The sequence below is a fragment of the Roseivirga sp. UBA838 genome, assembly GCF_002296035.1.
Taxonomy (GTDB): Bacteria; Bacteroidota; Bacteroidia; order Cytophagales; family Cyclobacteriaceae; genus Roseivirga; species Roseivirga thermotolerans.
The window spans coordinates 1-57,671 of the sequence record NZ_DBHC01000034.1 but is presented as its reverse complement, the minus strand read 5'-3'; the positions used below and the strand labels follow the sequence as shown (position 1 = coordinate 57,671).

Genomic DNA, 57,671 nt, shown 5'->3' with positions numbered 1-57,671 from the left:
CCTACAATCATTAAAATTTTCTGGTTTATGTTTATTGAAACTGACCCCACCTACTGGGAATATGACAGTTTTTACCCCCTTTCACTCATGAATTTTTATGAATACAGTGAGGTACCCCAAAAATACTGGTATGTAAACCAACAACTCAATGTGTTTGAGTTGGCTTATTGGGTTGTGCTCACTTATGGGGTCGACTTTGCGGCCAGAAAAAAGAAATCAGTAGCCAATGCCATTGTGGCCACCTCATATGTACCGCTCTTTTTGCTTTGGCTATGGTTTTATTTGGGCGTTGCGGAGTAATTTTCAGCCACAGACAAGAGGCCATGGCTATTAATAAAAATTAACCGTTGCCCTAGTATATTTTTACTATTTTCACGCCTCAAATTGGTGTTAAATGACAGATTTTAAGAAGATAAACAACCTTACCGGGTGGGCTGTATTTCTGGTTTCTCTGATCACATATGTGCTCACTGTAGAAGAAACTGCAAGCTTTTGGGATTGTGGTGAATTCATAGCCATTGCCTTTAAATTAGAAGTATCGCACCCTCCGGGGGCACCACTCTTTATGCTGATTGGCCGCTTATTCTCTTTCCTGTCGTTTGGAGATGTTACCAAAGTGGCCTATTGGGTAAATATGTCGAGCGTATTGGCCTCGGCCCTTACTATTCTTTTCTTATACTGGTCTATTGTAATGCTGGGCCGCAAAGTGCTGCAGGCCAAAGTTGGCGAAGAAACCGATCTGCAAAAGATACTATTGGCCGGTGCGGGTGCTGTAGGTGCTCTTGCCTTTACTTTTACAGATTCTTTTTGGTTCAGCGCTGTAGAGGGTGAGGTATATGCCATGTCTTCTTTCTTCACGGCTGTGGTTTTCTGGGCCATTCTAAAATGGGAACTGGTAGAAGATGAAAGCAGAGCCAATAAATGGCTTTTATTCATTGCCTATATGATGGGTCTTTCTACCGGGGTTCACCTTCTCGGCTTGGTTACTCTACCCGCTATGGGCCTTATTTATTACTTCAAAAAATATAAAAATCCAACTTGGCAAGGTGTATTAGTAGCCTTGGGCTTCAGCTTATTCCTTGTACTGTTTATCAACTCATTTATTATTCCCGGACTACCAACAATTGCGGGTAAATTCGAAATTACCTTTGTCAATACGTTTGGGCTTCCATTTGGCTCAGGAGCTCTTTTCCTTACCATTTTGGTAATAGCCGCTATTGTTTTTGGGTTACGCTTTACCGCCAAAAAAGACATGGTAAAGCTCAATACACTTATTCTTTCTATGGCCTTTGTGCTCATTGGTTATTCTTGTTATGCCGTCATTCTTATTCGTTCACGAGCCGACCCACCTATTGACCAAAACAATCCGGAAGATGTAATGACTTTTGTTTCCTACCTGAAAAGGGAGCAGTATGGTAGCCGTCCACTCTTGCACGGACAGTACTTTAATGCTCCAATAATCGACTACATTGAAGGAGACCCTATTTATTATAAGGCCGAAGACAAGTACAAAATAGCTGACTATAAAATTGGCTATGAGTATGACCCGGAATATACAACCCTGCTACCAAGAATGTATAGTAGCTCCCCGAGCCATGAGAGAAAGTACATGGAAGTAACTGGCCTAAGACCTGGAGAAAAACCCACTTTCTCTGATAACCTGCGCTTTATGTTCCTACACCAAATTGGGCACATGTACCTGCGGTACTTCATGTTCAACTTTGCCGGTAGAGAAAGTGACATTCAGAATGCCAGTTGGCTTAAGCCTTTTGAAACCGATAAGAATGTGCCGGAGACTATAGCAAATAACAAAGGACGTAACCAGTATTACATGATTCCTTTGGTGCTGGGGCTAATAGGCTTATTCTTCCAGTTTAACCGAGATCCTAAAGGGTTTTCGGCTACATTTATGCTCTTTATCCTCACCGGGGTGGCGCTGGTTATTTACCTGAACTCTCCCCCTATAGAACCTCGCGAAAGAGACTACATCTATGCCGGTTCTTACTACGCTTTTGCCATGTGGATTGGCCTATCGGTGCTGGCACTGGGTAGCGCAGTAGCGAAAAAAGGAAAAAGCCTTGTAGCAGGAACCATTGCTTTGTGCATGATTGCTCCTGTAATTTTAGCTAAAGAAAACTGGGACGACCACGATCGTTCGGGCCGTTACTTCTCTGTAGATTCGGCAAGAAACTTTTTGGCCTCTTGTGCCCCCAATGCCATACTCTTTACAGGTGGTGACAATGACACCTTCCCACTATGGTATGTGCAGGAGGTTGAAGGCTTCCGTACAGACGTGCGTGTGGTCGTGTTGAGCTACTATGCCACCGACTGGTATATTGACCAAACGGCCACAAAAATGAACGACTCTGAGGCCTTTCCTTACTCACTCACAATAGACAACTATCGTCAGGGCACCAACGATGTGCTCTATGTACAGGAATTACCGCAGTTTCAGGGACAAGCCATTGACCTGAGGGAATATTTGGATGTGGTGCGCAGAGATGTGCCACAATTCAAACGCACCTTTGCTTCTGGTAGCGAAGTAATGCTTATTCCGGCCGAAACCTTAACCATGCCGGTAGACACGGCTGCTGTATTGGAAAAGGGTATAATACCGGACGAACTTAAGCCCTACCTGGTAGACCGAATGTTCTTTGACTTTAAACGCAACGATAACGGTGAATTACTGTCGAGAACAGTAGACAAAGGGCAAATGATGCTTCTCGATTTAATTGTACAGAACAACTGGGAACGCCCCATTTACTTTAACTACACTTCTGTAAATGCGCTGAGCTGGAATGCCGACCCTTACCTGGTGCAGGAAGGAATGGCCTACAGACTTTTGCCGGTTCGTAAACCATCGGGTATGAGGGAGCTGGTAAACACTGAGGTGATGTATGACAATGTAATGAACAAAATGCAGTTCAGAGGACTGGACAACCCAGATGCCAATCTGAACGAAGATTACAGAGGCTTTGTACAAAATCATCGCTCTATGATTACCAGCCTGGCCGATGCGCTGGTACTAAAAGGAGACACCGCCAGAGCAAAAGAGGTGCTTGATTTTGGAATGGAAAGAATGCCGGTAGAAGCCGTGCCGTACGATGTTTCTTCAATAGGTTTTGTTCAAGGCTATTTCGATGTGGGCGAAAAGGAACTGGCCGCAAAAATGGCTATGGAACTGGCCGAGCAATTCAACTCAGAGCTCAGCTACCTTCAGAACAAGCAACGATGGGGCGACTACAACTTTAGCAACAAGCTTAGAGGACTGCGCTACCTACAATTGGTATTGCAAGAAGAAGGCAAAAATGATGAAGCCAAAAGAGTAGAAGAAATGCTGAACGAGCAAAACATAAGGCTCAACATAGACCGAAGTAATTTCTAACAACATGTAAAGGCCGCCTGTTTTCAGGCGGCCTTTTTTCACACACACTTGCTCGGTTATTTGCCTCTGCGAGTCTCTTCATCTCAAGACAGTACAACCGTGCCGCAATCAGTCTTCTTTGCGTGCTTTGTAGTAAATTGCAGCGTAGCACTTCGTATGCACCCAGCCATTGTAATTGCTTTTTCTGAATAACTCACGAGCCGCCTCTATGGGCTTTTTAGTTCCCATTTGCCTCATTTCTGCCTCAATGAGTTTCCAGGTTTCTTCCATTTGCTCTTGCGCCTGCTCTTCGCCCAGAGTGCGAATGAGCTGCTCGTAGCAGTCTTGTTGCAAAAACTCTGTAATGGTAGACTCAAATGGTTTGTCATTGGAGCGGAGCCTCCTTTGAGGCCATGCTTTAAACGTGTTCATGTGTGTAGTATTAACAGTCTGATCATTAGCTTTTTTGAACGGCCTTTAACCCCGCCTCGAAAATTTGCCTTACATATTCCGATGAATTTTTGGGAGGCAAACCCTCATTGACCAATCGCTTATTTTCATCCCTTACAAACTCATCCAGCCTCTGTCTTTGGTCTTCAAATAGCCTAATAACCAAAGGTTTACTCAGGTTACCATTGTGTTCTCTAACGTGCTTATTCATAGGCTTTGCTTTCCTGGGTTAAATGACACAACACATATCAAAGACCCTTTGGAGCGAACATCACTTTTGTGCCGCCAGTTTTGTATCATTGTATGCGTGTATTCACATAACAAAAATATAGATAATTATCTATGTTTTCAAAACTATTGTAGATTTTTTTCTAAATAAATTTCAATGTCTCAAATCGTCAGTCGGCTGAGTGACTACATAAAACATAAAAAACTGTCGGTCAGACAGTTCGAAAAGAGTGCCGGAATGTCCAACGGATCACTCGGAAAGGCGATTAAGAACGGAACAGACATTCAGACGAAATATTTGGATAATATCATTAAAGAGTTTCCTGACCTTAACCCAACCTGGTTGCTCACGGGCGAAGGAGACATGTTGCTCCCACCAACAGCCAATGAGCCTGAGCCCCAGTATACCAAGGGAAGCTCTTCTACTGAAAACTTGGTACAAATTCTGGCCAGCCCAAGCCAAACTGGGCGCGAACAGATTTTAAAAGAAGAGGTATTAAGACTTAAGCAAACCCTGGAAGAAATTCGGGAATTGCATGACAAAGGCATTATGGATACCCTAAAGGATTTGCTTCGAAAATCAAATCATTGATTACGCACTACTTCTCCACCACAAGAAATAAATCGAGTGCCTCATCGGCCTCATCTATCAGTACATAATCTGTATGCTTTATTTCAGCAACAAGTCCTGTATTGGCCGTATTGAGCTTGTTTCGGTTCAGGCGATTGAGTATATCGTACGGTATTCTTAACAAAGGAGCGGGCAGCCTGTACTGCAGATTGAAAATATCGAACCGGGTTATTTTTTCCACGGCCCTCTTATTCTGCTCGTAGTAGGCCATAACCTTATGGTTGCCGCCAACCCCCTTCATGGTGACTTTCGGAAAAATGGTCTGTGCCAATTGGGTTAACTCCTGAGCCGTATATTCTCTCACATGCCAGGGGTTACGAGTGAGGGTTTTCTTAATATTTGGGGTTGTCAACACGGCTTTGCCCCCCGGCTTCAGCACCCTGTATATCTCTTTTAAAAAGGCTTTATCTTCTTTTACATGTTCAATTACCTGAAAACTCACTATGGTATCGAAACTATTGTCGGCCAGGCCTTTGAATGGCGGAAAAACGGCTTGCCTAAAATCTACTCCGGGATATTTCTGCTGCAGGCGTTCGATCACCTCACCAATCTTATCCAATGCCACATATCCATCAGCCAGTGGACTTAGCAATTCTACTCCACGTCCTTCGCCACACCCCAGTTCCAGCAACTGTCCTTTTATAGACGGCATGGCCAAATAATAGGCCTGAAGCAATCGTTGGTGAATGGGATTGTCTGAAGGAATTTTGTCAGAGGCAATTTCTGTAGTGTAAGTAGCCATGTGTAAAATTTGGCCAAAATTAGGGGAATATCCCGAATTCGTTCAAATTTGTTCCGGCTAAGCACATATCTGCTATTTTTGATGGAAAGCAACGGCATGAAAACGCTATGTTCGGCACTACTACTCCTATGGAGCAGCCTGGTCTGGGCTCAGGGAAGGATGAGCTCATCAGACCTCAGCTTTCTCTATGATGAGGAGCATGAGTTTCTCGTTCGACACAAAACAGTGTCTCAGGGCAACCAGTTTAAGGTATACTTCAACTTCATGCTCAACAGTGGCAACGTGCGCATCTCGGATTTTCAGCTTAGCTATGATGTTCGCGGCAGCTACATCGATGAAAAGTCGGTAACAGAAAACAGCCGAATTGATACCAGCCAGGTGGTTGACATTGCCTTTAGACAGTATACTTACGAGCTAAACTTCGAACGAGAAGAAAACGACAAGCTTCTGGTGGTAGATGTGTACAACATCATTAAAGACACCCATTACTACATTGATATTCCCTTGATTGAGGAAGATACTCCCCCACCATCTTTTTTATTGATGGAGGTAGACAAAGACATTCCTTACTTTGCCCGTTACCTGAACCGGAACAGAGCAGTGCGGCTGGTAAACCCTTTTGGAACTCCTCTCAATTACGAAATCAGTGGCATTGAAAACAACAAAGCGGTGGCTATGCCTCCGTTTGACGAAACGGAACAACCCCAACCTTCAGAAGTACTGCTAGACACACTGTATGGTGTAAATGAAGGTGAGGTTTTTGAGTTTTACAACGAAGGTTTTTACACCATCAGAGCAGCACAAGCTCCCAACCAATCGCTCAAAATTCTTGTGGCCGATGAATTTTATCCCTATTTCAATGATTACTCAGAGCTTGTTCAACCCCTTATTTATGTGACAACCAACGATGAATACAAAGCCTTGAGAGGACCGGAAGAAACCCGGTTGGTATTCGAAGAGTTTGTAAACAATACCATTTCGGCTAACGAAAGAATAGCCAAAGACTTCATAAAGTTCTACTACCGAAGAGTTAGAAAGGCAGCCAGGCTCTTTACCGAGAATAAGGCCGGTTGGAAAACCGACCGCGGAATGGTCTACATAATTATGGGAGATCCCATACAGGTATTTCGTAATGAGCGGACAGAACTTTGGGTTTTTCCGGATAGTGAAGGAGGCCGAATACGTTTTATATTCGATATAGTGCAGGAAGACGGAATTACAAAGCACAAGCTCATTAGGGGCAAAAGATATAAGGAAAACTGGCTATTGGCCGTATCTCAGTGGCGCAACGGAAGAATAATTGAATGAATCAGCAACATAAAACAGACTACATCTATGGCACAAGGGCTGTCATAGAGTCCATACAGGCAGGCAAAGAAATCGATAAGTTGCTCGTGCAAAAAGATTTGCGAAACGAATTGATTTTGGAGCTGTTGCAGCTGGCAAAAGGCCACTCTATTCCCGTTCAGAAAGTGCCGGTAGAAAAACTGAACCGCATTACCAAAAAGAATCATCAGGGGGCAATAGCCTACTTATCATCGGTAGTCTATGCCTCGCTTGATCATGTGATTTCCGAAGCTTACGCCAAAGCAGAAACCCCATTGCTGATTATTCTCGACAGGGTTACGGATGTGCGCAATATTGGAGCCATAGCCCGAACGGCCGAATGTGCCGGTGTTCACGCCATTGTGGTACCCAGCCGTGGTACCGCCCAACTGGGTGCTGATGCCATGAAAACTTCGGCAGGAGCACTCAATCATATACCTATTTGTCGGGTAGAGAATCTAAAAACTACCATTCGGGAAATTCAGGATAATGGCATACAGGTGGTTGCCTGCTCAGAAAAAGCAGATGCACTGGTGTATTCGGCAGACTTAAGTGTACCTCTGGCTATTCTCATGGGTTCGGAAGAGGATGGTATTTCGCAAGAATATTTGAAACTGGCCGATAGCCATGTGAAACTGCCTGTAGTAGGCCAAATTGAGTCTCTTAATGTTTCGGTGGCCACGGGAGTGATTGTTTATGAAGTACTGCGCCAGCGCTTAAGCTAGGCAGCAGGTGGGCCCCTGTTGGTATACCCAAGACAAAACAAAGCCCTGGTTTGGCTGTAATCATTGCCAGGGCTTTATTATTCAGAGCCTCAATTCAATGATCGACCTCAGGCAAAACCTGCTCCCCGCTCTTTGGCGTCACTTAAAAACTCTCTGAATTTCTTTTCAGCATCTTTTTTACAAATGAGCACCACGTTGTCTGAGTGGGTAACCAAATAGCCATCGAGCTCCTGAGCTACAATTAGCGTATCCTTTGGTCCTTTTATATAACAGTTGGTAGAGTCATACAACAAGGCGTTGGCATCTACCACATTACCATTTTTGTCTTTTTCTTTAATCTCGTGAAGTGAATCCCAGCTACCAAGGTCAGACCAATCGAACTTTCCCTTAACCATGTATACCTCATCGGCCTTCTCCATTATTCCATAATCAATGGAAATACTTTTGCACAGGGTGTAAGCCTTATCGATAAACTCCTGCTCTCCGGCAGTATAATACTTATCGGCTCCTTCTTCAAAAATGACAGCAATATCTTCCAGATACCGATGAAAGGCGTTTGTAATAGCTTCTATAGACCAAACGAAAATGCCCGCATTCCACACAAAATCGCCACTTTCAATAAACTTTTGAGCCAACTCCAGCTCTGGTTTTTCTGTAAAGGTTTTTACCTTCTTAACCTTCTTTAGCGGGCTAGAGTGGTATTGTATATAGCCATACCCCGTTTCCGGTCGGCTAGGTACTATACCCAGTGTTATCAGTTTTTCAGAGCCTTTGGCCGCTTTGGTAGCAATAGTAATATTCTCTTCAAAAATCTTTTCCTTAAACACCACGTGGTCGGAAGGAGCCACAATCATAATCCCTTCAGGGTCTCTCTGCTTAATCTTAAAAGCCGGATAAGCCACCGCTGCAGCCGTGTTTCTCCCAATGGGCTCCAACAAAATCTGATCGTCAGACAAGTCTGGCAACTGCTCCTTCACCAGGTTGTAGTAGCTCTTGTTGGTAATTACATAAATGTTTTCACTGGGGCATATATTCAGAAACCTGTCGTATGTCATCTGAATTAACGACCGGCCTGTGCCCAGTACATCCAGAAATTGTTTGGGTTTATTTGCACGGCTATATGGCCAGAATCTACTGCCGATTCCGCCCGCCATGATAACTACATAGTTTTGTGCCATGATTATACTATTCCTTCATTCAGCAGGTCACTGATGTGCAAAAAGCCTACTACCCGCTTCTGATCTACTACTATTAATTGGTTAATATCATGCTCACGCATTTGATTGAGTGCCCGTAGGGCATACTCCCCTTTCGCAATGGTTTTAGGGTTGCGTGTCATTACTTCTGCAATAGTCAGTGCCGAAAAATCATCGTACTTCTCGAGCATCCGTCTCAGGTCGCCATCGGTAAAAATACCCACCAATTCGTTCTGTGCATTGACCACTGCAGCGGCTCCCAGCCTCTTTTTTGAAATTACTAAAATACTGGCTTTCACCAAGTCAGTTTCTTGAACAACGGGCAATTCGTTCTTTGGATATATATCATCTACCTTTAAGTAGAGTTGTTTACCCAGCGAGCCACCGGGATGATACCGCGCAAAATCTTCTGAAGTAAATCCTCTGGCCCACAACAAGGCCACAGCCAGAGCATCGCCCACAGCCATATGTACCGTTGTGCTGGTGGTTGGCGCAAGGTTGTTAGGATCGGCTTCTTCGGCCACTATGGCTTTCAATACATAGTCGGCATGTTTCGCCACATAACAATCTTCATTACTCACCAGCCCTATTATTTTGGCTCCAGTGCGTTTCAGGAGAGGAAGCAACACTTTTATTTCTTCCGTATTTCCGCTTTTGGAAATACACATCACCATATCTTCCTCCCTTATCATTCCCATGTCGCCATGAATGGCATCGGCCGCATGCATAAAAATGGCCGGAGTACCCGTAGAGTTGAGTGTGGCCACAATCTTGTTGGCAATTATGGCGCTTTTTCCCACCCCGGTAATCACCAACCTACCTTTCATGGAAAGTATTTCGTGAACTACTTGCTCAAAATCTTGGTCTATATACTCAATAACCTTAATTATGGCGTCAGCTTCTTTGCGAAGCGTCTCTTTGGCTATTGTTTGAATATTTTTATTTAAATTCAATGGAAGCGCACATTAATTTTGTGCGACAAATATAAGTAATGGTCTCATTCCAAATGGGTTTAGCCTAATTAATATGGTAAGTGTTGATGTACTACGATCTAAGCTGAAGGAGGTATTCGGCTATGATCAATTCAGGGGGAATCAGGAAAAAATAATACTGAACTTATTAGCAGGTAAAAACACCTTTGTGATTATGCCTACAGGCGCAGGAAAGTCCATGTGCTACCAGATGCCTGCTATTGTGCAAGAGGGCACCGCTATAGTTATTTCCCCGCTTATCGCCTTAATGAAGAATCAGGTAGACCAGCTCAATGCGGTTGGCATCAAAGCCCGGTTCCTCAACTCAACACTCTCAAAATCTGAGATAAACAAAATAAAAAAGGCTACCCTTGCCGGTGAACTCAAGTTACTATACATAGCCCCCGAGTCGCTTACTAAAGAAGAAAATGTAGACTTCCTCCGCCAGGCCAAAATATCGTTTGCGGCTATCGATGAGGCCCACTGTATTTCTGAATGGGGCCACGACTTCCGGCCTGAATACAGGCGAATAAAGTCTATAATCGACCATCTGGGCCAAATCCCTATCATAGCCCTTACGGCCACAGCCACCCCTAAAGTACAGCTCGACATTCAACGCAACCTGCAAATGGAGGGAGCCGATTTGTTCAAGTCTTCTTTTAACCGGGAAAACCTTTACTATGAAGTTCGCCCCAAAAAAGGCATTAAAAAACAGCTTATTAAGTTCATCAGGGAGAATCAGGGCAAGTCGGGGATTATATATTGCCTGAGCCGCAAGAAGGTAGAAGAAATTGCCGAGTTCTTGCGGGTGAACGGATTTAAGGCGGCTCCATATCATGCCGGCTTCGATCCGGCCGTTCGAATGAAGAATCAGGACGATTTTCTCAACGAGGAAGTGGATGTGATTGTGGCCACCATTGCTTTCGGCATGGGAATAGACAAACCAGACGTACGGTTTGTAATTCACTACGATGTGCCCAAGTCATTAGAAGGGTACTATCAGGAAACCGGTAGGGCAGGTAGAGACGGACTGGAAGGTCAGTGCATCATGTTCTACAGGTACAACGATATTCTCAAACTCGAAAAATTCAACAAAGACAAGCCTGTTACTGAAAAGGAAAACGCCAAAATATTGCTTGAGGAGATGGCTTCCTATGCGGAGTCGGCCGTATGTCGTAGAAAGCAACTCCTCCACTACTTTGGTGAGGAGTATGACGATACACACTGCAAAGAATCGGGAATGTGCGACAACTGTCGCTACCAGAGAGAAAAATATGATGGGCAACAATACGCCCAAACGGTTGTTGAAGCCGTACTGCAAACAGAAGAACGTTTTGGCATGAGTCATCTGGTCAACGTGATCAGAGGCTCCAGCAACCAGTATGTAAAAAGCTACAAGCACGACAAATTGCCCGTTTATGGCAAAGGAAAAGGTGAAGACGAAAGCTTTTGGAAGTCGGTAGTAAGACAAACGCTACTCAATGAGCTTATTGAAAAAGACATAGAAAACATAGGTCTGCTCAAATGCACGCAAAAAGGCCGAAAGTTTGTTGAAAAGCCCGAATACATTGAGTTCACCAAAGACCTGGATTTTAGCGATGTAGACGAAACGGAGGATGAAAGCAATGAAACTCCTGCTTCGCCAAACCCGGGTAGTTCTTACGACAAGGTGCTTTTTGACCTTTTGAAAGCTGAAAGAAAGAAAATAGCCAAAGAGAAAAATCTTCCACCCTATGTGATTATTCAGGATCCCTCGCTGCAGGAGATGGCTACCACCTACCCCACCACTCCGGAAGCTCTGGCCAACGTAAATGGCATTGGCATGGGCAAAGTACAAAAGTTCGGAGCCTCATTCATGCGACTCATTAAACAGTATGTAGAAGATAATGAGATTGACATTGAAGATGTAGTAGTTATTAAATCTTCGGGCAATAAGTCCAAAAACAAAATTTACATTATTCAGCAGGTAGACCGAAAAATAGACTTGGAAGAAGTAGCCGAACAAAAAGGGTGGTCTATGGAAGAGTTGATAGACGAAATGGAAATTATCTGTTTTGCGGGCACCAAACTCAACCTGGACTATTACCTGGATCAAATTATGGACGAAGACCTGCAGGACGACATAATGAACTACTTTATGAATGCCGAGTCTGACGACATTAAAGAAGCCATGGACGAATTTGATGGGGAAGACATTACTGAAGAAGACCTACGATTGATGCGTATTAAATTCCTTTCAGAATACGCAAATTAATTACCTTTGAGGCTTTCAAAAAACCCTTATAATCTATGAAAGTCCTTGTTCTTGGTAGCGGTGGCAGAGAACACGCCCTCAGTTGGAAAATTGCTCAAAGCAAACAATGCGAAGCCCTGTTCATTGCTCCCGGCAATGCGGGCACAGCACAAGTAGGGACTAACGTGGCCCTGACCGTAACGGATTTTGAAGGCATTGGCCACTTTGTAAAACAAGAACAAATTGATTTGGTAGTTGTAGGGCCAGAAGACCCTTTGGTAAAAGGTATTGCCGACTACTTTGCCAAAGATGATGAACTAAAGAAGGTCGGACTGGTAGGCCCTTCAGCTAACGGGGCTCAACTAGAGGGGAGCAAGGATTTTTCTAAGCGCTTTATGGAACGACACGGCATACCCACCGCCCGTTCCAAAACATTTACCCGCGAAAATCTTGAAGAGGGACTCAATTACGTTTCGAGCCACCCACTGCCGGTAGTGCTCAAAGCTGACGGACTAGCAGCCGGTAAGGGAGTAATTATTGCAGAAACCACCGAGCAGGCCCGCGAAACCCTACAAGAGATGCTGGTGGAAGCCAAGTTTGGCGATGCTTCCAGCAGGGTGGTTATTGAGCAATACCTTCAGGGTATTGAATTGTCGGTTTTTGTACTTACCGATGGGCATAGCTACAAAATTCTGCCCGAAGCCAAAGACTACAAACGCATAGGAGAAAACGATACGGGGCTGAACACTGGCGGTATGGGAGCTGTAACTCCAGTACCCTTTGCGGCAGGAGACTTTATGCAAAAAGTAGAAGAGCGCATTGTAAAACCAACCGTAAAAGGCCTGAAGGAAGAAAACATCGACTACAAAGGCTTTATTTTCATTGGCCTTATGAATGTTGGCGGAGACCCTTATGTAATTGAGTATAACGTTCGAATGGGAGACCCTGAAACCCAGGTTGTCATACCTAAGATTAAATCGGACTTATTGGAACTACTGCAAGCTACTGCACAAGAACGGCTGGCCGAGGTGGATTATACGACACACAATGAAGCTTTTACTACAGTGGTAATGGTTTCTGGTGGCTACCCAGGCAGCTACCCCAAAGGGCACCCCATCAGCGGATTGAACGAGGTAAATGAGGCTTTGGTGTTTCATGCAGGAACCAAGCTGAACGACTCGCAAGACATCGTTACCAATGGTGGTCGGGTGCTGGCCATTACCGGAAAAGGCGAATCGGTAGAAAAAGCCCTCGAAAATGCTTATAATGGTGTCAGCAAAATTTCCTGGACAGATGAGTATCATCGTAGAGACATTGGCCAGGATATTCTAAGATTGCTTAAACAATAGACTTCTGGCCTTGGGCTTAGTAAATATATGAGTTGTAGTTGTGGAACAAGTGTAGCAGGCAAAACAGCAGGATGCAATAACAATGGTGGCTGTGCCACGGGTGGTTGCAATAAGCTGAACGTTTTTGATTGGCTCTCCAATATGGACGTGCCGGTTCAGGAGAAGTTCAACATAGTGGAGGTACGTTTTAAAAACGGCCGCAAAGAGTTCTTTAAGAATGAAAACCACCTGGATCTTGTTACCGGAGAGGCCGTAATTGTAGATGTTCCCGGAGGGCATCATCTGGGGCACGTATCTATGCAAGGCGAACTTGTAAGACTTCAAATGAAAAAGAAGAATGTTGAAGTCAACGATGAAATTCGCCAAATCTATCGCAAAGCCACACTCAAAGACCTCGAAAAATTTGAGCAGGTGAGAAAGCGCGAAATGCCTGCCCTCTATCGCACCCGAAACATTATTCTGGAACAAAAGCTGGAAATGAAACTCACCGATATTGAGTTTCAGGCCGACAACACCAAAGCTACTTTTTACTATTCTGCCGATGACCGGGTAGATTTTCGGGAGCTGATTAAAGTGCTGGCAGCCGAATTTAAAATTCGGGTAGAAATGCGACAAATAAGCCTGAGACAGGAGGCTGGTCGCCTTGGTGGCATAGGATCTTGCGGACGCGAACTGTGCTGTTCTACCTGGCTCAGCGAGTTCAAAAGTGTATCTACAGCCGCAGCCCGCTACCAAAACCTTAGCCTCAATCCGAGTAAACTTTCCGGCCAGTGCGGCCGACTCAAGTGCTGCCTTAATTATGAGCTGGACACTTATATGGAAGCTCTGGAAGATATTCCTGAAGTGACCAAGCTTAAAACCAGTAAAGGGGAAGCGCGACTACAAAAAACTGATATTTTCAGAAAAATAATGTGGTTTAGCTATGGCGATGAAAACAGCTGGCATCCCATACCCACAGCGCGTGTAAAAGAAATTCTTGCCCTGAATCAGAAAGGTGAAATCCCCGAATCGCTAACCGAAGACAAAGCGGCTGTAAGCCCGGTAGAAGCTACCATTAATAGTGACCTGGAGCGCATGGACGAGCGGTTTAAGAAAAAAGATGCTCGAAAAAAAGCCAAGAAGCGCAGAGGCCCCAGAAACGACAAAGGCAAAACAGGTGCCCCAAAAGGCCCGAAAAAGCCCGAGGCAAAAGCGGCTCCACAAAGCGGCACAGTAGCAGCCAAAGGCAAACCAAAGCCCCCTCGTAAAAAGAACCGAAACTTTAAGAAGCGGAATCGCCCGGACAATGACCAGAAAAGCTAAGTTAGCCATTGCAACCCTTCTCCTCTTCGTGTGGGCATGCGATGCCCAAAGGGTATTTGAAGACGACCAAAGCTTTGAACAGAAAAGCTGGCACATGAACGAAATGCCGGAGTTCAGCTTTGAAATAGAGGATACAACTCCCAAAAACATTTACTTCAAGCTCAGAAATGACCTTGAATATCCGTTTCAAAACCTTTATGTGACTTACTACCTGCTCGATGAACAAAATGAGCAGGTTACCTCCGACCTCATTAATATTTCCCTGTTCGATGAGGTAAGTGGCAAACCTCTTGGTAAAGGCAGCAGTATTTACCAGTCTTCTGAGCGTATTTTGGAAGGATACTCCTTTCCACAACCTGGTAAATACACTTTTAGGGTAGCTCAATATATGAGAAGTGAATCCCTGGCAGGAGTGCATTCGGTGGGGGTGAGAGTAGAAGAAGCCAATTAGATCTTAATCCTTGCTAAATCAAGAATAGAGGTCTACAGCCCCCTAAACCTTATACCGTGCAGCAAGATGTGTGCTTACCTCACACTATCTACCAACTCAATAAATCGGCTGATTTTATCTTTTACATTGGTACCATTTTGCCAATAGTCGCGAGAGTGCATTAGGCGATAGGGCCAGGCTTTAGCACTAAGCAGTGCCGGTCTGTAAACAAAACTTTCTTTCACTGAGGTACTCACGTAGAAGGAATTATCGTCCGTAAAGATCAGGCCCAGATACTTATTCCTACGCATCAAGGCAATATCTGCATAAACGGAATCGGACTTCATTTTTACGGGCAACTCCCCTTCCAGTGCTATAAGCTTATTCTTTAAATACCACTCTTGTTCAAACCCCTTATCTATGGTAAGTGTAATATCCATTTCTTTGTCAGAGACCTGCTTGGCATATTTTAAATAGGCCTTTAACATTTTGGGGCCTTCATTCCTGGTATCTTCTACCTTGAGCTGCGAAGGCAAAATAGAAGTAACGATCACCACCTTTTGTCTGGCCCGGGTAATGGCCACGTTCAATCTGTTTTCTCCCCCCACCTGATTGAGGCTACCAAACTGTACATTCATCTTGCCATTGGCGTCTGGTGCGTAACCCGTACTGAAAATGATCACATCGCGTTCATCGCCCTGAACATTCTCTATATTTTTCACAAACAGGGATCCTTTATCCATTAACCCTTCTTCTTCCAGTAAGTCTATTATCAGTCCTTGCTGAACCGCATTGAATGTAACCACCCCCAAACTGTACTCTGTCTTCTTTCTCAGAAAAGACTTTACCACTTCTACCACTTCGCGGGCTTCCTCAAGATTACTTTGTTTTTCCCACCGGCCTTTCACCTTGATATATTCTATGGCAGGTTCAGTTCCATTGGCCACATCAAAATGAGGAAGCATAGTGAGTTTATTTTGGTAGAAATGCTCATTAGAGAATTGAATTAGCTCTTGAGACTGACTTCTGTAATGACCTCTCAGATGCACCTGCATAAGGAAATTACGGCTAAGCTCTAAAAGCGATTCTACCTCCAGAGCCATCTCTTCCGAATCGTCTTCCCAGCGCACTCTGTACAAATCGTTGGGTTTCAATTGCTGATCGTCACCAGCCACCACCACTTGCTTACCTCTGTAAATGGCCGGCAAACCTTTCTCCGCAAAGCATTGGCTGGCCTCATCAAAAATCACCAGATCGAACACAGACTCCATGGGAAAAATAGCCGAAACAGATTCCGGAGAAGCCAACCAGCAGGGCACCAGGTTGAACAACTCTTGATAAAAGTGATTAATAACCCTGCGAACAGGCCATATCTTTCGCTTTTTGGTCACCTGATGGAGCAACTCGCGATAAGTGACCATGTTATTCAAGCGATTGAATTCAATACCCTCATAAGTTCTTTCACGCGCCTTTTGTAGTAATATCTGATTGCTGGCTTCAGCCTTTTGTTCCACAGCCTCCCGGAGTTCAGAAATAAGTCGGTCGAACTTTAAAGTGGATACAGCTCTTAGAATGGGGTTTTTACTCTCAATATGGTCTATCCATGCCAGTCGCAAGCTGTTATCAAACACTTGCAGTACTTCTTTTTTGTGGGCAAGGTGCAAATCAGCCAACCGATCTACAATGGCCAACTCTTTATCTGAGAAGGACTCCCTCAGTTTATCTAACTCACAGAGAGTCTCAAAATCTCGTTTCACACTTTTTCGCAAAGCCTTCAAAAAATCCTCATCAACGAGAAGTCTGTCGATTTGAGGCGGCTCAATGTACTTGTTCCATCGGCTGCGCCTAGCCGGCAGTGGCTCAAGAGCCTTTCTTAGCTCTTTAATTTTAGACCGGAACTCTTTAGCAGAAAGCTTATTGAGCTTAAAATACTCGTTGAAATTGGCAAATGAATTGAATCGCAGTTTACCGTTTACGGCCATCTCCAAATGGTCGATCCATTGATTTATTTCTTCCTGAGACAAGGTCTTGGGTACAGAATTTATCCAGCCCACGCTGCGAAGCTTGGTAAGCTGATGTTGCAGATTGAGGCGATTATCGATTCGCTCTGTGAGTATTCTAAGGGCGGCCTTATCATCTCGCAAACCATTGGCTACCAGTATTCTGGCCAATCGCAGTTTTTCTTTTGAGAAACGCCATTTAAACGATTTCCAAGCCGAATTCTTGGCATCGGATCTCTGCTTAAGTATTTGCTGTACCTCTCCTATTTCATTGGCCGGAATGGTTTGCTCTACGCCATTTCCCTCAAAACATTTGTTCAGAAGGTTACGGGTATTTTTTAACCACAGCAATTCTGTCTGAGCGTTTGGGAAAGCCGTCATTGGCCTGAAAAGCCTGTAAATTTCCTCGTTTTTTAAGTAGGCGTTTATCTCTCTAAGGCGCTCAAGGTTTTCACTAATGGTTCGGCAGGCATCGTAGTCTACTTCTTCTCCTATAATTTCAGAGACCTGCCTGGCAATAGCTCGCGCCTCTTTAGGGATTTCATCCAAGCAGCTCAAAATTTCCTGCAAATCGCTCGCCCTGAAACCGGCAAAGCTTACCCGATCGGACCAGGGGTGCTCATCACTGTCCAATTCATTGGCATAGTCAAAATAAAGCTCCAGTTTCTTTAAAAACTTATCGAGCTTCTTAAAGTGAAAATCGGAATACTCCTGTACCATGGATATGTGAGCAGCCTCCGGACTCGAAGTGAGGTATAGTTCCTTTACCGAGAATCCACATTCCGAATTATCGAACAAAGCCGCCTTGTATTCCTCCAGTTGCTCTACATTCTCCTCAATGGTAAGGCTGGCCTGCCTAAACTGCCGGTCGAGTTGAAGGGCATCCAGATTGTTGTTACTCCTTTTGTATTCTTGAAGCCGATCGATTTGGCGAGCAATTTTATCGTAAATCTCTTTTCTGTCGGCTTTAAAATCATGAACAAGGGCTGCAAATTCATGAATTTCGTGTTCTTTAAGCCGGTGATATACTACATCCAGAGCGGCTCTCTTTTGGCTGACTACAAGCACTTTTTTGCCCCGGGCTATAAAATCAGACACCAGGTTACAAATGAGTTGTGACTTGCCAGTGCCGGGAGGGCCCTGAACCACTATGGAGCCACCTTTCTTAACAGCCTTTAGGGCATTTTCCTGATGAGCATCGAGCGGAAAGGGAGTGTAAGTCTCGTCTTCTTTTACTGAACTTAGAAAGAAAGTTTCGGGGTCAAAATTGGCAGAATCGGGTGTCTCGGCTCTGAGAACACGATCTTCGAAGAATTGTTCTAACGACTCATACGGATTGGCTTCCAAAAGAAAATCATAATCGGGAACCAAGTACGAATCGGCCTGAGGAAATAGTCCAAGAACAGCCTGCATTTTTAGACTTAACTCACCTACATCGTAAGTTTGCTCTAATTGATCTTTGACTTTATTGGGGAATGGTTCTAACTGTTCTGCATAAAACTCCCGGCTAAAAGGAATATCTATACTACTGGCTGAAATCTGCTCGTATAGCTGGTTTTTGAAGGTGGTGGCATGACGGTCGTAATCATCGAAACTATGTTCCACCAATTCTTCTTTAACCTCAATTTGATTGTAATGGCTAAAAGCCAACAGTAAGCTTTTGTTGAAACTGATGTTTACATCTTTCTTTAGGCTCAATGCCCAATGGTCCTTTTCAAGTTGAAGCTCTACCGGAAAGAAGCAAAGCGGAGCACGAAGGATGGTACCATCATTGAACTTGCCTTCCACAAAAGGCCAGCCTACATACATGTCTCTGGCACCGGATTCCTCAAACAAAAACTTTTCCCTGCGATTAAGCTTCTTAAGTCGAGCTGCGATTTTATTGGAAAGCTCATCCCTGGCGTCCGACTGAGGCACCAGTTTTACCTGACTTTTTCTGGTAATTAAGTGCTCCATAATTTGCCAGGAAGGCACTCCATTCACATGATCCAGATCGTGCAGGTCGATAAACTGCTCTACATTCAGCTTCAGCAAAAGCAACGACCTGTTGTTACCTGAAAGGTTAGTGAGCCGTTTGAGGTATGATTGGAGGATGTCCTTCATGGATGCTGTGGATGGATTTACAGACTTATCCGAAAATAGAGAAAAGTGATTAGTTATCAGTATAACAGTGATCAGTTAATCGGAAAATAGAAAGAGGTTGATCTATCCTACTTTTTTACTATTTAAATAATAGGAATAATATCCCCCTATAATCTGAGCTGTCTTACGAACATCTGGCCCAACTCCAGTTAAAAGCACCTGCCTCTTTTCTCCATACTTATCAATGGCTGTTAACCTATAGTCTTTGCCATAATTAGTAGGCACCTCTTCGATATACATATTGACAACATATTTGAACGATATATAAGTATTCTTCGATTCAATACCCATATGATTGATAATGACCTTAGGCCTTTTGTCCAGTAAGGGAAGTGCAATGAGTCCGCAAATACCCAGCATAATTAGCCCTAGCCAGACCAAAGCAATTAAAACCACATTATGCCCCAGAATAAATTTCGCCAAAAAGAAAACCACGGCAAATAAATAAATTGCACCTATGACCTTTACTCCATTAAGTATGTACTTCTTTGAATTATATAGTCTTATCTCTTCAGGTTTAGAATCTACTGAAAGATCAACTGGGATTTCTAGATACTTGACCCCATTTATCTTATCCCAAAAGTTTCTATTCCTTCCCTCTAGCACTGATTTCTAATTGACCGTTCACTGATTCTCTGTTCAACTGTTTACTCTCGCCCAAAGGGCGAGTCCGGTTCTTTTGCGAAGACATTGAAAACGATCTTATCCATTCTGCCGGGCATCCATTTGTTGAGGAATACGGCCAGTTTACCTTGAGTGGTGAAGACAATGTCTCTCTTGCGTTTTTTGATGGCTTTGATAATACCATCAGCCACTTCTTCTGCTGTCATCATTTTGCCTTCATCGCGAGGGGACTCTCCTTGAGAAGTGCCGTCTGCCGTGAGCGCAGCATTACGGATATTGGTTCCGGTAAAGCCCGGGCAGGCCACCAAAACATGAACGCCTCTATGCATCACTTCTGTACGCAACGATTCAAAGAAGCCGTTCATCGCATATTTAGAAGCCGTATAAGCCGTTCTGGCCGGAGTACCACGGTAGCCATTGATGGACGAAATACCCACTATCGAACCTTTAGATTTAAGAATATGAGGCAGTGCATACTTGGTGGCATAAAGGGTTCCATAGAAGTTAATGTCCATCACCTTTTTGAAGACATCGAGCTCAATTTCCTCTAACAAAGCACGCATGCTAATGCCGGCATTGTTGATGAGGATATCCAAGCCACCGAATTTCTTCACGGTCTCATCAATAAGGAATTTATTGTCCTCCTCGCTGGCCACATCCAGCTTCAAGCAGAGATTAGGTGCATTCAGCTGATCTAGCTCTTCGGCCACCTCATTGAGCCTGACTTCATTGCGCCCGGTGATTACGACCTTATTGCCCATTTTGGCAAATGCCAAAGCCAGGGCCTTTCCTATTCCCGATGATCCTCCTGTGATAATGACTACTTTGTCTTTCATGGTTTGTAGTTGATTTACAAAGATATTGTCAATCTTTAGACTCGGGCCATCTCGGTTAAAGTTGTTATTCTAATATGCGATTGAAAATCCTGACTTGCTTCATTTTTATTCTTCTTGCTCAGGAGGCGATGGGTCAGAGAAATATTAATGGAAGAGTTTTTGATTTAATGGACAGCCTCTATTTGCCCTATGTTACCATTATAAACCTAGACACAAAAGATACCACTAAGTCCAACTTGGAAGGCTATTTCTATATAAAAGCCGACAATGGGGATCAATTGCTATTTCGTTATCTTGGTTTTGTTGAAAGGACTATTACATTACAGAACCTAAAATTCCTTGAAGTAGGACTTAAACCGTGGTCAAGCGAAGATGATTTAGGACAAAATAGAATTCACATATATGCGGGAGTAGAAATAAATTACAAGCTGATCGGGGGCAAGCTTAAGTATGTATCAGACTACTTCGGATCATTCACCTTTGAATCATCAGCTTCCTATTTTTTCAATACTGAGACCAAGCTTACTGATGCAAAGATTCGGTTCCCGAGACTGATTTATTCCTATCCTAACGTCAGTATCGGAACGTCAATAGCTTATCAAAATCTTACTTTTGAAGATAACAGTGGATACGAGAGCTACATGCTTTCTTTTCAACCCAGGCTGAGATATTTTGAAGCAAATATTGGTGTAGGCAGAAACCACTTTGAACTTGACTCTAAAAAGACCTTTGGTGTCTTAGTTGGCATTAAAAAAGAAGTCCCTTTAGGTAATTATAATTACCTGCCATTTGAATCGTCTGTAACCTTTTGGGGTAAAAACCTTCAATTCAATACAGCTCTAAATTATCGCATCTTTAAAAGATTCGAGATCGAACTCGGCTACCAGTACTTCAGAGGTATTGATTTGATTCAATTCACACTAGGAAATTCCATCAGGCTCTGGAGATACAATAAAAACGAATACTAACCCTCCACAGCCTTATACTTATTGAAGTTATCGATAGCCACAAAATAATCCGGGTCTTCCAGGACATTGACATCGCAGATCTTCTCCGCCCTTTTAATCATGCGGATGCAGTCCTTGCTTAAATGTCTCAAGTGGATATTCTTCCCTTCTTTCTGATACTTTTCAGCCAGTTTGTTGATGGCTTCTATGGCCGACTGGTCCATAATTCTGGACTCTTTGAAATCGATGATCACTTCTTGAGGGTCTTCCTTTACATCAAACTTCGAATTAAAGAGGCTTACTGAACCGAAGAAAAGCGGGCCATAGATTTCATAGTGCTTAATACCATGCTCATCGACAGATTTTCTGGCACGAATTCTCAGCGCATTCTCCCAGGCAAATACCAAAGCCGAAACAATTACTCCGGCAAATACGGCTATGGCCAAGTCAAAAATTACGGTCAGACCTGTCACCAAAACGATCACAATCACATCTGATTTCGGTACTTTATTCACAATCTTGAAGGTACTCCAGGCGAAGGTGCCAATTACCACCATAAACATTACTCCCACCAAGGCCGCGATGGGAATCATCTCGATATATTCCGACCCGAAAAGAATGAAGGCTAGTAGAGCCACCGCTGCAACTACACCTGAAAGCCTCCCTCTACCACCGGACTTTACGTTGATAATACTTTGACCAATCATAGCACAACCTCCCATACCTCCGAAGAATCCGTTAGTCAGGTTGGCCAGTCCCTGCGCCACACATTCGCGGTTACCACTACCTCTTGTTTCTGTCAGTTCATCGAGCAGGTTAAGGGTCATCAAGGATTCAATCAAACCTATAGCAGCTAAAATCAGTGCGTATGGAAATATAAACCGGATGGTCTCCCAATTGAGAGGAATAACAGGTACATTGAAAGTTGGCAGACCGGCTTTGATGCCGTCTCCACCACCATCCTGAATAAAGCTTTTTACAGTGGCCGTTTCCACTCCACCAAATATTACAATGGCCGAAACCACCAAAATAGCAACCAAAGCGGCTGGAATTCCTTTATTAATACGCGGCAAGAAAACCATTATAGCCATGGTGAGCAGTACCAGGCCTAGCATAATGAAGAGAGAACTGCCTGTCAGCCATTCGCCCCCCGATTTGAACATGCCCAATTGCGACATGAAGATCACAATGGCCAGACCATTCACAAAGCCCATCATAACCGGATGAGGCACCATTCTGATGAACTTTCCTAGCTTCAGAAAACCGGCAGACATCTGGATAATTCCCGTAAGAATGAGCGTAGCAAAGAGAAACTGCAAACCTTGCCCTTCTCCCATGGCTTCACCTTCGGCCACCAAATGAACCATTACCACAGCCAATGCTCCCGTAGCACCGGAAATCATACCCGGCCTCCCCCCGAAAATGGAGGTAATAAGCCCCATCATAAAGGCTCCGTATAGACCAATGATTGGAGAAATACCTGCCACAAAAGCAAAGGCAACTGCCTCCGGCACCAAAGCCAAAGCCACTGTTAAGCCTGAAAAAATATCGCTCTTGGTACTTACTCTATTCTTATCAATAATGGAAAAAGCCTCTCTGAATGTCATGCCTTCGAATTTGAGCCTGCAAAGGTAGGGCTTCTCATGAAAATTACCCGACTGAGTAAAAAGACTTTATGAAAACGATTGGGCAAAAAGAAACCGTTCCGAAGCTTTCTAACTCTCTCATAGTTAATGGAAGAGAAAGAATGAACCTTCGGAACGGCTGTTAAGGAGTTGGGCTCCCTAGGTTGTCGGGCTTAGCTCTTCAACCTGAGGAACCCAGTATTTACCTTTTAGTATCCGGGGTTTGGCTGCATGTTTGGATTCGCATCCAACTCAGCTTCCGGAATAGGCAGAATGAATCTGTTGTTCGGGTAATTGATAGTACAGATAGAAGATGTACACTGGTTTCGAACTACATCTTGCTTATATCTCATCAAGTCCCAAAGTCTTTGTCCTTCAAAGGCCAATTCCTTTCTTCTCTCCAGAAGCACCTCATCCACAAGCGCAGGTCCCACTGCAGTTACAGGAGGGGCCGTTGCATCGGCACGCTGGCGTATGGCATTCACATCGGCCTGGGCAGTATTATCGCCCTGATTGGCCTTAGCTTCTGCACGAATAAGGTAAACTTCTGACAAGCGGATTACTTTGGTATTGTCTGTACCGTTAATGCTCGGGTATTTATTCACTCGATAAGGAGCATAGTCTCCGGTCAGGAAGTTATCTTCCTTAAACCATCCTCTTCTCACATCATCATTAGAATAAAGAGAAACCACATCGTTAGAAGGAAGGTAGTCTCCATAACCTTCTACAATGTACATTCTACCGAGGGCATCAGAGCCTCTATTGTCATTTTCGGTCATTGCAATCTCAAAAATCGATTCTGACGAGTAATCAGAAGACCATGAGCTCAGGTAGTTTCCGTTAGAAACCAAGGTATACTCTCCACTGTTAATCACTTCTGTAGCCAAAGCCTCGGCATTGGCCCAGTCTTCTTTATACAGATACACTCTGGCTAGCAAAGCCTTGGCAGCTGTATTGTTAAGCGTTGAAGTTCTACCGGTTCTAGGGTTGTTGCTCAACATGGAAATACCCTGATTCATATCGGCAATAATCTGGTTATACACCTCCTCTACCGTATTTCTGGATGGCTCATTGAACTGATCGAACTCTAACACCAACGGCACACCCAAATGCGAGGCATCGCTGGTATAAGTATAATGCTGAGCAAACATGCGCACCATATCGAAGTACACCAACCCTCTGAGAGCGTAGGCTTCACCAACAATATGGTTTCTGTCGGCCTCAACTGCCGCAGGCAGTTCTACATCTGCATTGATAATGGCGTTCAGGGCATTGATGTTTTGCCACATCTCTTGCCACATACCCAGTGCAATACCATCGCCTACTGTGGCAATGTACTCTGCATAATCTTTGGCTCTGTTGGCCGAAGGGTGCTGCTTTACATCGTCAGACATTACATCTGGAACTAGTAAGAAGTATCGTCCATAATAGTTGGCAGAAGACAAACCGTTGTATACTGCCGTAATGGAAGAATTGTAGTCATCTATTGTGGTCAATGCTTGTTCGTTGGAAACGGACTGATGTGGAGTCAATTCCAAAAATTCGTCAGAACAAGCTGCTACAGCCAGTAGTAAAAATGCTGCAATATTTATTTTATATATAAGTTTCATTTGTTCTTCTTTTTTCTCTCTTAAAATCCGAAATCTACACCAATCGATACAGTTTTGATGGCCGGGGTAAGACCACCCGCCACACCATTGATAGCCTGCTCAGGGTCAAGGAACAAGTCTTTTTCTCTGGTAATGGTTAGTAGGTTGGTACCTCTAACATAAGCTCTCAATGAACGGATCTTCATCATTGTGGCTACGCTGGAAAGATCGTAAGCAAGGGTTACGTTACGCAGTCTGATGTACGATGCATCGTGGAGATATCTTGTGCTGTTGGCTGCTTGCCCTCCTTTGGTATCTCCCCATACGTGCTGAGGCAGCTTAGCATCGGTTTTGCCCGGAACCCATCTGTTTTCGAATGCCCAAACTGTGGTACTTCTTGGGGTCAATCGGCCGTCTCCATGAATAAACCTTCCGTTAGCATCGTATATGTAGTTTCCGTAAGAGTAATTGAACTGAGTGTTCAAGGTAAACTTCTTGTAAGCAACCTCTATGTTAAAGCCTCCGAAGAAATCAGGAGTAGCACTTTTATCCTGGAAGTATCTCTGCGCCTGATTGATATCATTAGTTACTTCAGACTCTGTTTCATCGGTATAGAATAGTGGGTCACCATTGCTTTGGTCTACTCCTGCCCATCCGAACAAGTAGTACGCCTGATAATCTCTACCTTCTTCTCTTCGCTTAGTGCCATCGGTATACGGCTCATTAAGTTTAGTGAGTCGGTTTTTAAGCTTGGTAATGTTAAACCCGACATTAACCGAAAGATCAGAGCTGGTGTAGGCTGCATAGTTCAATGAGAACTCCCAACCTGAGTTTTTCATTTCCCCAAAGTTTTGAGTAAGGCTTGAGAAACCTGTAGTCATTGAAATTGGCACACTCAGAATCAAATCTTCAGATACTCTGGAGAAGTACTCTACGGTACCATCGAGTTTATCCATTAGGTTAAAGTCAAGACCAATGTTAAAGTTGGTTTGGCTCTCCCATGTCAAAGCCGGATTGGCAATTTGAGTGGGCTCACCACCCGGTTGGCCATCATAATCTCTGCCATATCCGTAGAGTCCTACAGAAGGGAAGTTACCAATTCCGGCATTACCTGTTACCCCATAAGAGGTTCTCAGCTTCATGTAGTTAATAATTCCGGAGTTTTGCAAGAAGCTCTCTTCTGTAAGGGCCCAGGCCAAACCTATGGAATAGAAAGTACCCCAGCGGTTATCGGCTCCAAATCGTGAAGAACCGTCTCTTCGAATACTTGCTGTGGCAAAGTACTTCTCTCTAAAATCATAATTGAAACGAGAGAACATTGAAGCAAAGGTGTATTCTGTAATGGTAGAAGAGGCACTGTAGGCCGCAGCTGCACTGGCAAGGGTTCTTAACTTATCGTTCGGAAACTCCTGGCCATAGCCATAGGTGGTTTTACGAATAGACTTTTGAGCTTCGTAGCCTAAAAGTGCATCGAAATTGTGGTCTGAACCAAAGGTTTTAGTGTACTGCAAAGTTTGCGTACCCACCCAGTTTCTGTCTTGTAAGGTAGACACCTGGGCATATCCTCCGGAGTTTCTACCATCTCCATAGCGTCTGTTCTTATACTGCGACTCATTGATCTGGATTACATCGAAGTTCCATTGCGAACGGAACAAAAAGTCGTTAGCGAACTTCACATTTACAGAGAAGTTATCCGTAACTCTCATTTGTTCTGTCAGTCGGGAATCATCACCACTTAAGGCACCCACAGGGTTGTTACCTCCCATTGGGAAATAGTTTTTATGGTCGGCATTGAACCTGCCTTGTGCATCTCTTATAGGAATGAGCGGAGAAAGCAGATAGGCATTGTAAAGCGGATTCGCCCAGGCAGAACCGTCAACAAAACCATTTTGGTCGAAGCTACCTACACTCAGGTTATTGGTAAAGCTAATGTTATCTGAGGCTTTAAAATCGAGGTTTACACGACCTGAAATACGTTCAAAGTCACTACCAATAATATGGCTCTCCTGGTCGAAGTATCCTCCTGAGAAGAAGTATTTGAGCTTGTCCGTTCCTCCCCTGGCACTCATGTTATAACTCTGAGTAACTCCTGTGCGGGTAATGGCATCCAACCAGTTGGTATCGGTAGGCCTTCCCGTAACGGGATCAGTTAACTGCTGAAACCTGTTGGTAAGGTTTTGCTGTGCATCGGCCAGCGATACACCTCTGTTGGTATAGCCTTCAATAAACAACTGGGTATACTGCTCGGCATTCAGCGGCTGCAACAATTTGCTCGAAGCCACGCTGTTAAAACCTACCAGAGTGTTCAGGTCTATTCGGGCCTCTCCTGTCTTACCCGATTTTGTGGTAATGAGTATTACACCATTGGCACCTCTTGAACCATAAATGGCTGTAGACGCTGCATCTTTCAATACCGTTACCGACTCAATGTCGTTGGGGTTGAAAGAGGCCATTACGTTACCACTTCTACCTCCGTTACTATTGAGTTGGGTAATGTCTCCGGACTGCACCGGAATACCATCTACTACATAAAGAGGTTCACTGGAGGCACTAATGGAGCCAATACCACGAATACGTATTTGCTGGTTGGCCCCTGGAGAACCGTCAATACCGGTAGCCTGAAGACCGGCCACATTTCCCTGGAGCGATTGCTCAAAAGAGGTCATAGGAATTTGCTCCAGCTTTTTGGAGTCCAGCGTTCCTACCGATCCGGCTATTGCCTCCATCTTTTGAGTACCGTACCCTACAATAATTACCTCACCGGCATCTGACTCAGCAAGTTCCATCTGCACATTAATGACCGTACGGTTTCCAACTCTCTCCTCTTTGGTAACAAAACCTACGAATCTGAAGATAATCACATCATTATTGGCAGCATCGATGGTGTATCTACCATCCAGGTCTGTAGAAGTACCATTTAAGGTACCTTTAATCAGGACTGTTGCCTGCGGCAAAGGTTGTCCTGTGTCATCGAGCACACGCCCCGTAATGGTTCGTGTTTGGGCAAAAGCACCCCACGCCAGCAGCAAAGCCGCCAGCGACAGTAGCATTTTTCTCATTTGATATAGATTAAGTGGTTGACAAAAAAAATTATTCGGTTGTTTTAGCGGGTAGTCAATAGCCTTGGAAAAATACCTACCCCTCTCTCAACCACAACAGACCACTGATTTGAAAGCTATATTGCAACTAATGCCAAACATTACGCAACTAGCCAGACCCTTTATTGATATTTTAGTTTCTAAAATAAAACTACGTCAGAATTTTACTAACCTCAAATTTTGTAAAGATAAATTGACATAAAAATTCAGTTTCACCAATAATGACCCATAAAACGTCTATAATTCGCCCCTCAACAAGGGCTCAAATGGCTCTGGCAACAGAAGTCCGCTCAAATCAATTACATTTGCGCCATGGCAAAATACAGGGGTAAAAAGAAGATTATTGAGCAGGTAGAAGTTCAGGGAATTGCCGCGGAAGGCAAGTGTATTGCTAAAGTAGATGAGCAGGTAATTTTCATTGAAAAGGTGGCTCCTGGCGATGTAGTTGACGTTCTTATCACACGCAAAAAGCCCAACTTTATGGAGGGTACCCCCGTGCACTTTCACTCCTTTAGCCCCGATAGGGTAGACCCGTTTTGTGAACACTTTGGTACATGCGGTGGTTGCAAATGGCAACATATTCCATACCCTATTCAGCTTAAGTATAAACACCAACAGGTAGTAGACAATTTGCAACGCATTGCCAAAGTTGAGCTGCCTGAGATTCACCCAATATTGGGTTCATCTAAAACCCGGCATTACCGCAATAAGCTGGAGTACACTTTCACAAACTGGAAGTGGCTTACTCAAGATGAAATTGAAAGTGATAGAGCAATTGATCGTAGGGCTCTGGGCTTCCACATTCCGGGCCGATTCGATAAAATATTACAGATTAAAAACTGCTACCACCAGCCAGAGCCTTCTAACCAAATACGATTGGCTGCCGAAAAATTCTGCAAAGAAAATGACATTCAGTTTTACGACCTGGTCAAAAAAACCGGCAACGTAAGAAACCTCATCATTCGCAATTCAGTGAAAAATGAGTGGATGGTGATCGTACAATTTGCCTGTGAAAATGAGAAGAACGCACAACTTTTGGACTTCTTGAAAAATGAGTTTCCGGAAATCACCTCACTGCAATATGTAATTAATAATAAACCGAACGAGACCTTCCATGATTTGCCGGTAGAGGTTCATCATGGCCACGACTATATTATGGAAGAAATGGAGGGTATTCAGTTTAAGGTAGGCCCCAAATCTTTTTATCAGACCAATGCTCTGCAAGCCTATGAACTTTATAAAGTAGCCAGAGATTTTGCGGGGCTTACAGGCCAGGAGGTAGTATACGACCTTTATACCGGCACCGGCACCATTGCTAATTTTGTGGCCAAAAAGGCCAAAAAGGTAATAGGCATAGAGTATGTAGAAGCCGCCATTGAAGATGCCAAAATAAATTCTGAGATAAACGGCATAGATAATACTCTCTTCTATGCAGGAGACATGAAAGATATACTCAACGATGCCTTTATCGCTGCTCATGAAAAACCCGATGTGATTATAACAGATCCTCCACGGGCAGGTATGCATCAGGATGTGGTAGACATGCTTCTGAAGATTGAAGCCAGAAAGATTGTTTATGTGAGTTGCAACCCGGCCACTCAAGCCCGTGATATTGGCCTCTTAGATGCTAAATACAAGCTAAGCCAGGTACAACCCGTAGACATGTTTCCACAGACCCATCACGTAGAAAATGTGGTGTTGTTGGAATTACGAAATTGATTTTTTTTGAAACTGCTCCAGCCCTCAATTGGTTGGGTAAACAAAAGCTAGATTATGAACCAACTTACTTTTAGAAACGGAGACAAAATAGACGCTATAGGTTTGGGCACCTGGAAGTCTGAACCGGGAGAAGTGTATAAAGCAGTAAGAGAGGCCATAAAAATTGGTTATCGACACATTGATTGCGCCTGGATTTATAAAAACGAAAAAGAAATTGGCCAGGCCTTTGCCGATGCCTTTGCCGAAGGAGATGTAACCCGCGAAGAGTTATTTGTTACTTCCAAATTATGGAACACCTACCATCACCCTAACGATGTAGAGGAGAACATTAGAGAAACGCTTCAAGACCTACAGCTGGACTACCTGGACCTCTATCTTATGCACTGGCCTGTAGCCGTAAAAAAAGGGGTAGGCTTTCCTGAAAAAGCCGATGATTTCATTAGTCTGGAAGAAATTCCTCTAATCGACACCTGGAAAGCCATGGAAAAGCTGGTAGACCTTGGGCTTACCCGCCACATTGGGGTTTCTAACTTCAACATCCCTAAACTTCAGGAGCTTATTAAAGAGGCGCGCATTGTGCCAGAAATGAACCAGGTAGAATCACACCCCTTGTTGGCCCAAACCGAACTACTGGAGTTCTGCAAGAAACATGACATTCTCTACACGGCCTATTCTCCTTTGGGCTCTCGCGATAGAAGCGCAGGCATGAAGAACAACGATGAGCCAGACATGTTCGAATTACCGCGTATTCAGGCTATCGCAAAAAACCATGGAGTACACCCTGCACAAATTCTAATTAAATGGGCAGAAGCGCGTGGCACATGTGTAATCCCTAAGTCGGTAAACCCTCAGCGACTCAAAGCCAACCTTGAATCGGCCAACATTCCTTTGAGCGACTACGAAATAATGGAAATCAACAAACTCGATATGGGCTATCGTTATATCGATGGTAAGTTCTGGGAAAGAGAAGGAGGCCCATACACTGCCGAGAGCCTTTGGAATGACTAACTGGTGCAGTATGGCATGGGGTTTGGATTTTCTAGGAAGAAAAATCAAACCCTATTCTATTATGAAACCTATTAGAAAAACGTATTTCAGCTTTTTAGTGGCTGCCACGCTCGTTTTTGTGGCCTGCGACAATGCTAATGAAGATGCCAACCCAACAGCACCACAGCTGCCTCCGGCCGAATCTATGTCGGCTGAAATGGGGGCTTTTCCCTCAAATGGAGAAAATTCTTCTAAAAATGATAATCAAGACAGAGAACACTTTACTTATGCCGCTGCCAATGTGGTATTCTGGCAAAGTATTTTAAAACTGCAGCTGGCCGTTCCCGTGGCCGCCTTCAAGGAGTCTTTCAACCATCCTTTTATATACCTTCAGGATGAACAACGCTGGAAGTCGTCATACACGGTAACAGTAGGTGACAAAACTTACGAAGCTACCTTGTATGGAGAGCGCGAAGAAGATGAAATTGAGTGGGAGATGTACCTCTCAGCAGAAGGACAGTTTGAGAACTTTCTGTGGTTTACCGGAGAATCTGAACTAGACAACACTGGCGGAAGTTGGACCCTGCATAAAAGTCCTTCTGAGCCAAGAGCTGTTTTGACCATTGAATGGGAGAAAGAAGGAAACGAAGTAGAAGCGGCCTATACCCTGGTAGACGAGCAAGCCGATAAGGTAGACAGCTACATTGAATACGGAACCACTACTGAAAATGGCTTTACCCATTTCTACGAAGTTTCTATTGAGAGCAAAACTGAAGAAGATTATGAGGTGTTTATTCTCTACAATGCTAACACTCGTGCCGGCAAAGTAAAATCAGAATCACGCTTTGGAGACGATGCCTTTAGGTGTTGGGATAGTAATTTCATAGACACCACCTGTTCTAATTAAAAAGTAAAAGCCCTGATCGGATGAATCCGACCAGGGCTTTGGTAATCAAAAATCTATAATTCTTTTAACTATATTTTCTTGACATTCACGGCATTAACGCCTCTTCTGCCTTCCTCAGTATCAAAAGAAACTTTGTCGTTCTTTTCGATGGCATCCACTGTACCTGACACGTGAACGAAGACATCTTTTCCATTTTCGTCATCAACGATAAAGCCGAAGCCTTTCTCATCGTTGAAGAATTTTACGGTACCTGTTTTCATTGTAATTTGTAATAATAGTATTAAATAATGCGTCAAAGCTAGCAATTAGTTTGACACTCTCTACTACTTACGTATGAAAAGACTGTTAATTGTGCGGCATGCCAAGTCGAGCTGGGACTTTCCGGAACTCTCTGATTTTGAGCGACCTCTTAATCACCGGGGAGAAAAAGACGTTCCGGACATGGCTACCCGGATAAAAAAATTGGGACTAAAGCCGGAGCTAATGATTTCTTCTCCGGCCAACCGAGCCATAACCACGGCTCGTGGATTTGCCTCCGTTTTGGGCTATCCTGAAAGCCACATTGTAGAAGACAAGCAACACTATCATGCCTCGAGCCAGGAGTTAAGGCAGCTGATTAGGAACTTTAGCGATAACTATGGTGTGATTATGCTGTTTGGTCATAACCCCGGCCTCACCTATCTTATCAACGAATTGTCTGACTTTAGACTAGACAATCTACCCACGTGTGGCATCTGTGGTATTGACTTCTTTATAGACTCCTGGAGTCAGGCAAAGAGAGGAACCGGGAAGAAGTTTTACTATGATTTCCCTAAAAACAAGTGAGCTAAATATATTCATCTAAGTACAATCGATGAAAACACCTCTTTTAAAACCTTACGCAGTTCTTCCATCTTTGATGGTCCTTTTTGTCTTTTTAGGACTGGTTATTTACAAACTAGCCTTTGAGTTCAATGAACTTGAAAAATGGAGAGTTCTATTTCTTGCTATAGGAGGTACTTTGATTTTTTGTTTGTTACTCACCTACCTAATTGCACACATCTATTTTAATAAAAGAACCAAAAGATTAGAGAGTCAATAAAATAAAAAGAGAGAGAAGAACACTAGCTCAACTCCCTCTCAATACTTAATACCCAATACTCCGTACTAAAGAATAAACTCGCTCAAGTCTTTATTCTGTACCAGACCATTTAACCTTTCCTGTACCATTTCTTTGGTAATTAACACTTTAGCATTGGGCGGTATTTGCTCGGGAATGTCGAAGAGAATATCGTTGAGCAACTTGCTCATTACCGTATGAAGTCTTCTGGCGCCAATATTCTCCACTTCGGCATTGATATGAAAAGCTATTCGGGCTATTTCGTGCAGCGCCTCATCGGAGTATTCCAGGCTCACCCCTTCAGAAGCTATCAGGGCCTCATACTGTTTAGTAAGGGCATTCTTTGGTTCTTTCAGAATTTGGTAAAAATCGGCTTCCGTAAGGCTATTTAGTTCTACCCGAATGGGAAATCTTCCCTGAAGTTCCGGAATAAGGTCTGAGGGTTTAGCCACATGAAAAGCCCCCGCAGCTACAAAGAGAATATGGTCGGTGTTAATCACTCCATATTTGGTATTCACAGCACTACCTTCTACAATGGGTAGCAAATCGCGCTGCACACCTTCTCTGCTCACATCGGGGCCACCTCCATTTTTCTTTGAGCCCCCTGCAATTTTATCTATCTCATCGATAAAAATAATACCGGTGTTTTCTGCTTTTTTAATAGCCTCTTCTTTCACCTCATCCATATCAATGAGTTTGGCACTCTCTTCTTCCAGCAGCAGTTTCTTGGCTTCGGCAATAGTCACCTTGCGCTTTTTAGTTCTTTTAGGCAACATATTCTGTAGCATGTCTTGCAGGTTGATCATAGATGCTTCGTCCATACCACCGCCAATCATGCCTATACCATTTCCCTGAGGAGCTTGTACCGAAACCTCAATCTTTCGGTCATCTATTTCACCTGACCGTATTTTTTCTCTGAATCGCTCCCGGGTTCTTTCATTCAACTCCGCATCGCTCATCTTGGAGCTATCTTGCGCTTCTCCCACCTCGGTTGTACTTACTGTTCCCCGATTTCTAACCGGAGGAATGAGGGCATCGAGAATAATATCTTCCACTGCCTGCTCAGCCTTTACTTTTACTTCTTCTTTTTTGGCCTGCTTTACCAGGTTTACAGACTGCTCCACCAGATCACGAACCATGCTCTCTACATCGCGACCCACATAGCCCACTTCGGTAAACTTAGAAGCCTCTACTTTAGCGAATGGCGCATCGGCAATTTTGGCCAACCTTCTGGCAATTTCGGTTTTACCCACCCCGGTTGCCCCAATCATAAGTATGTTGTTAGGCACAATCTCTCGTTGCATGTCGCTTTTCACATGCATTCTGCGCCATCGGTTTCGCAAAGCGATGGCCACGTTTTTCTTAGCCTCTTTTTGTCCGATAATGTATTTATCCAGTTCGGCAACAATTTCCCTTGGGGTTAATAGATTTTGATCAATCATTTGTTTTCTTTTTTAGAAGTTGATTCAGATTTATATTCATCTGAAGCATATTGCTGCCTCCTGCGGCATGATACAGAGCCCTACTATAAGCAAACTCCAATCGTTTGGTATTGAACATAAAACCAAACGAAAACCCTGCCCCACCGCTGGCAGCATTCTGATTTTTTAATTCCTGACGTAATAAGTGATTATACCCTAGCCTAAGCTGAAAATTGGGAGAAAGCAAGAGTTCTGCCCCAAAAACCAAACGCCTGAGTACCTGCTCCGAAAAACCCGGCTCATTGTTCTGCCCAAACAATTGGTTGGTTGAAGGGTCATAGTATACCACATCATCGCGGTTCAGGTTCCGTGCTGTCATCGAAAACCTGAACGGCATATGCTCCGGCTTAAAAGACACTCCAAGTTGTACGTCTAAGGGCAGGCGGCTGTTGTTTTCATCGATATAGTCAGACAGCAGAACTCCCAGATTTCTCACTAAAAAACCAATGGTTAATTGTTTTTCCGGATGCTCAAAGACCCCTCCCATATCGAAGAGCAAGGCACTGGCCGTATAGGACGAAAGATCCGAAACAGCCAACTTTAAATTGGCACCCACAGAAAAGGGCCCAAACTGGTGGGAGTTTCCCACCGACCAAACGTATTCATGCACCCTGAATGAGCCATTGAGAAACCCGGCCTCATCGAAACTCTGGATGTCTCCATAGTTAAAATAGCCCATTTGCAACGCCCAGACACCTGTTTTTTCAAACTCGCCAGCATAACCCACCATTAAGTGGCTGATGTCGGCAAAGTATCCCAACCTTGAAATAACAAGGTGGTTGTCCATGCTTCCGTTTAACAACGCTGGGTTGTAAAGGGCTTGTGAAAGGTCTCCTTTTCCGGAAGTGAGGTTGGTTCCTCCTAAAGCCATGAGCCTGGTATTCCCCGGCACATTGAGATACTCGAAGGCTCTGCTACCACCCAATTGGGCTTGTAAGGGTTCGGCAAAACCCAACACTGACACTATGAAAATAAGCAAACGAAGTTTCATGAATTTAGTATCAGTGCAAAATACGGCTTTATCAGTCTTCTAACACAAACTCTATAGCATTGGCTACTTTTTGATCCAACAGGGCAATCTCAAGCACCTCTTCGGCTTTTTCAACAAAGTGAAACTGCAGCCCTTTGAGGTATTGTTCCCCAATTTCCTGCACATCTTTTTCATTGCGAACAGAAAGAATCACCTCTTTGATACCGGCTCTTCTGGCGGCCAGTATTTTCTCCTTAATTCCACCCACAGGGAGTACATTGCCTTTAAGAGTTATTTCCCCCGTCATGGCCAATTTGCTACGTACCTTACGCTGGGTAAACAATGAAGCAAGAGCTGTGAGCATGGTAATGCCCGCACTCGGGCCATCTTTGGGAACTGCTCCGGCCGGAACATGAACATGCAAATCGTATTTTTCGAACACCCGATAGTCTATACCTAAACTTTCTGCATTGGACTTGAGGTAGCTTATAGCCGCCATGGCAGACTCTTTCATTACATCGCCCAACTGACCGGAAAGGGTTAGCTTTCCTTTCCCTCTGCTAAGGCTAGATTCAATAAAAAGTATTTCGCCCCCTACGGCCGTCCAGGCCAGGCCCGTAACCACTCCTGCGGTGCGGTTGTCCTGATAAATTTCTTTATCGAAACGCCTGCCTCCGAGCACCTTCTCTACAAACTCTATGGTGGCCTTCTTAGGGTAATCTTCTTCCATAGCAATAGACTTAGCCACAGAACGCACCACCGAACCAATTACGCGCTCAAGATTTCGAACTCCGCTTTCGCGGGTATACCCTTCTATAATGAACTGTATGGTTTTCTTATCGAGCGTAAAGTCTTTGGTTTTAAGCCCGTGCTCTTTCTTCTGCTTGGGTACCAAATGCCTTTTGGCAATCTCAATCTTCTCTTCGATGGTATAGCCGGAAACTTCAATTATTTCCATACGATCGCGCAGGGCAGGCTGAATGGTATCGAGAGAATTGGCTGTGGCAATAAAGAGCACTTTTGAAAGGTCGTACTCTACCTCCAGATAGTTATCGACAAACTCACCGTTTTGTTCCGGGTCGAGCACCTCCAACAAAGCTGAAGATGGATCGCCCCTAAAGTTGGAGTTCACCTTATCTATCTCGTCTAGTACAAACACCGGGTTAGAATACCTAGACTTCTTAATATTTTGAATCACCTTTCCGGGCATAGCTCCAACATAGGTTTTTCTATGCCCCCGAATTTCGGCTTCATCGTGCACTCCTCCGAGTGACATTCTGACATATTGTCTACCCAAGGCTTTGGCAATGGAACGCCCCAAAGAGGTTTTGCCCACACCGGGAGGGCCATACAAACAAAGTATAGGACCTTTTAGGTCGTTCTTTAGCTTAAGCACGGCCAGATACTCCAGAATGCGGTCTTTTACTTTCTCTAAACCAAAATGATCATCGTCCAGAATCTTTTTGGCTTTTTTGAGGTCCAGATCATCTTCCGAGTATTCTCCCCAGGGCAGCTCAACCATCATTTCTGCATAGTTCATGGCAATAGGATACTCGGCAGCCATGTGATTCATCCGCAAAATTTTATCGAGCTCCTTGTTGAAGTGAGCAGCAACTTTTTCGGGCCATTTTTTATTTCTTCCTTTTTCGCGCAGGGCTTCTACTTCTCGTTCGGGTCCACCTTCGCCAAGCTCATCTTGCAATACTTTCATTTGCTGTCTTAGAAAGTAATCGCGCTGCTGCTGATCTATATCGGAGTGAACTTTGTTTTGTATTTCACTCTTGAGTTCAAGCATTTGCATTTCTTTCATTAGATACTGCAAAAGCTTAGTGGCCCTTTCTACCCCATCGTTAATCTCCAGCAACACCTGTTTTTCTCTGGCCTCTGCATTGATGTTGGACGAAAGGAAGTGCACCAAAAAACTGGCCTTCTCAATATTTTCCAGCGCCACCTGAGCCTCTTTGGGAATTTCAGGATTAAGCGCCATAATTCGGTTGGCCGTATCTCTGATTGACTGAATAATAGCCTTAACCTCTTTGCTTGGGCGTTTAGGAAAGTTCTCTGTGAGAAACTCTACCTTGGCTTTAAGCACAGGCGACTCAGCCACAAACTCTTTTACTAAAAAGCGTTGCTTACCCTGAACAATAATGGTAGTGTTACCATCGGGCAGTACCAGCATTTTTACAATTTTTGCCACCGTTCCAACCTGGAAAAGGTCGCTACCGACCGGATCGTCTTGCTTGGGGTTTTGCTGGGTTAATACACCAATTATTTTATCGCCCTTATAGGCCTGTTTTACTACCCGAATGGATTTCTGACGCCCAACGGTTATTGGAATTAAGACTCCGGGAAAAAGTACTGTGTTTCTTACAGCCAAAATGGGGAGCTCTTCCGGCAAGGCATCATTTTCTACGGCTTCATCCTCATCGGGGGCTATCATCTGAATTAACTCCCCTCCTTCTTCACTCATTTCTGCAGCCAGGATGGTACCGATCATTTGTCTATCTATTTTCATACGCAAGTGTCAAGATGACACATTATGTCACAATTTTACAGGGCTATAGGGAGTTGCAAGCCCTATGCCAAAGCCTATTTGGCAGCCCTCTGGTTTTTGATTGTTATAAAATGCTGCGTAACTTACTGTTTATTCTTTCACCGACACTCAACTAAGTGTATGCTCATGTATAAACGAGGCCTCCTTCTCTCGCTCGTTATACTTTGTTGTTGTTATTCAGCAGCTCAGGGACAACTATTCGGTAAAAAGAATAAGAAAAACAGGGGTGCCGAAAAGTTGGAACTCAGTTCAGACTCTGTTCATATTGAAATTACTGACCTCATCTTTAAGAATATTAATGGCGACCCGGTTTATCTAAATCCCAAACTACAACGCAAAATTGAAGAACTGGACCAAGCCAAAGATTGGGAGGCGCTTTATCCATTGCTCAAAGAGTATGTATCTAATTTCGGTACTCAAAACTTTGCTCACCAAACCTATTACCTCTGGCGCCTGGCCAAACTCACCGAAATATTCGGGTCTCCTGAACAAGCCAAACCTCTCTACGCACTGGTACTGAAGCACCACCGCAAAGGCCTTGATATTCCTAAAATTCTTGCCCGCTACGACTCCATCAACAAAAACAAAAAGGAGTACTATGTTCCGCTCGACTATTATTATGAGCTGGTTGAATTCAGAAGACAGGTAGACACCCTTATTCCCCCTAGAGGAGTGCTTACCTCTATGGGAGGGCTGGTAAACTCTAACCATGAAGACTACGCGCCCATGGTAACCAAAAACGACTCGGTACTCATATTTACCTCTAAACGCAACTCCGTGAATACGGGAATAAATAAATATGTGAACGAAGATATATTCATTACCAAACTGGAAAATGGTAATTGGGGAAAAGCGCAGATGTTTGAGAAAATAAACTCGCGCTATAATGAAGGTTCGGGCTATCTGACGAGGGATGGAAAAACCCTTTACTTCTCGCGTTGCGAATCGCCCGATGGCCTGGGCAATTGTGATTTATACTCTTCCACTTTTCAGGGAGACACACTCTGGACGGAACCGGAAAACCTGGGTAAACTGGTCAATTCTGATGGTTGGGACTCACACCCCACCTTAAACGTTACGGAGGATACGCTGTATTTTTCATCAGACCGAAGGGGCGGCTTTGGGTTGGCCGACCTGTACTACTCTGCAAAAGACCCTAAGGGCAAATGGGGTCAGGCCAAAAACCTAGGCCCCATAATCAACACCCGAAACAATGAGGTGAGTCCTTTTTTTCACCCCGAACACAACGTACTCTATTTTAGCTCAAATGGGCATTTGCTCAATTTTGGCGATTACGATATTTATAAGAGCTACAAAATTGGAGGAGCCTGGTCGGAGCCCATCAACATTGGCCCCTTGGTGAATGGTAAAGGCACTGAGTTTTATTTTTCCATAGACCAGCAGTCTAACTATATTTACTATGCCCGCTCTGAAGAGGAGAGTATGAAAAATCTGGATCTGTACTCTTTTCCGCTTCCAATGGAAGGGCAGCCTTTGGCCACTACACGCTTTTCGGGAAAAATAAAAACGCTTACGGGTAAGATTCCGCAAAACGCAGTGGTCTCTATTATAGACCTGGACGAAGGCGTAGAGGTGGCTCCTAAGTTTGCACGCGATGATGGTACGTTTGAATTCGACCTGATTAACAATCGAAATTATCTACTCATTGTTCAGGGCGATGAATTTTTTAGGTTGGAAAAGCTCTTCTTTCTCGATGGCGACATGGAATATGAGGGGGTGGTAGAGCGAGTGGCCAGTACCATTGAATTTGCTTCTTTAGAATTTGCCAACGGAAGCGCGGAAATATTACCGCATATGCATGCCGACCTGCAAAAGGTTATTGACTTTCTTATTGATCACCCCACCTTTAACCTGAACATCTCCGGTCATACGGATTCCAGTGGAAATGCAGTACTCAACCTGAAGCTCTCCCAAGAAAGAGCCAATGCCATAAAACGCTATATAGTGAACAAAGGCAACATTCAGGAGAATCGGATTTTTGCCATTGGATACGGCAGCGAAAAACCGATTGTTCCGGAAGAAAAAACCGAGGAAGACAAAAAATTAAACAGGCGGGTAGAATTCGAGATTTATCGTGACCCGCCTAAGAACAATAAGGAATTGGGCTCTACGGGCAACTAAATCCCGAAGATCTTCAAAATATCGTTTCCGAATACAAAGACCATTAGCAAGAGCAAGATAACCATGCCCACCTTTTGTGCTCCTTCAAGAAACTTGTCGGAAGGTGCCGAACCGGAAATCATTTCGTAGAGCAAGAACACCACATGCCCACCATCGAGAGCGGGAATAGGCAGTAGGTTCATAAAGGCCAAAATCATTGAAATAAATCCGGTGGTGTACCAAAACTGGTTCCAATCCCAGGTTTTAGGAAACATATTCACAATACCTATGGGGCCGCTTAACGAGCGAGGGTCTACGTCTCCATCAAACATCTTACCCAGAGCCTTGGCATTGAGTATTACTGCGCCAAAGGCCTTGCTGGCTCCTCTTGGAATAGCTTCTCCCAAGGTATAGTCATCTCTTCTAAAGGGGTTGGTGAGCACAAAGCCAATTTGCCCTCTTTCATCAACCGGCAAATCAAAGGAGAGTTCCTGCCCCCCTCTTTGAACTTGCACCGTTGCCGTTTGCCCCATGAGCGTTTCCAGTTCTGTCCTTAACTCATCGAGGTACTCCACATTGCGGCCATTGATGCCCACAATTCTATCGCCCTTTTGTAAGGGAATGTCGAACCCTTCCTGAAGAGCTTCTACTTCTATTGGCCTTCTGGGAACAATAAAGTTTATCTCAAAGGTATCATCGTTGAGCTTGTTGATAAAGCCACTTGGCACGGGTAAGTCTATAACTTCTCCGTTACGTTCGATGGTCCAGAAAGCTCCGGAAGCCAGAAGAGTTTCTCCGCTCCATATATCTGAAACCCGGTCATAATCTTCGCCATTTACTTTGAGCACCTTATCGCCCGTTTGAAAACCAACCTCCTGAGCAATCTCTCCGGCTACAATACCCTGCTCTTTGGTAAGCTCGGCCGGTAGGTAAGTTTCTCCCAGATTATAGGTAAGAATAATAAAAGCTATTACTCCGGCAATCACATTGACAATAATACCTCCTAGCATAACAATAAGCCTTTGCCAGGCAGGCTTAGATCTAAACTCCCAGGGCTGCGGAGGCTGAGCCATTTGCTCTTTGTCCAGAGACTCATCGATCATTCCTGAAATTTTGACAAACCCTCCCAGGGGTATAGCTCCCAGGCCGTACTCAGTTTCTCCCTTTTTAAAAGAAAAAAGGGTGGGCGGAAACCCTATAAAGAACTTCTCCACCTTCATTCCAAACATTTTAGCGGTAAGCATGTGCCCCGCTTCGTGTATCCCTACTAATATTGATAACGCCAGCAAGAGCTGTGCGACTTGAACTATGGTTTCCATTAATATTTAAGTGCTTTTGCTAATTCTCTAGTTTCCAAGTCCGAGTGGACGTAATCTTCATACGAAGGCTTTTCTATAAAAGATACCTTGTGCATGCAGTCTGCAATCAAGTCAGACATTTCCAAAAAGCCAATATCATCATTCAAAAACTTCTCAACAGCCACCTCATTTGCCGCATTAAGTATGCATGGCATGTTTCCTCCTTTGTTCATGGCATCATAGGCGAGTTGTAAATTTCTGAATGTTTCTATATCGGGCTGCTCAAAGGTGAGCTGAGGATAATCCAAAAAGTTAAACCTGGGAAAATCTGAACTCAGACGCTGCGGATAGGCCAGGGCATACTGTATGGGCAGCTTCATATCGGGCAATCCCATTTGTGCCTTCATACTTCCGTCTTTGAACTGCACCAGCGAATGAACAATGGATTGTGGGTGTACAATCACTTCAATCTGCCGGGCCGACAGTGCAAACAACCATTTGGCCTCTATAACCTCCAGCCCTTTGTTCATAAGGCTGGCCGAATCGATGGTGATTTTGGCCCCCATGTCCCAATTGGGATGTTTCAAGGCCTGGGCTTTTGTAACACGAGCCAACTTATCTTTATCAAATCCTCTAAAAGGCCCTCCCGATGCGGTAAGTACAATTTTTTCAATTGGGTTATGAAATTCCCCCACAAGGCATTGAAAAATAGCCGAATGTTCGGAGTCTACAGGATAAATATTCACAGCATTTTCCCGGGCCAGAGAGGTTATCAGATCTCCGGCCACAACCAAAGTTTCTTTATTAGCCAGCGCTATGTGCTTCTTAGCTTCGATGGCAGCAATAGTAGGTTTCAACCCGGCATATCCCACCAGAGCGGTCAGCACCATATCAATTGTATCCATTTGCACTACAGAGCAAAGGGCAGCCGTTCCGGCATATACCTTTATATCCAAAGGATCCAGAGCGGCAAAAACATGGTCATACAGCTCTTCATTTCCAATAACCACCACATTGGGGTTAAACCTCTGAGCCTGCTCAATAAGCAATTGTGCATTGGAGCCTGCCGTGAGTACCTCCACCTCAAACTGATCCGGATGGTTGGCAATTACCTCAAGGGCCTGTGTCCCAATTGATCCTGTTGAACCTAAAAGGGCTATGTGCTTTTTTGCTGAAGTCAAGGAGAAGTATTTAAATCTTAAAGACTGCCAAGGCCGGCAAAAGTTTGATAAGTGCCTGAGCAGCCCTGCAAATTTATGCCTTTTTCAAAGTGAACCAAACCCACCTAACCTGCCGACCAACATATGGGGTTGCTTAGTAGTTAATGTGTTAACCATAATTAACACAATGCAGAAATCCTTACTAATGTGGCTACGTATTTTTGATGTGTGGAAGGCAAAACGTACAAAATGACAGTCCCGTAAGGCATTGCACGTTTTTTGTCTGTCCGTTCAAATAAGCACACCCAACGGTATTGAATTACCCTGAGCCTATTGGTTCGAGTTCAAAAACAAAGCAGAAACCCATGAAAACTAATTTTAGAATAGTACTCATAGCATTTCTCAGTGGCCTTGGAGGAGCTTACCTCTACCAGCAGGTAGTTCAGCCAACTCCGGTTACCGAAATTATTAGAGAAGTTCCGACCTATCAGCGCGCCAACAACTTTAGCAACTATAACGATGAAAGCAACGCTGCGCTTCCTGTAGACTTTCGAAGAGCGGCCGAAAAAAGTGTACACAGTGTGGTTTATATTAAGAACCTGCAACGCAGCCGGAGAAGCCTTTCTTTCTTAGACTACTTCTACGGACGCGAAGTACCCAGCAATGAGGTAGCCATTGGTAGTGGCTCTGGGGTAATCTATTCGGAAGACGGTTACATTATCACCAACAACCACGTAATAAAAGGGGCCGATGAAATAGAAGTACAACATGAAAAACGAACCTATAGAGCCACTCTGGTGGGCACCGATCCTGACATGGATATTGCTGTACTGAAAATAGAGGCAAACAACCTTCCGGCAATCAATATTGCCAAAAGCAGCACGGTAAAAGTAGGCGATTGGGTGTTGGCTGTAGGAAACCCTTTTAACCTCACCTCTACCGTTACAGCCGGTATTGTAAGTGCCCTTGGCGGAGAAGCGAATGCTCTGCGCGAAAACTTCCCCATTGAGCAATACATTCAAACCGATGCTGCCATTAATCCCGGTAACTCCGGAGGTGCTCTGGTAGACATTAACGGCAACCTGATAGGCATTAACACTTCTATTATTTCTCGTACCGGTTCTTATGCAGGCTACGGCTTTGCTGTACCCTCAGACATTGTGGTAAAGATTGTAGAAGACCTCAAAAAGTATAAGGTGGTTCAAAAAGCATTTACCGGTGCCGAAGTGTTGGATATTGATGAAAATCTGGCCAAAAAAGCAGGCATTAAAAACCTGAATGGCGTATTGGTAGAGAGCATTAGAAGACAGGGCGCGGCCGACAATGCCGGGCTGGAGCCTGGCGATGTGATTAAACGCATTGATGGCAAAAATATCAGCAGTAAATCCAGCTATGATGAGGTAATCGGATCCAGATCACCTGGCGATAAAATCACTGTACAATACGAACGCAACGGCCGACTGTTTGAGACTGAACTGGTGTTGGAAAACGTTTACGGAAACACCGAAATTTTGGGCGAAGAAGCCTTAGACAAAGACGATATTTATTTCTCTAACTATCTGGGGGCAGAGCTACGCAAATTAACACCTGGCGAGAAACAACGCATGGGGCTCAAAATTGGGGTTGTAGTTAGTAAAATAGATAAGGAACGAGGTTTTATGCGCAGACTGGACCTGGAAGAAGGCGATGTGATTTTGGCCATAAACAGAAGAGGAGCGCAAGACCCTGAAGCTGTAGCCAAGTACATTCAAAACTACTACGGTCGAATTTACTTTGAGATAATCGATAAGAGCGGAACACAACGCACCTTAACCTACCGATTTCAATAAACTTGAGTAGGTTACCAAAGCCTATCTGAAAGACCATGCCGGGTGGTACCTCTTCCCGGAGGAGAACCCTTAAGAGGGGACAAAACCTCCCGATGGGTAGAAACACTCTACAGAGTTAGCTCTTGAGATAGGCTTTGGGTTTTAACTACCACCCCTAACTGGTCATGTTTAGGCATTTGGATTTAGTCATCCATTCAAAAGCGCACGAGTAGCTCCACTCCTCCGGCCAATCATTCTTCCGCAATAATATTCTTAAACTCCTTTCTATAAGCTGAAGGACTCTTGCCGGTAAAGGATTTGAACGATTTATTGAAGTGCGAGAAGTTGTTAAACCCACTTTCAAAACTCACCTCTGTAATGGACAGGGAGGTTTCGGCCAACAGCTTTGACGCATGAACCACCCTATACTCGTTGACAAACTGCGTAAAAGTTTTGCGTGATATCTTCTTGAAGTAACGGCAAAAAGCCGGAACCGTCATATTCACCTTATCGGCTATCTGATCTAGAGAGATATGCTCCTTAAAGTGCGAGCGAATGAAACTGTAAATATCATTCATTCGGTCGTTGTCTTTCGTGTCAACCGCCATAGCTACCCCCTCTGCATTCAGTACAGTATATTCTTTGGACTGCGCCAGGTCATTCAGAATCTCAATAAGCCCTAAAAGGCGGCCAAATTGGCCCGCGAAAGCCAGCGACTCAATCTTTTTGCCTACCTGCTCTTTGGTGCTTCCATAAAAGGCAATTCCCTTTTTCGCCAACTCCAACAATTGCTTCACACCGTTCATTTCGGGAATATCAAAAAAAGACTCTCCCAGAAAATCTTGCTTAAACTGAACCACTGTTTCAGAACTATTGCCTGTAAGCCTGTCAGTAAAACCATAGTGAGGCAAATAAGCCCCCATAAGAATAAGATCTCCATCATTGAAGTAAGAGAGGTGCTTACCAATATGCCGTTTGCCGGTACCTCCCTGAACGTAAACCAGTTCTACTTCCGGATGAAAGTGCCAATTGGCCAAAATATTTTCGCACGATTGAGAGTAGCGCCTTACCAGAAAGCTGCTCCCAACGGTGGGTACTATTTGCTCCAGTGCCGGTTTGTTAAGCATAAGTTAGTATTAATGAACAAGCTAATAAGACAAAAATACTCCATAGAGTTCCTCAACACCTCCACAAAATTAGCTCTATTATATGCTATACTATCTAAATAAGCGAAACACTTACCCTATTAGGTTAAAATAGCACACAAACTTACAAATCTGGTAGTAGTGAAGGCCTTAGGCCAAACATACCTTTGTACTCGTAATTGGTTTAAAACAGAAAACAATTAGCACTATGAAAACAATAAGAAAAGCAATGTTGACACTTGCGATAGTCGCAACATCAACTTTTGTAATGGCTAATGACAAACCAAAAGTGAAGGTTGAAAATGTTGGTGCCAAAACAGTGGCCGTAGTAGCCTTTGGTCTGGGCAATGCCAACACCGGAATCCAGCTTAGAAACGAACAAGGTAAAGCACTCTATAAAGAATCAGTAAAATCGGGAGAACACTTTGCCAAAAGACTGGAACTAGCAGCCATCGCTAATGGGGAGTACATTCTAGAAATTGAAAGCGCAGATAGCTTTACCGCCATTCCGGTGGTACTTACCTCTGACTCAGCCTTGGTTAAAACAGCCGATCAGGTAACCATTGTCAAGCCTAAGCTGGCCATGAATGGAGACAAGCTGGATGTAATTATTGCCGATGAATTTACAGATGAAATATGGGTTTCCATATTTGATGTAGATTCCAATCGGTTGGCCTTTGAACGAATTTCTTCTGAAAACCTGAAACGATTCGATCTTTCAAGGCTTAAGAAGGGAAGCTATACCATTCAAATGACCACCAGAGGCAAAAGATTCATACAATCCGTTTCCCTGGATAAATAGCGCGTAGGGAATGTCGATGAAGGGGGCCAAGGCCCCCTTTTTTCGTTTATATCGGCTACATTTTCTTTTGGTCCGGGGGCATGAGCAAAATTACACCGCAAACTGTAACTTCACAGTCGTTTTAAAGAGCCAATTGATAAACCATATGAAGAGGCAGGACATTTGGTAACGAAGATTAGAAGCAAGAAAATAATTAGGAATAGTACCGGAACAGAGACACTCATAGAAATTGAAGATCTGGTTATAAACTTCAATTGCACAAGACGAGGTGGTGGCATTAAAACTAACCCAATTCGGAAAAGAATTGGATTGGATAGGGCTAACTATTTAGATCACACAGAAGTAAATAGGCAACCTGAGCAACAAGCTGTGTCTTCATAGCGGACTATAGAAGCCATTTGTGAAGACACAAATGGTGGCAAAAATCCCAAACTACCTCTCTGGCGAAATTTATCTGATCTTTTTTGATTTATTTTCCGAGCTGGAAACTGAGATTCGAAAATCTGAAAACTTCAAACACACTCTGGAAATCACTGTAGGGCAACATGACGAGGAGTCGTTTCTGCTACTGAAAACGGAAAACTAGTGAACGGAAGTCCTAAACCAACTTCATTTTCATCTTCTTCTTCAGCTCTTCTATGGCCTGAGCAAATTTTTGGTCGATATCCATCATATCACTCACCGACTGCACCGCATGAATTACCGTGCTGTGGTCTCTTCCGCCAAAGTGGTAGCCAATAGATTTTAAGGAATGGTTGGTGTACTCTTTGCAAAGATACATGGCTACCTGGCGGGCAATTACAATCTCCTTCTTTCGGGTTTTGTCTTTTAGGTCTTCAACACTAATCTGAAAGTATTCGCCCACCGTTTTCTGGATGTAGTCAATACCTACTTCAGACTCTATATCGTGCACAATGTTTTTGAGCGTTTGCTTAGCCAGTTCCAGGTTAATATCGGTCTTGTTGAGCGTAGCATGCGCAATAAGCGAAATAAGCACGCCTTCCAACTCCCTCACATTGGTATCTACCGAGTAGGCCAGGTACTCCACCACATCGTCAGGAATATAAATTCCATCGGACTGCATCTTACGCATAATAATGGCCATCCGGGTTTCAAAATCAGGCATCTGAAGATCGGCCGTAAGCCCCCATTTAAAACGTGAAAGCAAGCGATCTTGCAATCCCTTTAAATCGCGCGGAGCTCTGTCCGAAGACATTATAATTTGCTTACCGTTCTGGTGAAGATGATTGAAAATGTGGAAGAACATTTCCTGAGTTTTCTCCTTTCCGCTAAAAAACTGAACATCGTCTATAATTAGCGTATCTACCTGCAGGTAGTAGTTGGTGAAGCTCTGAATGCTATTGTTCTTAATGGCATCGGTAAACTGGGTTGTAAACTTTTCGGAAGAAACATACAACACAAAGTTGTTTTTGCCCTCTTCACCAATCTTATTACCAATGGCCTGCACCAGGTGAGTTTTACCCAGCCCTACACCACCATAAATCATCAAAGGGTTAAAGGAGGTAATGCCAGGTTTCTCTGCTACCGCTATACCTGCCGAACGTGCCAGTCGGTTGCAGTCGCCCTCTATGTAGTTGTCGAAGCTATAGTTAGGGTTAAGGTTAGAATACCTCGAATTTTTATCCAGCGAAGGCATCTCAAAAGGATTCAGCACTTCGGGCGAGTCAGCCCCTTTACCCCATCCGTTGTTAGCACTTTTGTGCTGTCTTTGATTCGGCAGCGTTACCGCATACGCCTGATTCTTCACGCTTCCGCTGTCTACAATTACAGAATACTCCAGCTTGCCACCGGGGCCCAGCTCATTTTGTATGCATTGCCTCAACAAGTGCACATAGTGCTCTTCCAGGTATTCATAAAAAAACTGACTTGGAACCTGAATGGTAAGCGTGTCGTTCTCAAGCTTTATGGGTCTGATCGGCTCAAACCATGTTTTAAAGCTTTGATCACCCACCTGTCCCCGAATCAGATCGAGGCAGTCATCCCATACAGAAGTTTCGCTTTTCACCATCAACAATTCAAAAATTGACCCTTACTTTGCCAGAGGAGGGGAACAAAAATGAAAAAAAACACAGACAATGGAAAGCCTAAGAACTGTAAGAGGAGAAAATAGTTTTCCCCACTAATCCACACGTTATCCACACTCTTTTCTGTTGATAAGTTGACTAGTCTCTGATAGTCAAGCCCTAACTGCACTCATTTTAGATACCAGAAAGATTTAGGCTCCAAGACGAAAAAACGTATTTTCGCACAAGTAAACCGTAATTTATGGAGAATAGCTTATTCGAGGATTTTTCTAAACATTCCGCTCAAGACTGGATGGCTCAGCTGGAAAAAGATCTGAAAGGCCAACCAACAGATTCGCTTTTGTGGAAAACCGGGGGAGTGAAAGGAAAGCCATTTTACACGGCTGAAGACCTTGATTTCGAAAGGTTTGACTACACTCATTTCAGCCAAAACACCGCCTTACTGGGCGACCGGTTTTGGGTGAATTACCAGCCCGTAGAAGTTGTGCATGAGTCAGAAGCCAATAAAGAGGCGCTAAATGCTTTGGCAGGTGGTGCCAGCGGCATACTCTTCGAGTTGAGCGAAACTCCCGACTACCAGGTATTGCTCAAAGATATAGAACTGAAATACTGCCATGTGGCATTCCATTTTGAGCGTCAAAACCTGGCCCAAACACTCGTTGAAAAATACCGCGAGTACCTGAAAGCTAAAAACATACCACTGGAAGAAACCAACGGCTTTATACATGGCCCGGGAGCACCACTTTTGAGCACAGGTCCTAAGTTGCTGATGGCTATGATGAACAGCGAGAGCGACACTCCTTTAAACCTGGCCCTTACCATAGGCCGATTAATTGATCGGGTAGATGCGCTCACTGAACAAGGACATGGTGTGGAAGATTGCCTTCGTCAGGCAGTACTTCAGGTAAGGTTGAGTAACGACTTCTTTTTAGAAATAGCCAAACTGCGGGCACTCCGCAGACTCTTCAGCACGGTTGCTACAGGCTATGGCCATGAAAGCGCAAGCCCAACCCTTGTTGCAGAAGCCGGCCCCTGGACCGGAGAAGAGGCCGATCCGCATAGTTTTCTGCTGCATGCCACTACACAGGCCATGTCCGCAGTTATTGGAGGAGTTGATGCCTTGTTGGTTAGACCTTTTTATAATGTATTCCCAAGCAAAAAATCACTGGCACAACGCATAGCCAGAAACATCTCTACTATTCTTAGTGAAGAGTCTTACCTGAATAAAATGGTAGATCCGGCTGCCGGCTCCTACTATATAGAACACCTTACAGAAGAACTCTTCCATCAGTCGTTCAATATCTTGCAACAAATAGAGCAAGAGGGTGGAGTGTCTAACCTGAACCTGACTAGTTTTCAACCTAAAACCAGCCGTTAATGAGACCGAAATTAGCACCAGCAACCCCAAAAAATAATCAAAACCATAGCGGCCAAACCTGGAAGTCGGCCGAAGGCATAGAAATACCGGCCAATCCCAACACCTTAAAACCAGAAACACCGGAACATCTGGGTTTCGCAGCCGGTATGCCCCCATACTTAAGAGGCCCCTACAGCTCCATGTATACCGTTAGGCCATGGACCGTAAGACAATATGCCGGTTTTTCTACAGCCGAGGAGTCCAATGCCTTCTACCGAAGAAACCTGGCTGCCGGCCAAAAGGGTCTGTCTGTAGCTTTCGATCTGGCCACACACCGTGGCTATGACTCCGACCACCCGCGCGTGGTGGGCGATGTAGGAAAAGCAGGCGTAGCCATAGACTCCATTCTCGATATGCAGGTGCTTTTCGATCAGATTCCGCTAGACAAAATGTCCGTTTCCATGACCATGAATGGTGCCGTAATTCCAATCATGGCCTTCTATATAGTGGCAGCCGAAGAACAAGGCGTGAATAAAGAGCAACTAAGCGGAACCATTCAAAACGACATTCTCAAGGAGTTCATGGTACGAAACACATACATCTATCCTCCTGCTCCCTCCATGAGAATTATAGGTGATATTTTCGAATACACCTCCCGATACATGCCCAAGTTTAACTCCATCAGCATTTCGGGCTACCACATGCAAGAAGCCGGAGCCACAGCCGATCTGGAACTGGCCTACACCCTGGCCGATGGACTGGAATACCTTAGAACAGGTATCAATGCCGGCTTAGATATCGATGACTTTGCCCCACGGCTATCCTTTTTCTGGGCCATTGGAATGAACCATTTTATGGAAATTGCCAAAATGAGGGCCGGCCGATTGCTTTGGGCCAAACTGGTCAAGCAATTCAACCCAAAAAACCCGAAGTCTATGGCTTTAAGAACGCACTGCCAGACTTCCGGTTGGTCACTTACAGAACAAGATCCGTTCAATAATGTGACCCGGACCTGCGTAGAGGCTATGGCTGCCGCCATGGGTCACACACAATCGTTGCATACCAATGCGCTCGATGAAGCCATTGCCCTACCAACCGATTTTTCGGCTCGCATTGCTCGAAACACACAACTTTTCTTACAAAAAGAAACCGGCATAACCCGGGTTATCGACCCTTGGGGAGGTTCACATCATGTAGAGCACCTCACCGATCGGCTGGTAAAAAAAGCCTGGTCGCTCATTCAGGAGGTTGAAGAAATGGGGGGTATGGCCAAAGCTATAGAGCAAGGCTTGCCCAAGTTAAGAATTGAAGAAGCTGCCGCCCGAAAGCAAGCCAGAATAGACTCTGGGAAAGACGTTATTGTGGGTGTGAACCAATATGCGGTAGAGGAAAAAACAGACATTGAGCTATTAGAGGTAGACAATACGGCTGTATTGAAATCGCAAATAGCCCGATTGGAAAAACTACGCAACGAAAGAAACAACGAAGCTGTTCAAGGCTCATTGAAAGCCCTTACCGAATGTGCACGCTCCGGCCAGGGCAACCTGCTGGAACTAGCTGTAGAAGCAGCCCGCAACAGGGCTTCTCTAGGCGAAATATCCATGGCTATGGAAGAAGTTTTTGGCCGACACAAAGCTGTGACGCAAACAATTTCGGGTGTATATTCGAGTGAAGTGAAAGAAAATGAAGACTTTCTGAAAGCCAGAGCGCTGGCCGATGAATTTGCCGAACTGGATGGACGGAGACCTCGCATTATGGTGGCCAAAATGGGTCAGGACGGCCACGACCGTGGGGCCAAAGTAATTGCGACTAGTTTTGCCGACCTGGGATTCGATGTAGACATAGGCCCGCTTTTCCAGACTCCGGAAGAAGTAGCCTTGCAGGCCGCAGAAAACGATGTACACATTGTGGGGGCCTCCAGCCTGGCCGCAGGTCATAAAACCCTCATTCCGCAGCTAATTAACGAGCTAAAGAGAATAGGAAGAGATGATATAATGGTGATAGCCGGGGGCGTAATTCCGCCAAACGACTATGAGTTTTTATACAATGCCGGAGTAGCAGCCGTATTCGGACCGGGCACCGTTATTGCCAAAGCTGCTCAGGAGATACTCCAAAAACTGATTGAGGAGTGAACAAAGCTTTAGTCTTAGTTGGTCTGGTGGTCTTCCTTAATCTGGGTTGTGAGCAAAAAAGAACCCTCGCCAGTTTTTCCGATGAAGAATTAGAGAAAGTATCTTTTAAAATTGGCACAGCACTAACCCAAAACAAACCGGAAATTCTATCGGCACTCATTGGGCTTTCTCATCTGAAGGACAGTTGTGTTCGGCTGGCTAAGACCAAAGGCTATAATGATTATCAGCTTGAATCCATTGGATTGGAGAATCCGAAAGTACTTAATGATGGTCTAAGAACCACATTAAATTGGCTTTGTTACTATTCTTCCATAGATGGCCGGGTAACGCTTACTTCAAAAGAATTACAGAAAGATTCCTACCGGCTCACCTTCGTGTATACCCACCCGTCCAGTATTTTCGAGGTATTGGAGTTTAAACTCATTACCAACGGATACCAGCTGTTTATTGGCGACATAGACCTTGTACACAGAAATATGCCTCTTTCTAAAATGGCTTTTCAAAGCATTACATCACCCGGCTATTTCGAGCTGCTTTCCGAACTTGCCAAAAACCTGGAAAAAGCATACAATGAAACCAGCATGAACCGATGGGAAAGAGCAGAATATTTCTACAACCGCGTGCCAGAAGAGTTCCTATTTGAACCTCTTTTGGCCGACTACTCCATAGCCTCCACCTCGCTGATTGATCCTGACATGACTCTTAAAGTCTTCAATGAGCTGATAGTTTCGTGCGACAATGAAAAAAGTAAATTATACTGGCGTTTAAGGAAAGAAATATACTTCCATGAAAATGATTCTCTGGAAATCCTGGCCCATCAGTTAGAAAACCTGATAGGTAAAAACAGCATCACAAAGATAATCTCAGAAAAGCTCGATGGAAACTAAAACTACGATCATAGACAAACTGGCCTGGCTAGAGATTGTTGATGGCAAAATTCTGGTTGCCCGCAGTAAAGGGAAAGACACCTTCTATATTCCGGGTGGAAAACGTGAACCGGGCGAATCGGACGATGAAGCCTTAATGAGAGAGATTGAAGAAGAACTGTCGGTTGCCTTGCTTCCCAATTCTTTAGAGTATTATGGTACATTTGAGGCACAAGCCCACGGGAAGCCGGAAGGTGTTGTGGTGCAAATGACCTGCTACTGGGGCAAGTATCAGGGTAAAATTGAGCCCGCCTCGGAAATAGAAGAAATTCGTTGGCTTAACTTTGCCGATAAGCAACTTGTTTCCTGGGTAGACCGTCTCATTTTTGACGATTTGCTGAGCAAAGGGTTATTGAGCTAAATATTAGCCCTTCTGTTTTCAAGATTGCCAAATAAAAGATTTCTTTGTCCCATGCTTGAAAAGCCGTTTGTATGCAATTAATAGAGGTAAAAAATAGAAGCGAAGAACTAGCCTTTTTAGATGTGGCCCGGGAGCTCTATAAAAATGATCCCGAATGGGTTTGCCCTCTGGATACAGACATTGAGGCGGTTTTTAACCCTGAAAAAAACACCTACTATCAGCATGGTGAAGCTACCCGTTGGATTCTTAAAAACAGCTCCGGCAAGCTCATTGGCCGTGTAGCCGCTTTCATCAACGAAAAAAAGGCCAACTATAACAATAAGCGCATTGGCGGCATTGGTTTTTTTGAAAGCATAAACGATGAAACCGCCTCCAAAATGCTGTTAGATGCTGCCATTGGCTGGCTCAAAGAGCGAAAGGTGACTACAGTTGACGGCCCCATTAATTTTGGAGAGAACGACCAGTACTGGGGTCTGTTGGTTGAGGGCTTTACTCAACCATCGTACGGAATGGCCTATAATCATCCGTATTACAAGCAACTTTTGGAAAGCTATGGTTTCCAAAAGAAAATGGAGCAAATCACCAATGAGTTTACCCTGGAGAATGGCCTTAGCCCCCGATTTGTAAAAATTGCGGAATATGTGATGCAGCGTAGGCCTAACCTCGAAATTCGTGAGTTCAAGCCAACTCTAATCGATGGGTTTGCCGAAGACTTCATGAACATATACAACAGCGCCTGGGCAGAGTTCGAAAACTTCACTCCTATTAAAAAGGAGTATGTGATTGAAACCTTCCGAAAAATAAAACCCATAGTAGACCCCGGTCTGGTGCAGTTTGCTTATGTAGATGGTGAACCGGCTGCTTTTGTAATGTGCCTGCCCGATGTAAACCAGATATTCAAAAAGTTCAACGGCAAACTAAACCTCTGGAACAAGCTTCGGTTTGTGTGGCTAAAGAAAACCAAATACATTACCCGGGTACGCGTGGTAGTCATGGGTAGCAAACCCAAGTTTCAGAACATGGGGCTGGAGTCAGTACTTACCTATTGCTGCTTTAAGCACACCATTACCAACACCAATGTCAATGAAATAGAGCTCTCGTGGGTGGGCGATTTCAACGAAAAAATGCTGGCTATTCATAGAGGCCTGGGAGCCAAACCTTCCAAAAAGCACATTACTTATCGGTTAGAGTTGAATTAAAAATCAACTTGTCCCCTTTTAATCCCAGCAGCTCTGCCACAATGATTAGAGCCAGAAGGCCATATTCAACAATTACAACATCCAACCTGTCGACATATTGTCCACCAGAATAGTTGATGTAGGTGAGGAAAATGAGGTACGACCACACTAACGGAAACCGAAACCTGGAGAACACACTTAGCGCCAACAGAGGAAGAACATACCAGGGATGAACCGTTGTGGCAAAAAGCAAATAAAACAACCATACCCAAACCATTTGCCGCGGCCATTGGCCTTTCTTTTTGGCCAAAAGAGAGTAAATCATTATTGAGCCAAGGGTAGCATACATCATCCATTTGCCCGATTTAGCAATAATGTTATGCCCCTCTGTTTCAAACCCATACCACCGGGCCAGGTAGTAAAAGCTGCCATTGAACTCAAATTTTTGATAGTACAGTTGAAGACTTTCCCAAATAGCCCAAACATGAGCCGTATTAATCAATGGCAAAAAGGTCACTGCCAAAGTACCCGTCACAATCAATCCATAGATAACGGTCTTTTTCACACCCAATTTGCGAAGCAACAAAGGCAAGGCAATTAGTGGGATAAATTTGGTGGCTACTGACAGCCCAAAGAAAATGGCTGAAATATGGAGTCTGCCTTTTTCGTAGTGCCAAATGGCCTGTAACAAAAAGAAAATAAGTATTACTTCAAAATGAAGATTGCCACTGAATTCCAGTACCACCAAAGGGTTGAGCACATACAAAAGTCCGTAGTGTTTGGGTAATTTATAATGGGCCAGCAGGCGCTGAATTAGCTTTAGGTTTCCCCAATCGAAAACGAGCAGCACAATGCGCATTACTACTATAGACCAAAATACCGACTGTGGAGAAAACAGAGCGCCAATAAAAAACACCAACTGATTGAGTGGCGGATAAATGCTAAAATACTCTTTGGAATTGAGTTTTTCGTACAAACCCGCATCTACACCCTCCACTCCACGGTTGAGAAAATAATTTGGCAAGTGTTTGTAGGGGTCTTCCAGTGCGGTTAGCAGGCGACCATCCCATATAAACCGATAGACATCGTCTGACAACTTGGGAATGGAAGCAATTAGCAGCAAACGTAACAACATGCCCCAGTAGTAGGCCAGGTCTTCTTCGCCCGGCTCTAGTTTTTTGATTATCAACACTACCGAACCAAAGAAAAGTGTGTAGCCAGCGATCAGTGGTAAAGTGGCTTCTCGAGGCACAAAATACCCCAGATAGATGGTTAGGGCTGCACTGAGAATAAACCCCAGGTTGAGCCAATAATTGTGCTGTCTAGGCATGTCTTGTATGCTGTACCGAATAGTAGAACACCAACAAGAAACCTAAACTAAGCAAGATATGAAAGGGCAGAAGGGCAAAATCGTTGAAATAGAAAGCCAACGCCAGGCCTGCCGAAAAGTAGAGGCTCAGCAAGCCTTCTACCAGAGTAAGAGGGTTTACCTTCCTACTAAAGTATTTATTCCCATGCCAACTGTCTTTGGCCGTCTTTATATTGAATTTCGGAGTTCGGATAAAAGGACTTTTCTTACCGATCAATCCTTCAAAAACAGCTACAGCATTGTGTACTGAAAGTCCCAGAAAAACAGAGAGGAGCATAAACATTTGAGGCACAAACTGTCGCAAGTTTTGCCAAAAACTTACCCCATCGTTCTTAAATCCATTCCAATAAAAAATGACCAAAAACACATAGCCCATCAGGAATATCATGGAAATATTGAGCAGCGTGCCCCAACCATCGGACAGGTTGCGAATAAAAAGCACCGGAACACTAAGCAATGCCGTAATAACAATGCAAATAAACACAGCCGAGTTTAGCAAATGGAAAGCCGCATGAAACTTAGTTCCCCAGGGCAGCGGAGCTTTTAACACTTGCGGAAGCAGCTTTCTGCTTGTTTCAGCAGCCCCTTTGGTCCAGCGGTATTGCTGTGATTTTATGGCCCCCATAGCGGCAGGCAATTCGGCCGGAGCTACAATTTCGGGGGTATAGAATATTTTCCATCCTTTGAGTTGAGCCCTGTAGCTTAAGTCCAGGTCTTCTGTCAGTGTATCGGCTTTCCAGCCTCCTGCATCTTCAATACAGGTCTTTCGCCAAACGCCTGCAGTACCGTTGAAGTTGAGAAAGTGCCCGCCCTGAAATCGGCCGTTCTGTTCTACCCGAAAATGAGTATTGAGCCCAAAGGCTTGCAGACGAGTAAGCAACGAATACTTTTCATTGATGTGCCCCCAACGTGTTTGCACTACCCCAATATCTTTGGATTGATTAAAGTGTGGCACCGAGCCTTTCAGAAAATCGGGTTGAGGCACAAAGTCGGCATCGAAAATGGCGATAAACTCACCTTTGGCACGGGCCATTCCATATTGCAATGCACCTGCTTTAAAGCCTTTACGCTCCGGACGTCTAACGTGCTCAATGGCTACCCCTTGCTGCTGCCAGTGGCTTACTTTCCGGGCAATAAGCTCAACGGTTTCATCGTCAGAATCGTCCAACACCTGAATTTCAAGGCGCTCTTTCGGCCAGTCGAATCGGGCAACGGCATCGATAAGACGCTCCACCACATACAGCTCATTATACACTGGCAGCTGCACCGTAACCATGGGGTACTCATAGTCAGGACCAACGGTAGCCGGTTGCTTTATTTGACCCTTTTTAACTGCTTTTTTGTAATGATACACCAGGCTTAACTGCGATATACTGTAGGCAAAGATGAACAGCAGCGCCCCTGTGTAAAGTGTCATTATCAGTAGTTCCAGCCAGTACATTACAAATACTTAAATATGGTATATAAAATTTTATAACCTGCCATAACAGTGCCCTTCACAGTACCCGACACTTTGCTAACCCCTATTCTCCTTTTATAGTTTACAGGCACCTCTGTACAGCGTAGGCCCTGCTGAGCAGCTTTCAGTTGCATTTCAACCGTCCAGCCATAATTTCTATCCGTCATATTCAAGGCCATAAGACGCTTGTACTTAATGGCTCTAAAAGGCCCCAAGTCAGTAAAACGAACTCCATAGAACCATCGCAAAAGAGTGGTGGCCAACCAGTTACCAAACACCTGTGGGAAAGTCATCGATCCGGACTCTCGTGTACCCAAGGCTCGGGAACCAATCACCATATCGAAATTATCCTCTATAATTGGGTGCACCAGTTCGGGTAATTGTCCGGGGTAGTCTGAATAATCGCCATCAATAAACACTACAATATCTGTTGTATCATTCAGGCCTTTCAGATATTCCAGTCCCTTTAAACAGGCGTTTCCATAACCCGGGGTCATTTCATTCAATACAGTGGCTCCGGCCTGCCGGGCTACTTCCACCGTATTGTCGGTAGAAGCATTATTCACCACAATTACCTCCTTAACCATGGGCTTGGGAATATCCCTTACCACCAGCGCAATAGATTTTTCTTCATTAAATGCCGGTATAATAACCCTGATGTTCAACAACTCCCTTTTCAAAACAAAGCGCAAAGCTATGAAATATCAACTTCATCAAAGCCAAACACCTTGCTCGAAGTTCCATCTTTGACCAATTAGCTCTCCAGTTGTCAGCTATCAAACACTTTAGAAGGCAAGCCACCAGCCCGTCACTATATATCCTGAGGAGACGGCTACCAGATTCAGCGGATTCAGACAATTTACCACATACATTAAAATAACCTGAGTTCGATGTAAGTAAGTAGTAAAATATCCCCTCTTAGGAGGTCATTGCGGAATATTCCTCTGAAAACGTCACATAGACAAAGGAAAATATCCGCAATCTC

45 protein-coding genes (1 of these 45 running past the window's edge) are annotated in these 57,671 nt (G+C 44.3%); 23 read left to right on the top strand and 22 right to left on the bottom strand.

Annotated elements, in window-relative coordinates; all coding sequences use genetic code 11:
• Both B3O12_RS11985 and B3O12_RS11980 read left to right on the top strand, forming a co-directional pair.
• On the top strand, nucleotides 1–300 hold the final stretch of the coding sequence (locus B3O12_RS11985; RefSeq protein WP_286747110.1) for a hypothetical protein. The gene continues 345 nt to the left of window position 1, outside the view; only the last 300 of its 645 coding nucleotides appear in the window; the start codon falls outside the window, past its left edge; the stop codon is at nucleotides 298–300.
• Between the two features lie 94 nt (nucleotides 301–394).
• Nucleotides 395–3,385, top strand: coding sequence for a DUF2723 domain-containing protein (locus B3O12_RS11980; protein ID WP_286756450.1), 2,991 nt, complete (start codon nucleotides 395–397; stop codon nucleotides 3,383–3,385).
• 108 nt (nucleotides 3,386–3,493) lie between these two features.
• Here the strand turns inward: B3O12_RS11980 and B3O12_RS11975 are convergent, their stop codons facing one another.
• Together B3O12_RS11975 and B3O12_RS11970 are read right to left on the bottom strand one after the other, a co-directional pair.
• Nucleotides 3,494–3,796: a hypothetical protein gene (locus tag B3O12_RS11975; protein ID WP_189628339.1), complete on the bottom strand. Its 303-nt coding sequence runs from the start codon at nucleotides 3,794–3,796 to the stop codon at nucleotides 3,494–3,496.
• Nucleotides 3,797–3,821: 25 nt separating this feature from the next.
• Nucleotides 3,822–4,025, bottom strand: a complete 204-nt coding sequence (locus tag B3O12_RS11970; RefSeq protein WP_286756449.1) for a hypothetical protein — start codon at nucleotides 4,023–4,025, stop codon at nucleotides 3,822–3,824.
• A gap of 174 nt (nucleotides 4,026–4,199) precedes the next feature.
• Here B3O12_RS11970 and B3O12_RS11965 point away from each other — a divergent pair, with 174 nt between their 5' ends.
• Nucleotides 4,200–4,634, top strand: coding sequence for a hypothetical protein (locus tag B3O12_RS11965; RefSeq protein WP_286756448.1), 435 nt, complete (start codon nucleotides 4,200–4,202; stop codon nucleotides 4,632–4,634).
• A gap of 7 nt (nucleotides 4,635–4,641) precedes the next feature.
• Here B3O12_RS11965 and B3O12_RS11960 read toward each other — a convergent pair whose 3' ends face one another.
• On the bottom strand, nucleotides 4,642–5,415 hold the full coding sequence (locus tag B3O12_RS11960) for a class I SAM-dependent methyltransferase (RefSeq protein ID WP_286756447.1): 774 nt from the start codon (nucleotides 5,413–5,415) through the stop codon (nucleotides 4,642–4,644).
• A 96-nt stretch (nucleotides 5,416–5,511) separates the two neighbouring features.
• Here B3O12_RS11960 and B3O12_RS11955 point away from each other — a divergent pair, with 96 nt between their 5' ends.
• Both B3O12_RS11955 and rlmB read left to right on the top strand, forming a co-directional pair.
• Nucleotides 5,512–6,723 carry a GWxTD domain-containing protein gene (locus B3O12_RS11955; RefSeq protein ID WP_286756446.1) on the top strand — a complete coding sequence of 404 codons (1,212 nt, stop codon included), beginning with the start codon at nucleotides 5,512–5,514 and terminating at the stop codon, nucleotides 6,721–6,723.
• Nucleotides 6,720–7,466 (top strand): 23S rRNA (guanosine(2251)-2'-O)-methyltransferase RlmB, encoded by a 747-nt coding sequence (gene rlmB / locus B3O12_RS11950; protein ID WP_286756445.1) that lies wholly within the window; start codon nucleotides 6,720–6,722, stop codon nucleotides 7,464–7,466. Before B3O12_RS11955 ends, rlmB begins: the two co-directional genes overlap by 4 nt.
• A gap of 107 nt (nucleotides 7,467–7,573) precedes the next feature.
• Here rlmB and B3O12_RS11945 read toward each other — a convergent pair whose 3' ends face one another.
• Entirely contained in the window at nucleotides 7,574–8,644 is a 1,071-nt protein-coding gene (locus B3O12_RS11945; RefSeq protein WP_286743491.1) for a mannose-1-phosphate guanylyltransferase, read from the bottom strand.
• Nucleotides 8,645–8,646: 2 nt separating this feature from the next.
• Nucleotides 8,647–9,615 carry a KpsF/GutQ family sugar-phosphate isomerase gene (locus B3O12_RS11940; RefSeq protein ID WP_189628346.1) on the bottom strand — a complete coding sequence of 323 codons (969 nt, stop codon included), beginning with the start codon at nucleotides 9,613–9,615 and terminating at the stop codon, nucleotides 8,647–8,649.
• Nucleotides 9,616–9,688: 73 nt separating this feature from the next.
• Between B3O12_RS11940 and recQ the strand changes: the two genes are divergently transcribed.
• The 4 genes from recQ to B3O12_RS11920 are packed head-to-tail and all read left to right on the top strand — an operon-like array spanning nucleotide 9,689 to nucleotide 14,968.
• Entirely contained in the window at nucleotides 9,689–11,887 is a 2,199-nt protein-coding gene (gene recQ, locus B3O12_RS11935) for a DNA helicase RecQ (protein WP_286756443.1), read from the top strand.
• A gap of 35 nt (nucleotides 11,888–11,922) precedes the next feature.
• Nucleotides 11,923–13,215, top strand: a complete 1,293-nt coding sequence (gene purD / locus B3O12_RS11930; protein ID WP_286756442.1) for a phosphoribosylamine--glycine ligase — start codon at nucleotides 11,923–11,925, stop codon at nucleotides 13,213–13,215.
• 27 nt (nucleotides 13,216–13,242) lie between these two features.
• The gene (locus B3O12_RS11925; protein ID WP_286743494.1) at nucleotides 13,243–14,517 is read left to right on the top strand and encodes a PSP1 domain-containing protein; all 1,275 of its coding nucleotides are present in this window, start codon (nucleotides 13,243–13,245) and stop codon (nucleotides 14,515–14,517) included.
• Nucleotides 14,501–14,968 (top strand): gliding motility lipoprotein GldH, encoded by a 468-nt coding sequence (locus B3O12_RS11920; RefSeq protein ID WP_189628350.1) that lies wholly within the window; start codon nucleotides 14,501–14,503, stop codon nucleotides 14,966–14,968. The genes B3O12_RS11925 and B3O12_RS11920 overlap by 17 nt, the downstream gene beginning before the upstream one ends.
• Nucleotides 14,969–15,042: 74 nt before the next feature.
• Here the strand turns inward: B3O12_RS11920 and B3O12_RS11915 are convergent, their stop codons facing one another.
• The 3 genes from B3O12_RS11915 to B3O12_RS11905 all read right to left on the bottom strand — a co-directional run bounded on the left by B3O12_RS11915 (nucleotide 15,043) and on the right by B3O12_RS11905 (nucleotide 20,549).
• On the bottom strand, nucleotides 15,043–19,050 hold the full coding sequence (locus B3O12_RS11915) for an AAA domain-containing protein (RefSeq protein ID WP_286756441.1): 4,008 nt from the start codon (nucleotides 19,048–19,050) through the stop codon (nucleotides 15,043–15,045).
• A 102-nt stretch (nucleotides 19,051–19,152) separates the two neighbouring features.
• Complete coding sequence (locus B3O12_RS11910; RefSeq protein ID WP_286756440.1) at nucleotides 19,153–19,695, bottom strand: hypothetical protein; 543 nt, start codon at nucleotides 19,693–19,695, stop codon at nucleotides 19,153–19,155.
• 41 nt (nucleotides 19,696–19,736) lie between these two features.
• Nucleotides 19,737–20,549 (bottom strand): SDR family oxidoreductase, encoded by an 813-nt coding sequence (locus B3O12_RS11905; protein ID WP_286756439.1) that lies wholly within the window; start codon nucleotides 20,547–20,549, stop codon nucleotides 19,737–19,739.
• Between the two features lie 74 nt (nucleotides 20,550–20,623).
• On the opposite strand from B3O12_RS11905, the gene B3O12_RS11900 reads away from it, so the two are divergent.
• A complete protein-coding gene (locus B3O12_RS11900; RefSeq protein ID WP_286756438.1) occupies nucleotides 20,624–21,517 on the top strand; it encodes a hypothetical protein in 894 nt (297 codons plus the stop codon).
• Here the strand turns inward: B3O12_RS11900 and B3O12_RS11895 are convergent.
• The 3 genes from B3O12_RS11895 to B3O12_RS11885 all read right to left on the bottom strand — a co-directional run bounded on the left by B3O12_RS11895 (nucleotide 21,514) and on the right by B3O12_RS11885 (nucleotide 27,769).
• On the bottom strand, nucleotides 21,514–23,103 hold the full coding sequence (locus B3O12_RS11895; RefSeq protein ID WP_286756437.1) for a SulP family inorganic anion transporter: 1,590 nt from the start codon (nucleotides 23,101–23,103) through the stop codon (nucleotides 21,514–21,516). The two genes, B3O12_RS11900 and B3O12_RS11895, sit on opposite strands and share 4 nt — an antisense overlap.
• 227 nt (nucleotides 23,104–23,330) lie before the next feature.
• Complete coding sequence (locus B3O12_RS11890) at nucleotides 23,331–24,731, bottom strand: RagB/SusD family nutrient uptake outer membrane protein (protein WP_286743509.1); 1,401 nt, start codon at nucleotides 24,729–24,731, stop codon at nucleotides 23,331–23,333.
• A 20-nt stretch (nucleotides 24,732–24,751) separates the two neighbouring features.
• Nucleotides 24,752–27,769, bottom strand: coding sequence for a SusC/RagA family TonB-linked outer membrane protein (locus tag B3O12_RS11885; protein WP_189628357.1), 3,018 nt, complete (start codon nucleotides 27,767–27,769; stop codon nucleotides 24,752–24,754).
• Between the two features lie 351 nt (nucleotides 27,770–28,120).
• Between B3O12_RS11885 and rlmD the strand changes: the two genes are divergently transcribed.
• The 3 genes from rlmD (at nucleotide 28,121) to B3O12_RS11870 (ending at nucleotide 31,421) form a co-directional block, all read left to right on the top strand.
• Nucleotides 28,121–29,527, top strand: coding sequence for a 23S rRNA (uracil(1939)-C(5))-methyltransferase RlmD (rlmD, locus tag B3O12_RS11880; RefSeq protein ID WP_286756436.1), 1,407 nt, complete (start codon nucleotides 28,121–28,123; stop codon nucleotides 29,525–29,527).
• 54 nt (nucleotides 29,528–29,581) lie between these two features.
• Entirely contained in the window at nucleotides 29,582–30,535 is a 954-nt protein-coding gene (locus tag B3O12_RS11875; protein WP_189628359.1) for an aldo/keto reductase, read from the top strand.
• Between the two features lie 61 nt (nucleotides 30,536–30,596).
• Nucleotides 30,597–31,421, top strand: a complete 825-nt coding sequence (locus B3O12_RS11870; protein ID WP_286756434.1) for a hypothetical protein — start codon at nucleotides 30,597–30,599, stop codon at nucleotides 31,419–31,421.
• Nucleotides 31,422–31,489: 68 nt separating this feature from the next.
• Here the strand turns inward: B3O12_RS11870 and B3O12_RS11865 are convergent, their stop codons facing one another.
• The gene (locus B3O12_RS11865; protein WP_189628361.1) at nucleotides 31,490–31,681 is read right to left on the bottom strand and encodes a cold-shock protein; all 192 of its coding nucleotides are present in this window, start codon (nucleotides 31,679–31,681) and stop codon (nucleotides 31,490–31,492) included.
• 73 nt (nucleotides 31,682–31,754) lie between these two features.
• Between B3O12_RS11865 and B3O12_RS11860 the strand changes: the two genes are divergently transcribed.
• Nucleotides 31,755–32,246: a SixA phosphatase family protein gene (locus B3O12_RS11860; protein WP_286756433.1), complete on the top strand. Its 492-nt coding sequence runs from the start codon at nucleotides 31,755–31,757 to the stop codon at nucleotides 32,244–32,246.
• Between the two features lie 321 nt (nucleotides 32,247–32,567).
• Here B3O12_RS11860 and hslU read toward each other — a convergent pair whose 3' ends face one another.
• From hslU to lon, 3 genes are read right to left on the bottom strand one after another with little or no spacing between them, the layout of a single operon-like run.
• Nucleotides 32,568–33,962 carry an ATP-dependent protease ATPase subunit HslU gene (gene hslU / locus B3O12_RS11855; protein WP_286756432.1) on the bottom strand — a complete coding sequence of 465 codons (1,395 nt, stop codon included), beginning with the start codon at nucleotides 33,960–33,962 and terminating at the stop codon, nucleotides 32,568–32,570.
• Nucleotides 33,955–34,992 (bottom strand): type IX secretion system protein PorQ, encoded by a 1,038-nt coding sequence (gene porQ / locus B3O12_RS11850; protein WP_286756431.1) that lies wholly within the window; start codon nucleotides 34,990–34,992, stop codon nucleotides 33,955–33,957. The genes hslU and porQ overlap by 8 nt, the downstream gene beginning before the upstream one ends.
• Nucleotides 34,993–35,023: 31 nt before the next feature.
• Entirely contained in the window at nucleotides 35,024–37,486 is a 2,463-nt protein-coding gene (gene lon, locus B3O12_RS11845; protein ID WP_286756430.1) for an endopeptidase La, read from the bottom strand.
• Between the two features lie 165 nt (nucleotides 37,487–37,651).
• On the opposite strand from lon, the gene B3O12_RS11840 reads away from it, so the two are divergent.
• Entirely contained in the window at nucleotides 37,652–39,667 is a 2,016-nt protein-coding gene (locus tag B3O12_RS11840; protein WP_189628365.1) for an OmpA family protein, read from the top strand.
• Here B3O12_RS11840 and rseP read toward each other — a convergent pair.
• Nucleotides 39,664–40,965, bottom strand: coding sequence for an RIP metalloprotease RseP (rseP, locus tag B3O12_RS11835; RefSeq protein ID WP_189628366.1), 1,302 nt, complete (start codon nucleotides 40,963–40,965; stop codon nucleotides 39,664–39,666). The genes B3O12_RS11840 and rseP overlap by 4 nt on opposite strands.
• A complete protein-coding gene (locus B3O12_RS11830; protein WP_286756427.1) occupies nucleotides 40,965–42,125 on the bottom strand; it encodes a 1-deoxy-D-xylulose-5-phosphate reductoisomerase in 1,161 nt (386 codons plus the stop codon). Before B3O12_RS11830 ends, rseP begins: the two co-directional genes overlap by 1 nt.
• A gap of 344 nt (nucleotides 42,126–42,469) precedes the next feature.
• Here B3O12_RS11830 and B3O12_RS11825 point away from each other — a divergent pair, with 344 nt between their 5' ends.
• The gene (locus tag B3O12_RS11825) at nucleotides 42,470–43,933 is read left to right on the top strand and encodes a S1C family serine protease (protein ID WP_189628368.1); all 1,464 of its coding nucleotides are present in this window, start codon (nucleotides 42,470–42,472) and stop codon (nucleotides 43,931–43,933) included.
• A gap of 230 nt (nucleotides 43,934–44,163) precedes the next feature.
• Here the strand turns inward: B3O12_RS11825 and B3O12_RS11820 are convergent, their stop codons facing one another.
• The gene (locus B3O12_RS11820; protein WP_286744420.1) at nucleotides 44,164–45,039 is read right to left on the bottom strand and encodes an AraC family transcriptional regulator; all 876 of its coding nucleotides are present in this window, start codon (nucleotides 45,037–45,039) and stop codon (nucleotides 44,164–44,166) included.
• A gap of 226 nt (nucleotides 45,040–45,265) precedes the next feature.
• Between B3O12_RS11820 and B3O12_RS11815 the strand changes: the two genes are divergently transcribed.
• Both B3O12_RS11815 and B3O12_RS11810 read left to right on the top strand, forming a co-directional pair.
• Nucleotides 45,266–45,859, top strand: coding sequence for a hypothetical protein (locus tag B3O12_RS11815; protein WP_189628370.1), 594 nt, complete (start codon nucleotides 45,266–45,268; stop codon nucleotides 45,857–45,859).
• 400 nt (nucleotides 45,860–46,259) lie between these two features.
• Nucleotides 46,260–46,445, top strand: coding sequence for a hypothetical protein (locus tag B3O12_RS11810; RefSeq protein ID WP_286756426.1), 186 nt, complete (start codon nucleotides 46,260–46,262; stop codon nucleotides 46,443–46,445).
• 12 nt (nucleotides 46,446–46,457) lie between these two features.
• On the opposite strand, the gene dnaA is transcribed toward B3O12_RS11810, so the two are convergent.
• Entirely contained in the window at nucleotides 46,458–47,888 is a 1,431-nt protein-coding gene (gene dnaA, locus B3O12_RS11805; protein ID WP_189628371.1) for a chromosomal replication initiator protein DnaA, read from the bottom strand.
• A gap of 257 nt (nucleotides 47,889–48,145) precedes the next feature.
• Between dnaA and B3O12_RS11800 the strand changes: the two genes are divergently transcribed.
• The 5 genes from B3O12_RS11800 to B3O12_RS11780 all read left to right on the top strand — a co-directional run bounded on the left by B3O12_RS11800 (nucleotide 48,146) and on the right by B3O12_RS11780 (nucleotide 53,879).
• Entirely contained in the window at nucleotides 48,146–49,282 is a 1,137-nt protein-coding gene (locus B3O12_RS11800) for a methylmalonyl-CoA mutase family protein (protein WP_286756425.1), read from the top strand.
• The gene (scpA, locus tag B3O12_RS11795) at nucleotides 49,282–51,393 is read left to right on the top strand and encodes a methylmalonyl-CoA mutase (protein WP_286745053.1); all 2,112 of its coding nucleotides are present in this window, start codon (nucleotides 49,282–49,284) and stop codon (nucleotides 51,391–51,393) included. The genes B3O12_RS11800 and scpA overlap by 1 nt, the downstream gene beginning before the upstream one ends.
• Complete coding sequence (locus B3O12_RS11790; protein WP_286756424.1) at nucleotides 51,390–52,280, top strand: hypothetical protein; 891 nt, start codon at nucleotides 51,390–51,392, stop codon at nucleotides 52,278–52,280. Before scpA ends, B3O12_RS11790 begins: the two co-directional genes overlap by 4 nt.
• A complete protein-coding gene (locus B3O12_RS11785; RefSeq protein WP_286745050.1) occupies nucleotides 52,270–52,680 on the top strand; it encodes an NUDIX hydrolase in 411 nt (136 codons plus the stop codon). The genes B3O12_RS11790 and B3O12_RS11785 overlap by 11 nt, the downstream gene beginning before the upstream one ends.
• A gap of 71 nt (nucleotides 52,681–52,751) precedes the next feature.
• Entirely contained in the window at nucleotides 52,752–53,879 is a 1,128-nt protein-coding gene (locus tag B3O12_RS11780) for a hypothetical protein (RefSeq protein WP_286756423.1), read from the top strand.
• Here the strand turns inward: B3O12_RS11780 and B3O12_RS11775 are convergent.
• From B3O12_RS11775 to B3O12_RS11765, 3 genes are read right to left on the bottom strand one after another with little or no spacing between them, the layout of a single operon-like run.
• On the bottom strand, nucleotides 53,854–55,188 hold the full coding sequence (locus B3O12_RS11775; protein WP_286756422.1) for a hypothetical protein: 1,335 nt from the start codon (nucleotides 55,186–55,188) through the stop codon (nucleotides 53,854–53,856). The two genes, B3O12_RS11780 and B3O12_RS11775, sit on opposite strands and share 26 nt — an antisense overlap.
• Nucleotides 55,181–56,644 (bottom strand): cellulose synthase family protein, encoded by a 1,464-nt coding sequence (locus tag B3O12_RS11770; RefSeq protein WP_286756421.1) that lies wholly within the window; start codon nucleotides 56,642–56,644, stop codon nucleotides 55,181–55,183. The genes B3O12_RS11775 and B3O12_RS11770 overlap by 8 nt, the downstream gene beginning before the upstream one ends.
• A 23-nt stretch (nucleotides 56,645–56,667) precedes the next feature.
• On the bottom strand, nucleotides 56,668–57,351 hold the full coding sequence (locus B3O12_RS11765; RefSeq protein ID WP_286756420.1) for a glycosyltransferase family 2 protein: 684 nt from the start codon (nucleotides 57,349–57,351) through the stop codon (nucleotides 56,668–56,670).
• Nucleotides 57,352–57,671: the final 320 nt, after the last annotated feature.

Excerpts from the sequence above, each read along its gene's own strand:
- dnaA (WP_189628371.1), bottom strand. The coding sequence starts at position 47,888 with ATGGTGAAAAGCGAAACTTCTGTATGGGATGACTGCCTCGATCTGATT.
- porQ (WP_286756431.1), bottom strand. The coding sequence starts at position 34,992 with ATGAAACTTCGTTTGCTTATTTTCATAGTGTCAGTGTTGGGTTTTGCC.
- B3O12_RS11860 (WP_286756433.1), top strand. The coding sequence starts at position 31,755 with ATGAAAAGACTGTTAATTGTGCGGCATGCCAAGTCGAGCTGGGACTTT.
- B3O12_RS11770 (WP_286756421.1), bottom strand. The coding sequence starts at position 56,644 with ATGACACTTTACACAGGGGCGCTGCTGTTCATCTTTGCCTACAGTATA.
- B3O12_RS11775 (WP_286756422.1), bottom strand. The coding sequence starts at position 55,188 with ATGCCTAGACAGCACAATTATTGGCTCAACCTGGGGTTTATTCTCAGT.
- B3O12_RS11820 (WP_286744420.1), bottom strand. The coding sequence starts at position 45,039 with ATGCTTAACAAACCGGCACTGGAGCAAATAGTACCCACCGTTGGGAGC.
- B3O12_RS11890 (WP_286743509.1), bottom strand. The coding sequence starts at position 24,731 with ATGAAACTTATATATAAAATAAATATTGCAGCATTTTTACTACTGGCT.
- B3O12_RS11960 (WP_286756447.1), bottom strand. The coding sequence starts at position 5,415 with ATGGCTACTTACACTACAGAAATTGCCTCTGACAAAATTCCTTCAGAC.
- purD (WP_286756442.1), top strand. The coding sequence starts at position 11,923 with ATGAAAGTCCTTGTTCTTGGTAGCGGTGGCAGAGAACACGCCCTCAGT.
- B3O12_RS11875 (WP_189628359.1), top strand. The coding sequence starts at position 29,582 with ATGAACCAACTTACTTTTAGAAACGGAGACAAAATAGACGCTATAGGT.
- recQ (WP_286756443.1), top strand. The coding sequence starts at position 9,689 with ATGGTAAGTGTTGATGTACTACGATCTAAGCTGAAGGAGGTATTCGGC.
- B3O12_RS11800 (WP_286756425.1), top strand. The coding sequence starts at position 48,146 with ATGGAGAATAGCTTATTCGAGGATTTTTCTAAACATTCCGCTCAAGAC.
- B3O12_RS11970 (WP_286756449.1), bottom strand. The coding sequence starts at position 4,025 with ATGAATAAGCACGTTAGAGAACACAATGGTAACCTGAGTAAACCTTTG.
- B3O12_RS11980 (WP_286756450.1), top strand. The coding sequence starts at position 395 with ATGACAGATTTTAAGAAGATAAACAACCTTACCGGGTGGGCTGTATTT.
- lon (WP_286756430.1), bottom strand. The coding sequence starts at position 37,486 with ATGAAAATAGATAGACAAATGATCGGTACCATCCTGGCTGCAGAAATG.
- B3O12_RS11945 (WP_286743491.1), bottom strand. The coding sequence starts at position 8,644 with ATGGCACAAAACTATGTAGTTATCATGGCGGGCGGAATCGGCAGTAGA.
- rlmD (WP_286756436.1), top strand. The coding sequence starts at position 28,121 with ATGGCAAAATACAGGGGTAAAAAGAAGATTATTGAGCAGGTAGAAGTT.
- B3O12_RS11815 (WP_189628370.1), top strand. The coding sequence starts at position 45,266 with ATGAAAACAATAAGAAAAGCAATGTTGACACTTGCGATAGTCGCAACA.
- B3O12_RS11885 (WP_189628357.1), bottom strand. The coding sequence starts at position 27,769 with ATGAGAAAAATGCTACTGTCGCTGGCGGCTTTGCTGCTGGCGTGGGGT.
- B3O12_RS11825 (WP_189628368.1), top strand. The coding sequence starts at position 42,470 with ATGAAAACTAATTTTAGAATAGTACTCATAGCATTTCTCAGTGGCCTT.
- rlmB (WP_286756445.1), top strand. The coding sequence starts at position 6,720 with ATGAATCAGCAACATAAAACAGACTACATCTATGGCACAAGGGCTGTC.
- B3O12_RS11965 (WP_286756448.1), top strand. The coding sequence starts at position 4,200 with ATGTCTCAAATCGTCAGTCGGCTGAGTGACTACATAAAACATAAAAAA.
- B3O12_RS11920 (WP_189628350.1), top strand. The coding sequence starts at position 14,501 with ATGACCAGAAAAGCTAAGTTAGCCATTGCAACCCTTCTCCTCTTCGTG.
- B3O12_RS11900 (WP_286756438.1), top strand. The coding sequence starts at position 20,624 with ATGCGATTGAAAATCCTGACTTGCTTCATTTTTATTCTTCTTGCTCAG.
- B3O12_RS11905 (WP_286756439.1), bottom strand. The coding sequence starts at position 20,549 with ATGAAAGACAAAGTAGTCATTATCACAGGAGGATCATCGGGAATAGGA.
- scpA (WP_286745053.1), top strand. The coding sequence starts at position 49,282 with ATGAGACCGAAATTAGCACCAGCAACCCCAAAAAATAATCAAAACCAT.
- hslU (WP_286756432.1), bottom strand. The coding sequence starts at position 33,962 with ATGATTGATCAAAATCTATTAACCCCAAGGGAAATTGTTGCCGAACTG.
- B3O12_RS11785 (WP_286745050.1), top strand. The coding sequence starts at position 52,270 with ATGGAAACTAAAACTACGATCATAGACAAACTGGCCTGGCTAGAGATT.
- B3O12_RS11780 (WP_286756423.1), top strand. The coding sequence starts at position 52,752 with ATGCAATTAATAGAGGTAAAAAATAGAAGCGAAGAACTAGCCTTTTTA.
- B3O12_RS11865 (WP_189628361.1), bottom strand. The coding sequence starts at position 31,681 with ATGAAAACAGGTACCGTAAAATTCTTCAACGATGAGAAAGGCTTCGGC.
- B3O12_RS11895 (WP_286756437.1), bottom strand. The coding sequence starts at position 23,103 with ATGACATTCAGAGAGGCTTTTTCCATTATTGATAAGAATAGAGTAAGT.
- B3O12_RS11955 (WP_286756446.1), top strand. The coding sequence starts at position 5,512 with ATGAAAACGCTATGTTCGGCACTACTACTCCTATGGAGCAGCCTGGTC.
- B3O12_RS11870 (WP_286756434.1), top strand. The coding sequence starts at position 30,597 with ATGAAACCTATTAGAAAAACGTATTTCAGCTTTTTAGTGGCTGCCACG.
- B3O12_RS11840 (WP_189628365.1), top strand. The coding sequence starts at position 37,652 with ATGTATAAACGAGGCCTCCTTCTCTCGCTCGTTATACTTTGTTGTTGT.
- B3O12_RS11915 (WP_286756441.1), bottom strand. The coding sequence starts at position 19,050 with ATGAAGGACATCCTCCAATCATACCTCAAACGGCTCACTAACCTTTCA.
- B3O12_RS11975 (WP_189628339.1), bottom strand. The coding sequence starts at position 3,796 with ATGAACACGTTTAAAGCATGGCCTCAAAGGAGGCTCCGCTCCAATGAC.
- rseP (WP_189628366.1), bottom strand. The coding sequence starts at position 40,965 with ATGGAAACCATAGTTCAAGTCGCACAGCTCTTGCTGGCGTTATCAATA.
- B3O12_RS11925 (WP_286743494.1), top strand. The coding sequence starts at position 13,243 with ATGAGTTGTAGTTGTGGAACAAGTGTAGCAGGCAAAACAGCAGGATGC.